This is a genomic window from Kumtagia sp. (assembly GCF_059502445.1).
The window spans coordinates 1-41,484 of sequence record NZ_JCACER010000058.1; the positions used below are offsets into that span (position 1 = coordinate 1).

34 protein-coding genes and 3 tRNA genes are annotated in these 41,484 nt (G+C 66.7%); 14 read left to right on the plus strand and 23 right to left on the minus strand.

What is annotated here, in order from left to right; all coding sequences use genetic code 11:
* Positions 1-381 precede the first annotated feature (381 nt).
* From AC5JDC_RS17440 to AC5JDC_RS17475, 8 genes are all read right to left on the minus strand, one after another.
* Positions 382-1,200: a carbohydrate ABC transporter permease gene (locus AC5JDC_RS17440; RefSeq protein WP_495843171.1), complete on the minus strand. Its 819-nt coding sequence runs from the start codon at positions 1,198-1,200 to the stop codon at positions 382-384.
* Between the two features lie 91 nt (positions 1,201-1,291).
* Positions 1,292-2,158 carry a carbohydrate ABC transporter permease gene (locus AC5JDC_RS17445; protein WP_495843125.1) on the minus strand — a complete coding sequence of 289 codons (867 nt, stop codon included), beginning with the start codon at positions 2,156-2,158 and terminating at the stop codon, positions 1,292-1,294.
* Positions 2,159-2,161: 3 nt separating this feature from the next.
* Positions 2,162-3,229 (minus strand): ABC transporter ATP-binding protein, encoded by a 1,068-nt coding sequence (locus AC5JDC_RS17450; protein WP_495843127.1) that lies wholly within the window; start codon positions 3,227-3,229, stop codon positions 2,162-2,164.
* 10 nt (positions 3,230-3,239) lie between these two features.
* Positions 3,240-4,322 (minus strand): ABC transporter ATP-binding protein, encoded by a 1,083-nt coding sequence (locus AC5JDC_RS17455; RefSeq protein WP_495843129.1) that lies wholly within the window; start codon positions 4,320-4,322, stop codon positions 3,240-3,242.
* A 29-nt stretch (positions 4,323-4,351) separates the two neighbouring features.
* The gene (glpD, locus tag AC5JDC_RS17460; protein ID WP_495843131.1) at positions 4,352-5,875 is read right to left on the minus strand and encodes a glycerol-3-phosphate dehydrogenase; all 1,524 of its coding nucleotides are present in this window, start codon (positions 5,873-5,875) and stop codon (positions 4,352-4,354) included.
* A gap of 108 nt (positions 5,876-5,983) precedes the next feature.
* Complete coding sequence (locus tag AC5JDC_RS17465) at positions 5,984-6,772, minus strand: DeoR/GlpR family DNA-binding transcription regulator (protein WP_106774697.1); 789 nt, start codon at positions 6,770-6,772, stop codon at positions 5,984-5,986.
* A gap of 68 nt (positions 6,773-6,840) precedes the next feature.
* Positions 6,841-8,253 (minus strand): pyridoxal phosphate-dependent decarboxylase family protein, encoded by a 1,413-nt coding sequence (locus tag AC5JDC_RS17470; protein ID WP_495843133.1) that lies wholly within the window; start codon positions 8,251-8,253, stop codon positions 6,841-6,843.
* Entirely contained in the window at positions 8,250-9,389 is a 1,140-nt protein-coding gene (locus AC5JDC_RS17475; RefSeq protein ID WP_495843135.1) for an anhydro-N-acetylmuramic acid kinase, read from the minus strand. Before AC5JDC_RS17475 ends, AC5JDC_RS17470 begins: the two co-directional genes overlap by 4 nt.
* Positions 9,390-9,491: 102 nt before the next feature.
* Here AC5JDC_RS17475 and tyrS point away from each other — a divergent pair, with 102 nt between their 5' ends.
* Positions 9,492-10,745 carry a tyrosine--tRNA ligase gene (gene tyrS / locus AC5JDC_RS17480; RefSeq protein ID WP_495843137.1) on the plus strand — a complete coding sequence of 418 codons (1,254 nt, stop codon included), beginning with the start codon at positions 9,492-9,494 and terminating at the stop codon, positions 10,743-10,745.
* A 52-nt stretch (positions 10,746-10,797) separates the two neighbouring features.
* On the opposite strand, the gene AC5JDC_RS17485 is transcribed toward tyrS, so the two are convergent.
* On the minus strand, positions 10,798-14,106 hold the full coding sequence (locus tag AC5JDC_RS17485) for an AsmA family protein (protein ID WP_495843139.1): 3,309 nt from the start codon (positions 14,104-14,106) through the stop codon (positions 10,798-10,800).
* A gap of 228 nt (positions 14,107-14,334) precedes the next feature.
* On the opposite strand from AC5JDC_RS17485, the gene AC5JDC_RS17490 reads away from it, so the two are divergent.
* The 3 genes from AC5JDC_RS17490 (at position 14,335) to AC5JDC_RS17500 (ending at position 16,741) form a co-directional block, all read left to right on the plus strand.
* Positions 14,335-14,811: a peroxiredoxin gene (locus AC5JDC_RS17490; RefSeq protein WP_495843141.1), complete on the plus strand. Its 477-nt coding sequence runs from the start codon at positions 14,335-14,337 to the stop codon at positions 14,809-14,811.
* 403 nt (positions 14,812-15,214) lie between these two features.
* On the plus strand, positions 15,215-16,465 hold the full coding sequence (locus tag AC5JDC_RS17495; RefSeq protein ID WP_495843144.1) for a M23 family metallopeptidase: 1,251 nt from the start codon (positions 15,215-15,217) through the stop codon (positions 16,463-16,465).
* A gap of 199 nt (positions 16,466-16,664) precedes the next feature.
* Positions 16,665-16,741, plus strand: a tRNA-Asp gene (locus AC5JDC_RS17500).
* 94 nt (positions 16,742-16,835) lie between these two features.
* On the opposite strand, the gene AC5JDC_RS17505 is transcribed toward AC5JDC_RS17500, so the two are convergent.
* The 5 genes from AC5JDC_RS17505 to AC5JDC_RS17525 form a co-directional block, all read right to left on the minus strand.
* A complete protein-coding gene (locus AC5JDC_RS17505) occupies positions 16,836-17,135 on the minus strand; it encodes a DUF982 domain-containing protein (protein ID WP_495843145.1) in 300 nt (99 codons plus the stop codon).
* A gap of 114 nt (positions 17,136-17,249) precedes the next feature.
* Positions 17,250-17,552 carry a DUF982 domain-containing protein gene (locus AC5JDC_RS17510; protein WP_106774689.1) on the minus strand — a complete coding sequence of 101 codons (303 nt, stop codon included), beginning with the start codon at positions 17,550-17,552 and terminating at the stop codon, positions 17,250-17,252.
* A 419-nt stretch (positions 17,553-17,971) separates the two neighbouring features.
* Positions 17,972-18,235 (minus strand): hypothetical protein, encoded by a 264-nt coding sequence (locus AC5JDC_RS17515; RefSeq protein WP_106774688.1) that lies wholly within the window; start codon positions 18,233-18,235, stop codon positions 17,972-17,974.
* Positions 18,236-18,339: 104 nt separating this feature from the next.
* Positions 18,340-20,850: a mechanosensitive ion channel family protein gene (locus tag AC5JDC_RS17520; protein ID WP_495843173.1), complete on the minus strand. Its 2,511-nt coding sequence runs from the start codon at positions 20,848-20,850 to the stop codon at positions 18,340-18,342.
* A 166-nt stretch (positions 20,851-21,016) separates the two neighbouring features.
* Positions 21,017-21,727 (minus strand): nitroreductase, encoded by a 711-nt coding sequence (locus AC5JDC_RS17525; protein WP_495843148.1) that lies wholly within the window; start codon positions 21,725-21,727, stop codon positions 21,017-21,019.
* Positions 21,728-21,891: 164 nt separating this feature from the next.
* Here AC5JDC_RS17525 and AC5JDC_RS17530 point away from each other — a divergent pair, with 164 nt between their 5' ends.
* From AC5JDC_RS17530 to AC5JDC_RS17550, 5 genes are all read left to right on the plus strand, one after another.
* Positions 21,892-22,473, plus strand: a complete 582-nt coding sequence (locus AC5JDC_RS17530; RefSeq protein WP_495843150.1) for a helix-turn-helix domain-containing protein — start codon at positions 21,892-21,894, stop codon at positions 22,471-22,473.
* Positions 22,474-22,536: 63 nt separating this feature from the next.
* A complete protein-coding gene (locus tag AC5JDC_RS17535) occupies positions 22,537-24,990 on the plus strand; it encodes a GcvT family protein (RefSeq protein WP_495843152.1) in 2,454 nt (817 codons plus the stop codon).
* A 2-nt stretch (positions 24,991-24,992) separates the two neighbouring features.
* Complete coding sequence (locus AC5JDC_RS17540; protein ID WP_495843153.1) at positions 24,993-25,679, plus strand: HAD-IA family hydrolase; 687 nt, start codon at positions 24,993-24,995, stop codon at positions 25,677-25,679.
* A gap of 1 nt (position 25,680) precedes the next feature.
* A complete protein-coding gene (locus AC5JDC_RS17545; RefSeq protein WP_495843155.1) occupies positions 25,681-26,862 on the plus strand; it encodes a pyridoxal phosphate-dependent aminotransferase in 1,182 nt (393 codons plus the stop codon).
* A gap of 145 nt (positions 26,863-27,007) precedes the next feature.
* Positions 27,008-29,452, plus strand: a complete 2,445-nt coding sequence (locus AC5JDC_RS17550) for a GcvT family protein (protein WP_495843157.1) — start codon at positions 27,008-27,010, stop codon at positions 29,450-29,452.
* Between the two features lie 40 nt (positions 29,453-29,492).
* On the opposite strand, the gene AC5JDC_RS17555 is transcribed toward AC5JDC_RS17550, so the two are convergent.
* Complete coding sequence (locus tag AC5JDC_RS17555; RefSeq protein ID WP_106774682.1) at positions 29,493-30,128, minus strand: LysE family translocator; 636 nt, start codon at positions 30,126-30,128, stop codon at positions 29,493-29,495.
* A 237-nt stretch (positions 30,129-30,365) separates the two neighbouring features.
* On the opposite strand from AC5JDC_RS17555, the gene AC5JDC_RS17560 reads away from it, so the two are divergent.
* Positions 30,366-31,628: a serine hydrolase domain-containing protein gene (locus AC5JDC_RS17560; protein ID WP_495843160.1), complete on the plus strand. Its 1,263-nt coding sequence runs from the start codon at positions 30,366-30,368 to the stop codon at positions 31,626-31,628.
* A 111-nt stretch (positions 31,629-31,739) separates the two neighbouring features.
* Here the strand turns inward: AC5JDC_RS17560 and AC5JDC_RS17565 are convergent, their stop codons facing one another.
* The 3 genes from AC5JDC_RS17565 to AC5JDC_RS17575 form a co-directional block, all read right to left on the minus strand.
* Positions 31,740-33,317 (minus strand): trimethylamine methyltransferase family protein, encoded by a 1,578-nt coding sequence (locus AC5JDC_RS17565; RefSeq protein WP_106774680.1) that lies wholly within the window; start codon positions 33,315-33,317, stop codon positions 31,740-31,742.
* Between the two features lie 253 nt (positions 33,318-33,570).
* Entirely contained in the window at positions 33,571-33,960 is a 390-nt protein-coding gene (locus tag AC5JDC_RS17570; protein WP_106774679.1) for a DoxX family protein, read from the minus strand.
* A gap of 135 nt (positions 33,961-34,095) precedes the next feature.
* Positions 34,096-35,661 carry a serine hydrolase domain-containing protein gene (locus AC5JDC_RS17575; protein WP_495843162.1) on the minus strand — a complete coding sequence of 522 codons (1,566 nt, stop codon included), beginning with the start codon at positions 35,659-35,661 and terminating at the stop codon, positions 34,096-34,098.
* A gap of 504 nt (positions 35,662-36,165) precedes the next feature.
* Between AC5JDC_RS17575 and AC5JDC_RS17580 the strand changes: the two genes are divergently transcribed.
* The gene (locus AC5JDC_RS17580) at positions 36,166-36,864 is read left to right on the plus strand and encodes a corrinoid protein (RefSeq protein ID WP_106774677.1); all 699 of its coding nucleotides are present in this window, start codon (positions 36,166-36,168) and stop codon (positions 36,862-36,864) included.
* A gap of 70 nt (positions 36,865-36,934) precedes the next feature.
* On the opposite strand, the gene AC5JDC_RS17585 is transcribed toward AC5JDC_RS17580, so the two are convergent.
* Positions 36,935-37,072 carry an entericidin A/B family lipoprotein gene (locus tag AC5JDC_RS17585; RefSeq protein ID WP_106774676.1) on the minus strand — a complete coding sequence of 46 codons (138 nt, stop codon included), beginning with the start codon at positions 37,070-37,072 and terminating at the stop codon, positions 36,935-36,937.
* 63 nt (positions 37,073-37,135) lie between these two features.
* Here AC5JDC_RS17585 and AC5JDC_RS17590 point away from each other — a divergent pair, with 63 nt between their 5' ends.
* Positions 37,136-37,759 carry a DUF1638 domain-containing protein gene (locus AC5JDC_RS17590; protein WP_495843164.1) on the plus strand — a complete coding sequence of 208 codons (624 nt, stop codon included), beginning with the start codon at positions 37,136-37,138 and terminating at the stop codon, positions 37,757-37,759.
* Here the strand turns inward: AC5JDC_RS17590 and AC5JDC_RS17595 are convergent.
* A complete protein-coding gene (locus AC5JDC_RS17595) occupies positions 37,756-38,679 on the minus strand; it encodes an NAD-dependent epimerase/dehydratase family protein (protein ID WP_495843166.1) in 924 nt (307 codons plus the stop codon). The two genes, AC5JDC_RS17590 and AC5JDC_RS17595, sit on opposite strands and share 4 nt — an antisense overlap.
* Positions 38,680-38,861: 182 nt before the next feature.
* Here AC5JDC_RS17595 and AC5JDC_RS17600 point away from each other — a divergent pair, with 182 nt between their 5' ends.
* Together AC5JDC_RS17600 and AC5JDC_RS17605 are read left to right on the plus strand one after the other, a co-directional pair.
* The gene (locus AC5JDC_RS17600) at positions 38,862-39,437 is read left to right on the plus strand and encodes a DUF4893 domain-containing protein (protein ID WP_495843167.1); all 576 of its coding nucleotides are present in this window, start codon (positions 38,862-38,864) and stop codon (positions 39,435-39,437) included.
* 167 nt (positions 39,438-39,604) lie between these two features.
* Positions 39,605-40,261: an exopolysaccharide biosynthesis protein gene (locus AC5JDC_RS17605; protein ID WP_495843169.1), complete on the plus strand. Its 657-nt coding sequence runs from the start codon at positions 39,605-39,607 to the stop codon at positions 40,259-40,261.
* A gap of 104 nt (positions 40,262-40,365) precedes the next feature.
* Here AC5JDC_RS17605 and AC5JDC_RS17610 read toward each other — a convergent pair.
* The 3 genes from AC5JDC_RS17610 to AC5JDC_RS17620 all read right to left on the minus strand — a co-directional run bounded on the left by AC5JDC_RS17610 (position 40,366) and on the right by AC5JDC_RS17620 (position 41,160).
* Positions 40,366-40,439, minus strand: a tRNA-Gly gene (locus tag AC5JDC_RS17610).
* Between the two features lie 31 nt (positions 40,440-40,470).
* Positions 40,471-40,555: transfer RNA gene (locus AC5JDC_RS17615), tRNA-Tyr, on the minus strand.
* 173 nt (positions 40,556-40,728) lie between these two features.
* On the minus strand, positions 40,729-41,160 hold the full coding sequence (locus AC5JDC_RS17620) for an SAM-dependent methyltransferase (RefSeq protein ID WP_106774671.1): 432 nt from the start codon (positions 41,158-41,160) through the stop codon (positions 40,729-40,731).
* Positions 41,161-41,484 lie beyond the last annotated feature (324 nt).

The following is a 41,484-nucleotide window of genomic DNA, read 5'->3' on the forward strand; positions in this document are numbered from 1 at the left end:
TCGGCATATGCGATTGCCCTGCCCTCGCGGGGAGGGTCCGGCCGCAGGCCGGGGGCGGGGTAGATCCGACCGAGCGCCGGCGCCCTGCCCTCCCGCCTGTGGGCCGGGCAATCGCATAGGAGGCCACCCCCACCCCTGACCCCTGCCCACAAGGGGAAGGGGAATCTTGCCGCGCCTGCGCCAGACGCCGATCGGCGACGGCTTTGCGCGGCATGGCGGCCGCAAGGTCCCCCTCCCCCTTGTGGGGAGGGCTCAGGGGTGGGGGTACGGGGCAAATGGAGGCGGGCCGGCGCGGCCAGGCGCCGCGCGCTGCCGGGGCTACCCCCTCTGGCCCTTCGGGCCATCTCCCCCGCAAGGGGAGAGAGAAGCTTCCGTCCTTCATCACACCCTCCCCAGGGCAAAACCCTTGGCGATGTAGTTGCGCACGAACCAGATCACCAGCGCGCCCGGAATGATGGTGAGCACGCCGGCCGCCGCCAGCACGCCCCAGTCCAGACCCGAGGCCGACACCGTGCGCGTCATGGTGGCGGCGATCGGCTTGGCCGCCGTGGTCGTCAGCGTGCGGGCGAGCAGCAGTTCCACCCAGGAGAACATGAAACAGAAGAAGGCGGCGACGCCGATGCCCGAGGCGATCAGCGGCATGAAGATCTTGAAGAAGAAGCGCGGGAAGGAATAGCCGTCGATATAGGCGGTCTCGTCGATCTCCTTGGGCACGCCCGACATGAAACCCTCGAGGATCCACACCGCCAGCGGCACGTTGAACAGGCAGTGCGCCAGCGCCACGGCGATATGGGTGTCGATTAGCCCGAAGGCCGAATAGAGCTGGAAGAACGGCAGCGCGAACACCGCCGGCGGCGCCATGCGGTTGGTCAAGAGCCAGAAGAACAGATGCTTGTCGCCGAGAAACCGGTAGCGCGAGAACGCATAGGCCGCCGGCAGCGCAACCGACACCGAGATCGCCGTGTTCAGCACCACATAGATGATCGAGTTGATGTAGCCGTTGTACCATGACGGATCGCTGAAGATCACCATGTAGTTGCGCAGCGTCGGGTTCTGCGGCCACAGCGAGAATTGGCCGAGAATCTCTTGGTTGGTCTTGAAGCTCATATTGACCAGCCAGTAGATCGGCAGCATCAGGAAGACGATGTAGAGCGCCGGGATGAGCCACCAGAAGCGCGATTCATCGCCGCGCCGGCGCATGGCGCGCGCGACGGAATCCTGACCGGCGGCAACGGCAGGAGCCGGAGCCAGGTCGTCGGCGCGGGCGGCGGTCTGCTTGCCGTCGGCCATGCTATTTCTCCGACCCGTAATTGGTCATGACGGTGTAGAAGACCCAGGACAGCAGGAGGATGATCAGGAAATAGATGATCGACATCGCGGCCGCCGGGCCGAGGTCGAACTGACCCACCGCCATCTTGACCAGGTCGATCGACAGGAAGGTGGTCGAGGACCCGGGACCGCCGCCGGTGACCACGAACGGTTCCGTGTAGATCATGAAACTGTCCATGAAGCGCAGCAGCACCGCGATCAAAAGCACGCGGTTCATCTTGGGGAGCTGGATGTAGCGAAAAATCGCCCAGCGCGAGGCACCGTCGATCTTGGCCGCCTGGTAATAGGCGTCGGGGATCGACACCAGCCCGGCATAGCAGAGCAGCACGACAAGACTGGTCCAGTGCCAGACATCCATGACGATGACGGTCACCCAGGCGTCGAACGGGTCGTTGACGTAGTTGTAGTCGATGCCGAGCGCATTCATCGCGTAACCGAGCAGGCCGATGTCGACGCGCCCGAACACCTGCCAGATGGTGCCGACGACGTTCCACGGGACGAGCAGCGGCAGCGCCATCGCCACCAGGCAGACCGGCACGCCCCAGCCGGATTTCGGCATGTTCAGCGCGATGAAGATGCCGAGCGGTATCTCGATGGCGAGGATGACGAAGGAAAAGATCAGGTTGCGCCCCATCGCCTCCCAGAACCGGGAGGAGGTCAGCATCTCCTGGTACCACTCGGTGCCGGCCCAGAAGAACTCGTTGTTGCCGAACGTGTCCTGCACCGAATAGTTGACCACCGTCATCAGCGGGATCACCGCCGAGAAGGCCACCAGCACCAGCACCGGCAGCACCATGAACCAGGCCTTGTTGTTCCAGGTCTTCTCCATGGTTCAGGCCTCCGTCTCGATCCGCCAGGAATCGGCGTAGAGGTTGATGCCGCGGGGCTCGAAACGCATTTTCGGCTCGGCCGGCACCTCCTCGTCCTCGCCGACGATCGCCACGACCTCGCGGCCCTCCAGCGTCGCCCGCACCACCTTGTGGCGGCCGATGTCCTCGACCTTGGTGATCGAAACCGGCATGCCGTCGCGGCCGAGCCGGACATGTTCGGGACGGATACCGAGCTCGAGCGTCCCCGTCGTCGGCTTCGGCGCGCCCGGCAGCGCGATCGTCTGGGCGCCGAGCCGCGCGCGGCCGCCGTCGATCTCGACCGGCAGCACGTTCATGCCGGGCGAGCCGATGAAATAGCCGACAAAAGTGTGCTTCGGCCGCTCGAACAGCTCCGCCGGCGTGCCGATCTGCACGATCTCGCCGTCATACATCACCACCACCGTCTCGGCGAAGGTCAGCGCCTCGGTCTGATCGTGGGTGACGTAGACCATGGTGTAGCCGAAACGCCGGTGCAGTTGCTTCAGCTGCGAGCGCAGCACCCATTTCATGTGCGGGTCGATGACGGTCAACGGCTCGTCGAACAGGATGGCATTGACGTCGGAGCGCACAAGACCGCGGCCGAGCGAGATCTTCTGCTTCTGGTCGGCCGTCAGCCCCCTCGCCCGGCGCTTCGCCCAGTCGGCAAGGTCGATCATCGCCAGCGTGTCCCTGACCTTGCGGTCGACCTCCGCCTCCGGCACGCCGCGGTTGCGCAGCGGGAAGGCCAGATTGTCGTAGACGGTCATGGTGTCGTAGATGACCGGGAACTGGAACACCTGGGCGATGTTGCGCTGCTGGGTCGACGTGTGGCTCACGTCGCGGCCGTCGAACAGCAGTCGGCCGTGCGAGGCGTGCAGCAGGCCGGAGATGATGTTGAGCAGCGTGGTCTTGCCGCAGCCCGACGGCCCCAGCAGCGCATAGGCTCCGCCGTCCTCGAAAATGTGGTTGACCTCGCGCAGCGCATAGTCCCTGGGCGATTTCGGGTTCGGCCCGTAGGCGTGGCGGATATGGTCGAGGTCGATGCGTGCCATGGCCCCCTCCTCACGCCGCCAGCCGGCGCGGCGAGGTCACCGAGCGGCCGGCCTCGTCGAACACCATCAGGTGGCGCGGATCGATGAAGACATCGATCGTCTCGTCCGCCTCGAAGGCTTTCACCCCGGGCGTCAGCATCACCCAGCGCGCATCGGCGAACTGCAGATGGACGAAGCTCTCGGAGCCGGTGATCTCGGTGACGGTGACCTTGGCCGGCACCGAAACCGCGGCGGCGGTCGGCCGTTCAAGCGAAAGATGGTGCGGCTGGAAGCCGATCGTATAGATGCCGTCGGCGATGCCGGCGAATTCCGCCGGCACCGGCAGGCTGACCGCCCCGTCGAGCAGGAAGCTGCCGCCCTGCTTGCCCAGCACGATGGTGTTCAGCGGCGGATCGGCGAAGGTCTTTGCCGTCACCAGGTCGATCGGCCGGCGGAACACCTCGATGGTCGGGCCGAACTGGGTGATCCTACCCTGCGACAAGGTCGCCGTGTTGCCGCCGAGCAGCAGCGCCTCGTGCGGCTCGGTGGTGGCGTAGACGAAGATGGTGCCGGCCTCGGCGAACAGCTTCGGCAGCTCGGCGCGCAACTCCTCGCGCAGCTTGTAGTCGAGATTGGCAAGCGGCTCGTCGAGCAGCACCAGGCTGGCGTTCTTGACGATGGCGCGCGCCAGCGCCGTGCGCTGCTGCTGCCCGCCGGAAAGGTTGAGCGGCGTGCGCTGCAGGTATGGGGTCAGCTTCAACAGTTCCGCCGCCCGCTTCACCTCGCGGTCGATCCTGTCGCGGCCGGCGCCGGCGACCCTGAGCGGCGAGGCGATGTTCTCGTAGACGGTCATCGCCGGGTAGTTGATGAACTGCTGATAGACCATGGCGACGTTGCGGTCCTGCACGCGGACGCCGGTCACGTCCTTGCCGTCGAACCAGACCGAACCGGCGCTCGGCCGGTCGAGGCCGGCCATCAGCCGCATCAGGCTGGTCTTGCCCGACAGCGTCGGCCCAAGCAGCACGTTGAGCGAGCCGTGGCGAAGCGTCAGCGACACGTCGCGGATATGATCCGCGCCGGCCACCGTCTTCGTCACGTTTCTCAGTTCGAGCATTCCGCCTCCTCCCGGCCCGGTGCTTTCGGCTATTCCGCCGCCGCGCGATCACCTTGCGCGGCGTTCATGTACTGATCGAGCGCCGCCGCCTGCTCCCTGCTCAGCCGCAGGCCGCGCTTGGTGCGGCGCCACAGCACGTCCTCGGCCGACCGCGCCCATTCCTGCTGCATGAGATAACGCAGTTCTGCCTCGAACAGGTCGGCGCCGAAGTTCCTGCCGAGATCGGCCTGCGAGCTGGCGAGGCCGAGCAACGTGTGGGCGCGCGTGCCGTAGAGCCGCGTCAGCCGGCGCGCATGCGCCGCGTCCAGGAAGGGATAGGCCGCCTTAAGCCTCGCGACTTCGGCCTCGAAGCCGGTCGGCGCGAAATCGCCACCAGGCAGCACGGCGCCCGCCGTCCACGGCTTGCCGCGCTTGCCGAGATGCTGCTCGATCCTGTCCAGCATGGATTCGGCCAGCCGCCGGTAGGTGGTGATCTTGCCGCCGAAGGCGTTGACCAAAGGTGCCGCGCCGTCGCCGCCCTCGGATTTCAGCACGTAGTCGCGCGTCGCCTCCTGCGCCCGGGAGGCGCCGTCGTCATAGAGCGGGCGCACCGCCGAATAGGTCCAGACGATGTCGGCGCGCCGCACCGGCTCGACGAAATACTCGCTGGCCGCCGCGCAGAGATAGTCGATCTCGCCGTCGCTGATGCGCACGTCCTCCGGATCGCCCTGAAAATCCCGGTCGGTGGTGCCGATGAGGGTGAAATCCTCCTCATAGGGGATGGCGAAGATGATGCGGCCGTCGCGGTTCTGGAAGAAATAGGCGCGCGGGTCGGCGAATTTCCTGCGGATGACGATGTGGCTGCCGGCGACCAGCCGGACGTTGCGGGTGTCGTTGCGGCCGAGAGCCCCCGACAGCACCTGGTCGACCCACGGCCCTGCGGCGTTGACCAACAACCGTGCCTTCACCTCTTCGGTGTCGCGCGTCAGCAGGTCCTCGATGGTGATCGACCACAGTCCGGCCTCGCGCCGGGCGGCCACCACCCGGGTGCGGGTGCGGATGACGGCGCCGCGGTCGGCGGCGTCGCGGGCGTTCAGCACCACCAGGCGGGCGTCGTTGACCCAGCCGTCGGAATATTCGAAGCCGCGCTTGAACAATGGCTTCAGCGGCTTGCCGGCGGGATCGCGCGTCATGTCGAGCGTCTTCGTCGCCGGCAGCAGCTTGCGGCCGCCGATATGGTCGTAGAGGAAGAGGCCGAGGCGCAGCAGCCAGGCCGGCCGCAGGCCTTTTGCGTGTGGCAGCACGAAACGCATCGGCCAGATGATGTGCGGCGCCATCGTCCACAGCACCTCGCGCTCCATCAGCGCTTCGCGCACCAGCCGGAACTCGTAATATTCGAGATAGCGCAGGCCGCCGTGAATGAGCTTGGTCGAGCCGGACGACGTGCCGCTCGCCAGATCCTTCATTTCGCAGAGGAACACCGAAAAGCCGCGGCCCACGGCGTCGCGGGCGATGCCGCATCCGTTGATGCCGCCGCCAATGACAAAAATGTCGTGGATCGCCGCTGCGTCCAAAGGCACCCTCCCCGGCTTTCGCAGTGCAGCATTACAGCTACTTTCGAAAACCAGTCGGGATTATTTCGAAATAATAACGAATGTCAAACGAAAACGCGCAGAAGCATTTCACGCGGCGTCAGGGCGCTCCGAAGCGTTGAGGGTCTCGATCAGCTCGACCTCGCTGTCGCCGCAGATCCGGCGGATCGTCGGCAACTCGCAACGGTCGGTGATGAAGGTGTCGACCTGCGAGAGATGGCCGATGCGCACAGGCGCGGTTCGTTCGAACTTCGTGGCGTCGGAGACCAGAATGACGTGGCGCGCATTGGCGATGATGGCTTGCGCGACCTTCACCTCGCGAAAGTCGAAATCGAGCAGCGCGCCGTCATGGTCGATGGCCGAGGCACCGATGACGGCATAGTCGACCTTGAACTGCTTGATGAAGTCGACCGCCGCCTCGCCGACGACGCCGCCGTCGGAACCGCGCACGACGCCGCCGGCGATCACCACTTCGATGCCCGGATAAACGCGCATCCTGTTGGCGACATTGATGTTATTGGTGATGACCATCAGGCCGGAATGGTCGAGCAGCGCCTTGCTGACCTCCTCCGTGGTAGTGCCGATATTGATGAACAGCGAGGCGTTGTCGGGGATGATGCGGGCGGCGGCGCGGCCGATCGCCTCCTTCTCGGGGGCGGCGATCTTGCGCCGCGCCTCGTATTCGAGGTTGGCGATGCCGGAGGGGAACAGCGCCCCGCCATGGATGCGCGAGAGCAGCCGCTGTTCGCACAAGTCGTTGAGATCCTTGCGGATGGTCTGCGGCGTCACGCCGAAATGGCCGGCGAGATCGTCGACCAGCACGCGGCCGTGGTCCTTCGCCATCTGCATGATTTCCGAATGGCGCTGCGACAGGAACATGGGCTTCCCTAGCTTTCGTTTTTTGGACTTGTAACTCAAAACGAAAGAAGACGGAAGCGAAAGCCGCGTCAGGCGAGGCGCGCCGCGGTTTCGACGATGGCGGTGAAGGCCGTATCGATGTCGGCCTCGGTCGTCTCGAACTGCCCGGCCTGGAAGCGGATCGCCACCTTGCCGTCGACGCGGGTCTGGGTGAGATAGATGCGCCCATCGTCGTTGATCGCATTCAGCAGGGCGAGGTTGTGCGCGTCGAGACGCCCCTTCCCCGCCGGCAGGTGGCGGAAGGAGAACAGCGACAGCATCGGCTCGGTGACGATCTCGAAGTCCGGCAGCGCCCGCAGCCGCTCGGCGAGGGCCCTGCTCCAGGCGACATGGTCGCGGATCATGGTGCGCAGGCCGGCAAGGCCGTGGGCGCGCAGCAGGAACCACAGTTTCAGCGCGCGGAACCGCCGCCCGAGCGGCACCGACCATTCCGAATAGTTGAGGATGCCGTCGCGGCCGTGCGTCTGCAGATAGTCCGGACGTATGGCGAGCGTGCGGACGAGGCTGTCGGGATCGGCGACGAACTGGATCGAGCAGTCGAACTGCGCGCCCAGCCATTTGTGCGGGTTGAAGACGATGGAATCGGCGCCCTCGACGCCTGCCCATAGCGGGCGGAATTCCGGGCAGATCATCGCCGAACCGGCCCAGGCGGCGTCGACGTGGAGATAGAGGCCGTGACGGCGCGCGACGGCACCGACCGCGGCCACGTCGTCGGTGCCGCCGACGCTGGTGCCGCCGACCGAGGCGATGACGCCAGCCGGCAGATGGCCGGCGGCACGGTCGCCCAGGATCGCGGCATCAAGGGTGGCGGCATCCATGCCGCGCGAGGGGCCGCCGGCGGGAATCTTGACCAGGTTCTCCTCGCCTATGCCCGACACCCAGATGGCGCGGTCGATCGAGGTATGGACCTGGTCCGAGCAATAGATCCTGATCGCCGGCTTGCCGGCGAGGCCCTGCCGGTTGCCGGCCCATTGCAGCGCCCGCTCGCGCATGACGAGCACGGCGTTCAGCGTCGCCGAGGAGGCCGAATCCTGGATGACGCCGGTGAAGCGGTCGGGCAGCCCCAGCGCCTGGCGCATCCACTCCATCATGCGCGTCTCAAGCTCGGTCGCCGCCGGCGAGGTCTGCCACAGCATGCATTGCGCCGCCATCGTGGAGACGAGGTATTCGGCGACGACCGATGCAGGCGCCGCGTTGGCGGGGAAATAGGCGAAGAAGCGCGGATGCTGCCAATGCGTCATGCCCGGCAGGATTTTTTCCTCGAAGTCGGCGAAAATGTCCTCCATCGACTCGGCCGCCTCCGGCGCCGCTGCCGGGATCAGCGCGGCGACCTCGCCCGGACGCGTCTGTGCCCGCACCGGCCGCTCGCGGACCGTCTTGCGGTAGTCGGCGCCCCAGGCCGCCGCCCGCGCCGACCAGGCGCGAAAATCGTCATTGTTCATGATTTGCCTCCCTCCAGTGACGCCAGTAACCCGCCGCTCACCGGTTCGCGGCAGCCGGTGGTGGTCGGAAATGTGAGCGGCAGGCGCCTGAGCGACCGCACCGCCAGATAAGCCCAGGCCTCCGCCTCCATCGCGTCGCCGTCGAGCCCGGCATCCTCGGCGAGAATCACCTCGGCTCCGACCTTCTCGGCGCCGGTCTTGAGATCGCCGACGATGTGCGGGTTCTTGCGCCCGCCGCCGCAGACGATCCAGAGTTTTGGCGGCTCCGGCATGTTCTCGGCCGCTTCGAGGATGGCCGCGGCCGATACCGCGGCCAGCGTGCGGGCGCCGTCGGCGAGTTCGAGGCCCTGCGCCTCGGCGAGCGTAAAATCGTTGCGGTCCAGCGATTTCGGGCCTGACCTTGAGAAGAAGGGCTTTGTCAGATAGGCGGCGACTACGCTGTCGACCACGCCGCCCTCGCTGGCGATCGCCCCGCCGGCGTCGAACGGCACGCCGCCCTCGCGAAAAACCCACTGGTCGATCAGCGCATTGCCGGGGCCGCTGTCGAAGGCGACCGGGTCGCCGTCGGCCGGCACATAGGTGACGTTGGAGATGCCGCCGATATTGACGAAGGCGACCGGCGTTTTCCACGCGAATTCCGGCGGCAGCGAGCGCGCCAGCGCGGCGTGGTAGGCCGGCACCAGCGGGGCGCCCTGCCCGCCGAAAACCATGTCGTTGGCGCGCATGTCGTGGACCACCGGCAGGCCGGTAAGGCTCGCCAGCAACGGACCGTCGCCGAGTTGCACCGTCAGGGCGGCCTGCGGGCGGTGCAGCACCGTCTGACCGTGGAAGCCGATGATTTCCGGCCTGCCCCATCCGTTCGCGCCTTCCGCGAGGAACCGGGCGACGGCATCGGCATGGCGCTCGGTGATCTCGCGCTCCAGCGCGGCAAGGTCGCCCGGCCGCTCGCCGCGGCTGACGATGGCCTTGGCGTCCTCCAGCGCCGCCTCGATGCGCCGGCGGAAGCTGGCCTCGTACGGCACGAAGAAGGACGGGCCGCGCCGGACGGAATTCTCGCCGTCGGTCGCAAGCATGGCCAGGTCGATGCCGTCCATCGACGTGCCGCTCATCAGGCCGATCGCGCAGGTCTGGGTCATTCGACCTATTTTCTTGTGATTCTTCGTGCGCCGATGCTAAAGCCGCCGTGCCGCCAGCGCCATGCGCCGGCGTGTCCTCAATCCATCTTCCGGAACGTTGCCATGTCCGCCTTCAAGTCCGATTTCCTGCGCGTCATGTCCGAGCGCGGCTTCATCCACCAGATCTCCGATGAGGCCGGCCTCGACAAGCTTTTCGCCACGGAGACCGTGTCGGCCTATATCGGCTTCGACCCGACCGCCCCCAGCCTGCATGCCGGCGGGCTGATCCAGATCATGATGCTGCACTGGCTGCAGCAGACCGGGCACCGTCCCGTCGCCCTGATGGGCGGCGGCACCGGCATGGTCGGCGACCCGTCCTTCAAGGACGAGGCGCGCAAGCTGATGACGCCCGAGACCATCCAGGGCAACATCGACGGCATCAAGAAGGTGTTTTCCAACTATCTCAGCTTCGGCGAAGGGCCGCGCGATGCGCTGATGGTCAACAATGCCGACTGGCTGCTGCCGCTCAACTACCTCGAATTCCTGCGCGACGTCGGCCAGCATTTTTCGGTCAACCGCATGCTGTCCTTCGATTCGGTGAAGCTGCGCCTGGATCGCGACCAGTCGCTGTCCTTCCTCGAATTCAACTACATGATCCTGCAGGCCTACGACTTCGTCGAACTCAACAAGCGCTACGGCGTGGTGCTGCAGATGGGCGGCTCCGACCAGTGGGGCAACATCGTCAACGGCCTCGACCTCGGCCACCGCATGCTCGGCAAACAGTTCTACGCGCTGACGACGCCGCTGCTGACCACCGCGTCGGGCGCCAAGATGGGCAAGTCGCTGTCGGGCGCGGTCTGGCTCAACGCCGACATGCTCGCCCCCTACGCGTTCTGGCAGTACTGGCGCAACACCGAGGACGCCGACGTCGGCCGCTTCCTGAAGCTCTACACCACCCTGCCGCTGGACGAGGTCGCCCGGCTGGCGGCGCTCGGCGGCTCGGAGATCAACCAGGCGAAGAAGGTTTTGGCGACCGAGGTGACGGCCATGCTGCACGGCCGCGCCGCGGCCGAGGAGGCAGCGGAAACGGCGCGGAAAACCTTCGAGGAAGGCGCGCTGGCCGATACGCTGCCTTCTGTCGAGGTTGCGGCGGCGGAGCTGCGGGCGGGCATCGGCCTGCTGGCGCTGATGGTGCGGGCCGGGCTCGCCGCTTCCAATGGCGAGGCGCGTCGGCATGTGCAAGGCGGCGCCGTGCGCCTCAACGACCAGCCGGTGGCGGACGAGCGGCGCACCGTGTCCGACGCCGACCTGACCGCGGAGGGCGTGACAAAACTGTCGCTCGGCAAGAAGAAGCATTTGCTCGTCAGGGCCGTGTGAGGGCCCTTTCCTCGAAGGACACGCCGGCAGCGGCTTGGCGTCCGCCGCGCCTTCAGTTGAATTCGAAAATCTGCCGGAAAATCCCCGGTGCCATGACCGACAGCGGATTGACTTGCAGGCGCGGCGACTTGGCCGCGCCGTCGAGCTTGAAGGTGACGCCGATCAGGCCGCGATCGCGGCCGTTGCCGAGCAACTCGCCGACCAGCGGCAGCTCGCCGAAGATGCGGTTGAGGCCGTAGGCCGGCATGAAGGTGCCGGTCATGTCCATCTGCCCGCGCTGATCGAACAGCGTCCCCTGGAAGGTGGCGCCGATGAGCGGGCCGCGCAGCACGCCGTTGGCGAGGCGCAGATAGCCGTCGCCGCGCGCGATCTGCGCGTAGCCGCGCTCGAACTGCACGCGCGAGGTGTCGATCTCTCGGCGCACCGCCTGGTTGAGGCTGCGGTCGCTGCCGGCCGGCGTCGTCGACAGGATGGAGGCGAGCCGCGGCTCGTTGACGATCGTGAAATCGCGCGCGTCCACCTGACCGGCCATGCCGCCGTCGCCGGCGCCGGCCAGAACCACCTTCATGGCGCCGCCCTGAACGTTCTTGTAGAGGTCGAGGAAGCGCAGGACGGCGCCGCCGTCGGCCGCTTGCAACTGAACCTGCCGGCTGCCTGCCCGCACGCGGTTGGACAGGGTCACCCGGCCGCCCGATCGGGAGGCGGCGGTCAGCGACAGACCGCCACCGTCCGATTCGAGCTTGACCCCTGACAGGCTCTCGCCGTTGAAGCCGGCCACGGTCGCGACATCCAGATTGACCGAAGCGGTGGTCCTGGGCGCCGCCTTTCCCGAGCCTTCGGTATCGGAGAGCAGTGTCCTTATGACCGGGCGCGCATCGAGGGCGTTTCCGCGGATATCGATGCGGTAGCCTCTGCCCGACCGTGCCACATCGACCGCGACGTCGTCGCCGCGATTGAGCCGCACCGAGTCGAAACGGGCCGAGGACAGCGCCCCACCGGACAGCGTCATCTCGCCGGCGACTGAGAAGGAAGCGCCGGCAAGCCGGAAGTCGGGGATGCGCACGCCGTTGTCGCCGGTCTGCATGGAGAATTCCGCGGTCGCGGCGACGCCGGGCCCCTTGCTCCAGCCGACCCAGGGTATGTCGAGACGCGCCGCGCCGAGATCGGCCACCACCTTGCGCGTGCCCTGCTGCTCCGCGAACCGCACCTTGACGGTGCCCGATATCAGGCTGTCGAGCCCCGGCGCGACCTTGCCGCGCGTCGCGTCGTCGAGGACGAGCTCGACGTCGCGAGCGCGTTTCGGTCCTTCCGGGCGCAGCGGCTCGACAAGCGTGAAGTTTGCCGGGATGCCGTTCAGCCTGCCTTTTGCCGTCACGGTCGCCTGCGCCGGCTCGACCGTGATCTTGCCGTCCGCGTCGGTCAGCAACTGGCCGCCGAAAGGCTTGGCCATCGACAATCCGGAATAGTCGAGCGCCACGATCCAATCCAGGGTTTTGGCATCGATGCCCCTGCGGATGGGAATGTCGGCGATCACATGCCCCTTGACGCTGCCGGTCAGATCGCCCGGCTCGATCGGCATGACGCGAAGCGCATTGATCGGATCGAGCGACGCCAGCTCGGCCACCGCGCCGGCTTCGCCTTCAATGTCGATATCGAGCTTGCCGATCGATCGCCGCTCCGCGCGGAAGGCGAGCGTCCCGTCGCGGCCGGTCACCGTCTTGCCGCTCGGCAGATAGACCGTGCCGGACGACATGGTGATGTCGACATCGTGGCCGCGGACATCGATGATACCGTTGGCGTCGCGCACCGGCGGTACCTTGCCGAAGGTGTCGAAACGCGTGTTCGTGACGGCAAAGCGGCCGACGATCTCCTCCGCCGACAGCGGAACGCCATTGCCGAGCCGCCCCGGCAGAACGCGGAACTGGATGCTCGCCTCTTCCAGCTCGCCACCGAAGACATGGTCCAGTGCCCAGTTGCGCGCGCCGGCCGCGGCGAACCACGGCCACAGCTGCTTGGCATGGGCCACCTGCATGTCGCGCACCGAGAAGGCCAGCGTCACGCCGGGCGCCAAGCCTTCGGCCAGCTCGATCCGGGCAGTGCCGAGCGCCTCGCCCGTGCCAGTCCTGATGGCGATGCGGTCCGCCGACGCCGTCCTGGTGTGCGGATCGACCACGCCCTCGACCTGCGCCATGAACTCCAGGGCCGGCTCGGGTGAGTCCTGCGGGGCCACCACGGTCTTGCTGCTCACCAACTCGTAGCGGTAGACCGGCGTGTCGCCGACGGCGCCGCTCGGCGGGCGCGGGCCGAACGCACCGTTCATTTCGAGCGAGGTGCGGCCCATCTGCAGCAGCAGCCGGTCGATCTCGACCTTGTTGGTGCCGGCCGCGAGGGTGGCGTCGACGCGCAGATTGCCGGTCACGGCCCCGCGGGCGCCGAAATCCAGCACGGACTCATCGACCATGGCGGAAATCTTGAGCGCCGGCGGCGCCGTGTCGGTGCCTTCGCTCCCCGAGACCGACAGGGCGAAGGCGCCCAGCCGCCCTGCCCGTTCAGGCGGCTCGCCTACCTCCTCGACCGGCGCGTCACCCGAAATCGACAGGTCGAGGGCGGCGATGCGCCCCGTCTCCGCCCGCGCCGCCGTGCCGGCGAGCCTGATGCGCCGGCCGTCGACATCGGCCTCGGCCGCGATGCGCAGCGTGTCGGCGGACGTCCGGCTGACCGAGCCGTCGATGATGCGGACGGCACGCAGGCGCTGGCCTTCAGGCAGCACGATGGTGATGTTGTCGAGCGCGATCTCCGAAAGCATGCCGTTGTCGACCGCCGCGAAAGCCGCATGCAGCGGCCCGAAGGCGGCGGCCGCGACCAGTCCGGGGTCGACGAGGCCGCGCCCGTCGCGCAGCGGCGCGGTCCAGTCGCTGCCGCCGATCGCCGGCAGGGCGGCGACGGTGATGGTGGCGTCCGACACGGAAGCGCTGCCGAGCCGCAAATTGCCGCCGAGCAGCGGCAGCAGTCTGATGCCGAAATCGACGGAGCCGATCTCGGCGATCAGCGCCTCGCTGCCGACGGCGCTGAGGCGGACGTCTTCCAGCTCGAAGGCGAGCGGCCCGGCGGCCCCGGGAGCGATGCGGGCCGGGCCGATGGCCGCGGCGGCATAGCCGCCGACCGCGTTCTGCAGCGCCCTTTCGGCCTGGCTGCGCAGCGTCCCGGTACCCCAGCCCAGGCCGACGACGACGACGGCCGCGGCAAGGAAGAGCAGCACGGCGCATCCGGCAACGGCCGCGGCGGCAAGGCCGACGCGAACCATGCCGCGCCGCGTGCGCCCGCCGCGCCAATGCGCGCCCTGGCCCTCGGCCGAAGGCATGGCGGAAAGCTTGCATATCTCGTCCCGGCGGAACCGGATCTTCCGGTGCTGGGGAGGCTGGTGATGCAACGCGTGGCGTTTCCTGTTATAGAGCGCAATCGATCCGGAGCCGCGTTCACCCGGGCCAGGGTGTCTGCCGCGCCCGTCCACGGCGGTGCCGCCGTAGACGAATCCGTCGCCACACTATACCGATTTTTCCCATAATTAGAGGCGAAGAAGGGCATCCTTATGGCTGAACTCGGTGTAGGCGACGCTGCGCCCGATTTTTCGCTGCCGCGCGGCGGCGGCGGCACGCTCAGCCTCGGCGACCTGCGCGGGCGCATTGTGGTGCTTTATTTCTACCCGAAGGACGACACTGCGGGCTGCACGGCCGAGGCGATCGACTTCTCGGCGCTGAAGCCGGATTTCGAGGCGGGCGGCGCCACGGTCGTCGGCATCTCGCCCGACAGTGCGAAGCGTCATGCGAACTTCGCCGCAAAGCATGGCCTTTCCATCGATCTCGCCGCCGACGAGGCGCTTGCGACGGCCAACGCCTATGGCGTGTGGGTCGAGAAGAGCATGTATGGGCGCAGCTTCATGGGCGTCGAGCGCGCCACCTTCCTGATCGGCTCCGACGGCCGGATCAGGCGGATATGGCGCAAGGTCAAGGTGAAAGGCCACGCCGCCGAGGTGCTGGAGGCGGCCCGCGGCCTCGGTCGAAGCTGACGACCGCGACGCCCGTCCGGCGGAACCGTTTCAGATTTCCCGCATTCTGCTCATGAACAAACAGCGGGAGTAGACGAAATGCTTCGTGGTGTCATCCTGTGGATGCTTGGCATCCCCATTCCGATCATCATCCTGCTCTGGCTTTTTCTCGACTGACCTCGCCGCCTCGTCGCAGCGATCCGAGAGACCGCCTCGAGGGGCGGTTTTCTTTTTGCCTTACCGCCGGCTTCCGCAGCCAGAGCGGGCTCGCGCATGAAGCCGCCACCAGTCAAGCAGGCGCTACCCACACGCGAAATCGCCGTCGACATTAACGATGCGAGCGCTGCGGCAAAGCTTTGTTAACCCTAACAATGTGTAATCGCATCATCGCTGAGCGCGGCGCGTGCATGCGGAGTTGGGGCAGATGGCAGTTCAATCCACGGTTTTCGGCAAGCGTCAGGAACCGCACACGGTCATCATCGCCCGCGGCAACTCGATCCGCCATTTCACGGTGCGGCCTTGGATGGCGGCGCTGGCCGGTTCGGTGGTGGCGGCCGTCACGCTCGGCTATTTCGCCGCGACGACCTATCTCGTCTTCCGCGACGACCTGATCGGCGCGGCCATCGCCCGCCAGGCCCGCATGCAGCACGCCTATGAGGACCGCATCTCGGCGCTGCGGGCGCAGGTCGACCGCATCACCAGCCGACAATTGCTCGACCAGCAGCTCATGGAGACCAAGGTCACGGAGCTGCTGTCGCGCCAGTCCAGGCTCAGCGAACGGCACGGCCGCCTCGGACCGCTGCTGGAAAAGGCCAACGCCGTCACCGTCACGCCGGACACCGCGCCGCTGCCGGGCGGCAGGCCGGACGAGCGGGCCGACGCCGCCGGCTCCAAGCCGGCGCTGCCCGCCCTCGCCTATGCCGGCGCGGCGGCGCCGTTCCCGCTGCGCACGACCCATGTCGGCGAATCGCCCGCCGACCGCGCCGACAAGCTGTTCGTCTCCATCAACCAGTCGCTGCGCTCGATCGAAAAGGAGCAGATCAGCCGGATCTCGTCGCTGGCCGACGATGCCTACCAGACCGCCGACCGGATCGCCGACGTTCTCGACGACGCCGGCCTGCCGATCGACGTCGATTTCGGCAAGTCGGCGATGGGCGGCCCGCTGGTGGCGATCGACAACGCCCAGATATTCGACAGCAAGGTGAAAGAACTCGACCAGGCGCTCGACACGCTGGACAGCGTCAAGAAGCGGGCCATGCGCCTGCCGATCGCCAATCCGGCGCCGGGCCGCTCGATCTCGAGCACGTTCGGCGTGCGCAAGGACCCTTTTCTCGGCACGCCGGCCCTGCATTCGGGCATGGATTTCCGCGCTCCCATCGGTTTTCCCGCCAAGGCGACGGCCTCCGGCGTGGTGACGCACGCCGCCTGGAACGGCGGCTATGGCCGCATGGTCGAGATCGACCACGGCAACGGCTATTCCACCCGCTTCGCCCATCTCAGCCGCATCCGCGTCGCCGAAGGCCAGACGGTCGAGACGGGCGACGTCGTCGGCGAGGTCGGCAGCAGCGGCCGCTCGACCGGACCGCACATGCATTACGAGATCCGGCGCAACGGCGAGGCGATCGACCCGCTGCGCTTCATCAAGGTCGGCAAGAAGCTCGGCCAGCTGCTCTGACGGGCCGTGATTTTGCGTCGCCGCGGCGCGCCGGTTTTTCTCCATATGCAGTGGAAAAGCCGGCTGCCGGAGCGTGTCTTCGGTTGGCCGGCGAAAGGTCCCGGCAAATCGTCGATAAGCCTTGCCATCGCGCTTGACAGCCTCCCGCGAACCCCGTAATCGGACGCCCACAACACGGCGTCGCCACGGCGCCGGATGCGCGGGTGTAGCTCAGTCGGTTAGAGTGCCGGCCTGTCACGCCGGAGGTCGCGGGTTCGAGCCCCGTCACTCGCGCCATTGTTTTCAGTGATTTAGCAGAAGTCTTTGACGCAAAGGCTGGAATGCCTTTCTCCGGCGCGCCAGCAAGCCCCGTGTTTCGATCCAACGCCTACTAAGCGAACCCAGCATATCCGCGAGCCACAGGTTTCACTGAAATGATCGGGGAAACCTCGGGCCACAGGATGCCCGCCGTCTCTGCGAACTGCACGAAGGCCTCCCGCGCCGCTTCGGGCGATATCTCTCCGGCCCGTGCCGCCGCACATGCCTTGGCTGCCGCCCCATAGCTCATCCGGCGCTGGGAAGGCGGCCATTCGGTCAGGAACTCATGCATGTCGCTCAGCGAGCGGATGTCACGCCTATGGCAACCCATTATCGCAACCGCGACGGGGGTGATGGACGACAAGTCGAGCATCGTGGCCTCTCGGATTTTGTTGGTGCGAAGGCCGACGCCAGTCGGCCTCCGATGGGGAACACCCGGGAACGCGCCGGAGCAACTTTGGTTGCACGCGGCGGCCTGACCCGCACGTCAGGCCGGCACGCCGCCTCGGCCTTCCCGGGGTGCCGTCATCCACGGCATGACGGGCGTCTCGTTTTCGAGGATTTTCGTCATGCGCGCCCAGCCCTCAAAGGCCTTGCGCGCGGCGTCGAGTGGATAGTGGCCGTCCCAGGCCGCACAGCAGGCACGCCGCGCGGTTTCGTAGATCGTCCCGCGCCGGTTCTCCGGCCAGTCTTCGAGAAAGTAGAGGGCGTCCTGCAGATCGGCGATCTCCTGGACGAGGTAGGTTCCGTTTCGAACGTAAATGGGGCGGTCGAAACGCTTGTCGGGCATCACGTCCTCCAGTCTTTACAGCGTCTGTTGAAACAGCAAACCGGCCGAAGGTGCGCAGCGCACCGGCCGGCGGCACAAGATTTGAGAACGGCTGCACCGACTTTCAAGAGGCAGAAACCACACAGCTTTTCGCTGTTAATTGGACGTCCCGCACACTCGCTCGCTGTCCAGGACGCCGCCGGCTCCGGTAGCCCCTATGCGGCGATCAAGTTCGCCTTGATGTCGCCGGCCTACGCCTATCGGAGGCGGCTTTCGTGGTGATGTGAGGCGGCCGAACGCGGCCATCGCTTGCAGCATCGAGCCTTGCCGTTCGACTGCACCGGCCACACCGCCGGAATGCGTCCGCAAGGCGAACCTCAAACGAAAACGGGGCAATGCCGCTGGCATCGCCCCGTTCGAAGTCCGGGTTGGCAGATAGGCTACTTGATCTTCGCCACGCCGCCAGAAATCTCGATCGTTTCCGTGCCGGTCAGCGCCTCGCGGTCGCCGTTGGGCAGGGTGACGAAGCAGCCGGAGCTGCAGAATTCGACCGTCTCGCCGGCGGCCAGCGACAGTTCGGACCTGCTGCCGCCCTCGGTGACGATCAGCGTGCGCGGCTCGGCGTCGAGATTGACGGCGCTGGCCGCATGCGCCGCGTTGCCCAGGGTCAGAAGGCAGGCAGCTGCGACGACAAGATGCTTCATGGCTTTCCGGTGTTTCCACCGCCTCTGTGCAGGTCCGGGGCACTCCGCCCCTTTCGTGAACAGTCTATAAGGGAGCGAAGCTGAACGCCAACTGAATGACGCATTCATGCCATATTTGCCCCGCCGTCGTCCTCGGTCGGGTCCGGCTTGCTGCGCCGCCGCCGGCGCCCGGCGGGCTTCAGCCTTTCCGCCTCGCGCCGCTTGAGCTCGTCCGCCAGCTCGGCCTCGGCCTTCTCGTCGTCTTCGGGCCAGCGCGGCTTGGGCGTCAGGTCGGGCGGCACCTGCGCCGGAACCGCGATCGGGATGCCCTCGCGCTGGAACGCCTCCAGAATGGCGAAGCGCAGGTCGTTCTGCACGCCGCCGCCATTGGTGACATCGGCCAGAAACACCCGCATCTCGAAATTCATCGAAGTCGGCGCAAAGGCGGTGAAGGCGACGAACGGCTCGGGGTTCTTCAGCACCAGCGGATGGCCGGCGGCCAGGTCGAGCAGCAGCGCATGCGCCTTGCGCGCGTCCACGCCGAAGGCGACGGCAACAGGGATGTCGACGCGCCCCAGCTTGTTGCGGTGCGTCCAGTTGCCGACCGCGCCGTTGATCAGCTCGGAGTTGGGCAGGATGACGGTCTGGCGCTGGAACGTCTCGATCTCGGTGGCGCGCACGGAAATCTTCTTGACGGTGCCCGACACCGCGCCGGCCACCACCCAGTCGCCTGCCTTGAACGGCCGCTCGGCCAGCAGGATCAGGCCCGACACGAAGTTCGACACGACGTTCTGCAGGCCGAAGCCGATGCCGAGCGACAGGCCGCCGGCGATCAGCGCAAGGTTGGAGAAGTCGATGCCGGCAGCGGACAGGCCGATCAGCCCCGCCACCGCCAGGCCGGCATAGCCGACAACCGTGCGGATCGAGTTGCGCACGCCGGTGTCGACGCGGCCGCGCGCCATCACCGAGCCGTCCAGCCAGCCCTGGAACCAGCGCGTCAGGATGAAGCCGAGGGCGAAGACCAGCAGGCCCCAGAGGATGCCGGTCAGCGAAAGGGTGAAGGAGCCGATCTGGATACCGGTGGCGATCCGGTACATCCAGGCCACGATGTCGGCCGGCTGAAAACCCCACTGAAACAGGATCAGCGGCAGGCCGACGACCACCACGACGACGTTGATGAGGATGCTGACCACCAGGCTGACCTGGTCCAGCGCCGCGTCGTCCAGCTTGAACCAGCGCTGGAAGCGCTGCCCCATCGCCGTACCGGAAAAGGCGCCCTCCTCCGAAACCGCGCGCGACGACAGGAAGCCGATATACATGGTCGCCAGCACCGCGCCGGTCCACACCACCTGCTGCGAGATGAAACGGGCAAGGCCGATATAGCCGAGCAGGGCGGCGACGATCGTCATCAGCCCGACGGCATAGAGGGTGAAGCGCACCGTCGGCGGCCAGGCACGCGGGCGCCCGTCATCGCCGACGAAAGGACGCACCAGCCCGCTCATGACGACGAGCAGGCCGATCAGCACCGTCGCCACCAGGGCTTCGCCCACCGTCAGCGACACCGGTGCGTTCAGGGTCTCGTAGACGACGCTGAGCAGGAAATCCAAGCCGCTGAAGGCGGCCATCGCCGACATGATCCACAGGAGCTTGGACGCGGCGTTCGACTGGACGGGGATCAGCCGCCACTCCGGCAGCCGCGGCGACAGGACGGCGCTGCCCAGCCGGTGCACGAAGAACACCAGGCCGATCACGCCGAACAGCGCCGCCAGCATCGGCCGGATGTCGCCGCGCAGGACCTGGAAATAGTCGAAGAAGAAAAAGGTGGCGCCGAGGAAAACCCAGAGCGCGGCCGAGGGCAGCAGCGTCGACCAGAACGCCACCGACAGCCGGCTGAGGTAGCTCGGCTCCTGCCGGTCGGGATCGGGCTCGATGAGATGGCCGAACATGCGCCGGCCGCCGAGCAGAAGCACGGCGGCGGCAGCAAGAGCCAGGAGCGTGGCGCCGAGCACCGAGCTCAGCTTGAAGTTGGTGACGAAGCGCAGCCACGCCGACACAGAGCGATAGACGCTGCCGCTGGTCTCGTGAAAGGCGCCTGATACCTCGCTCATCAGCGTCCAGTTGATGTCGTAGCGCCGCGTCAGCAGGCGGGAGAACAGGTCGCGGCGTATCTCGGTGATGCGCGTGATCAGGTTGTTGACGCGGATCGACAGATCCTCGGCGGTGCCGAGCGTGGCGTTGATCTCGGCCTTTTCGGCGGTGAGCGACTGCCGCTCGGCGGTCACGATTTCCGATTCGGGCGGGGCGCCGTCCGCCGGCGGCGGACCAAGCCGCTCGATCCGGTCGTTGATCTCGGCCAGGCGCGGACGGAAGGCGACGCTGCTGTCGATCAGGTCGCGCGCGACCTCCTCGAGTTGCAGCCTGATCTCGACCAGCCGCACGTCGTCCTCGGCGTTGGCGTCGATGCGCTTCTCGAGGTCGTTGGTGCTCTTGGCCAGCCCATCGATGGCGGCGCGCTGCTGGCTCACCAGCGAGGAACCCGGCGCGGCCGGCTGCTGGGCCGTCGCCACGGCAGGCGCCAGCGCCACAAGCACGGCGAGCAGCAAGGCAAGACAGGATCGGAGAATGGTTCTCGGCATGTCGGAGCTGGAAGCCGGTCCGAAAAATGGCGTGCGCATCGTGGCCGAGTGATAAAGCGCCACCGCCTGCGCGGCAAGCCGAGGCCGTCCCGATCCGTTCATGCGGCGCGAGCGCCTGCCCGCGGCCACAGGCCAGGCCGCAAGCCTCGACCCGCGTCCCGGTCCTTCAGGGATGGAAGGTCACCCATTCCTCGAGCGGCGCCCGCTCGGTCCTGAGGTCGTTCTCCGGTTTGGACGTGTCCTCGTAGCCGAGCGCCATGCCGCACACCACGACTTCCTCCGGGGTGATGCCGAGCACCGGCCGTATCTGGTTGTGATAGGGCGCGAAGGCTGCCTGCGGACAGGTGTGCAGTCCCCTGCCCCGCGCCGCGATCATGATGTTCTCGAGGAACATGCCGTAATCGACCCACGAGCCCTTGTTGAGGCGGCGGTCGATGGTGAAGATCATGCCGATCGGCGCGTCGAAGAAGATGAAGTTGCGGTCGTGCTGCTCGCGCATGCGCTCGACCTCGCGCCGGGCGATGCCGAGATGGCCGTAGAGGTCGAAGCCGACCTTGCGGCGGCGCGACAGATAGGGCTCGAAAAACTGGTCGGGATAGTAGCGGTATTCGTCCCACACGGCCTTCTCGGCGCGGACGCCGGAATTGAGGATGGCGTCGGCGATCCTCCGTTTGGTCTCGCCCTGGGTGACATAGACCCGCCATGGCTGCATGTTGGTGCCCGAGGGGGCACGCGCCGCCACCTCCAATATGTCGCGGATCACCGTTTCGTCGACCGGCGTCGGCAGGAAGGCACGCACCGAGCGCCGCGACAGAATCGCCTCGTCGACAATGGCCGCTTCGTCGAAGTCTCCGGTCTTGTTGTCCGGTGCCAGCATGCGTGGTCCTTTCCTCACCGCGCGGTACAGGCGCTCCCTCCATCGCAGCCCGACCCAGCGTTTGCACGACACCGCCCGATCGCGCAAGCGGAACGTCAAGGATATGAAATCGTACTTGATTTTTTCATGACAGTATCGTGTATGAAATTTCTGAGGATTTTTTCATGAACGCACCCTTCGAAGCGGCACCGCAGGGCGGCTCCATGCTGGCGCGCGACATCCGCGCCCTGCGCAAGGCGCGCGGCATGACGCTTGCCGACATCGCGGCGCGGCTCGACCGGTCGGTGGGCTGGCTGTCGCAGGTCGAGCGCGGGCTGTCGCAGCCGTCGCTCGGCGATCTGCGCGCACTGGCGAACGTCTTCTCCGTGCCGCTCGGCCTTTTCTTCGCCCATGACGCCCCACGCCCCGAGGAGCGCGGCGTGATCGTGCGGGCCGGCTCGCGCCGGGCGCTTGGCACAAGCGAATCAGGCCTGGTGGAGGAGCTTCTGTCGCCCGATCTCGGCGGTAGTTTCGAGCTGATCCGCTCGGAGTTCGCGCCCGGGGCGGAGCTTGTGGAGGAGGCGCGCCGCGACACCGAGGAGGCAGGCTATGTCGTCTGCGGCCGCTTCGACATCGAGATCGGCGGCACCTGGCACAGTCTCGGCGAAGGCGACAGTTTTCGCTTCAGGGGAAAACCCTTCCGCTGGCGCAACCCGGGCAGCGTGCCCGCGGTCGTCATCTGGGCGGTGTCGCCGCCGGTATATTGAGATCAGCGATGCTTGACCAGCAGACGGACCAAACCACCCGCTTCGATCCCAGGAGCCAAGCCGATGCCTGACCTCCCCTCCCACGCCCGCGTGGTCATCATCGGCGGCGGCGCCGTCGGCGTCTCGGCGCTTTACCACCTCGCCAAGGCCGGCTGGACCGATTGCGTGCTCCTGGAAAAGAACGAGCTCACCTCCGGCTCGACGTGGCATGCCGCCGGCAACGTGCCGACCTTCTCCTCCTCCTGGTCGCTGATGAACATGCAGCGTTATTCCGCCTCGCTTTATCGCGGCCTGGCGGACGAAGTCGGCTACCCCCTGAACTACCACGTCACCGGCTCGCTGCGGCTGGCGCATGGGCGCGAGCGCATGCGCGAGTTCCAGCGTGCAAAAGGCATGGGCCGCTACCAGGGCATGGAAATAGACGTGGTCGGCCCCGACGAGATCAAGGCGCGCTACCCCTTCATCGAGACGCACGATCTCGCCGGCGCGCTCTACGATCCGAATGACGGCGACATCGATCCCGCCCAGCTTACCCAGGCGCTGGCCAAGGGCGCGCGCGACATGGGCCAGAAGATCGTTCGCTTCTGCCCGGTCGCCGGCGCCCGCCGTGAAAACGGCGAGTGGGTGATCTCCACCGCACAGGGCGACATACGCTCGGAATACGTCGTCAACGCCGCCGGCTACCGCGCGCAGGAGGTCGGAAAGATGTTCGGCCGTGACGTGCCGATGATGGTGATGAGCCACCAGTACATATTGTTCGAGGAGATCCCCGAACTCGCCGCCTGGACGAAGGAAAACGGCAAGAAACTGCCGCTGCTGCGCGACGTCGACACGTCCTATTACCTGCGCCAGGAAAAAGGCGGCATGAACCTCGGCCCCTACGAGAGGAACTGCCGGGCGCACTGGGCCGGCCACAACGACCCGATGCCTGACGATTTTTCGTTCCAGCTCTTTCCCGACGACCTCGACCGGCTGGAATGGTATTTGAACGACGCCATCGCCCGCGTGCCGATCCTCGGCACGGCCGGCCTGTCGAAAGTCATCAACGGCCCGATCCCCTACGCGCCGGACGGCAATCCGCTGATCGGCCCGATGCCCGGCGTTCCCAACGCCTTCGAGGCCTGCGTCTTCACCTTCGGCATCGCCCAGGCCGGCGGCGCCGGAAAAGTTTTGGCCGAATGGGTGACCGAAGGCCAAACCGAATGGGACATGTGGTCCTGCGACCCGCGCCGCTTCACCGCCTTCGCCGCCGACAAGGATTATTGCGTCGCCAAGGGGCTCGAAATCTACGGCAACGAATACGCCATCCATTTTCCGCGCCACGCCTGGCCGGCGGGCCGGGACCAAAAGCTGTCGCCGATCCATGACCGCATCGCGGCGCTCGGCGCCCAGTTCAACGCCTATAACGGCTGGGAGCGCGCCACCTGGTACGCGAAACCCGGCGACGACGTGTCGGAGGAATCCACCCAGACCTTCGACCGCGCCGGCCCGTGGGAAAGGCGCATTCGCGAGGAATGCCTGGCGGTGCGCGACGCCGCCGGCATCCTCGACCTGCCGGGCTTCTCGCGCTTCCGCCTGCAAGGTTCCGGCGCGCGCGACTGGCTGTCCGGCCTGATCATCGGCACGGTGCCGAAACCCGGCCGCATCGGCCTTGCCTATTTCGCCGACGACAAGGGCCGCATCGTCACCGAAATGTCGATCATGGCGCTGGACGAGGATTTTTTCTTCCTGATCACCGCCGCGGTCGCTCAGAGCCACGACTTCGAGTGGCTGACGAAGAGTTTGCCGCAACCTCATGAGATGACGCTGGCCGACGTCACCGAGAAATTTTCCTGCCAGATTCTCTCCGGCCCCAAATCGCGAAAAATTCTCGCCGAACTCACCGACGCCGACCTGGCAAAACCCTGGCTGTCGCACCAGTCCTGCCAGATCGCCGGCCGCTGGCTGCAACTGGTGCGCGTCTCCTTTGCAGGCGAACTCGGCTGGGAGCTGCACACCAAGGTCGAGGACACGCCGGCCGTCTTCGATGCCGTCTGGGCCGCCGGCCAGAAGCACGGGCTGAAACCCTTCGGCATGTTCGCGCTGGATTCGCTCCGGCTGGAAAAGGGCTACCGCGCCTGGAAGGGCGACCTGTCGACCGACTATTCGGTGCTGCAAGGCGGGCTTGAGCGTTTCGTCAAATGGGACAAGCCGGAATTCACCGGCCGGGCCGCCCTGCTCAACGAGAAGCAGCAGGGTGTGACGAAAAAATTCGTGACGCTGACGCTGGACGATCCCGGCCCCTGCGACGCGCCCACCATGTCCACCCTCTGGCACGACGGAAAAATCGTCGGCGAGACGACCTCGGGAGGCTGGGGCTATCGCGTGGAAAAATCGATCGCGCTGGGCATGCTGCGCGCCGATCTGGCCGTTCCCGGCACGAAGGTCGAGGTGGAGATTTTCGGCGACCGCTTTTCCGCCACGGTCCAACAGGACAAGCCGCTGTGGGACACCGACAATCTGAGGATTCGAGCGTAAAAATGACCCTGCCCTTTCCCGACCGCGCCTTTGGCGCCTTCCTGTTCGACATGGACGGCACGCTGCTGAGCTCCATCGCCGCCGCCGAGCGCGTCTGGGCGGCCTGGGCGACGCGCCACGGCCTCGACGTCGCCGCCTTCCTGCCGACCATCCACGGCGTGCGCGCCGTCGAGACCATTCGTGCCCTCGACCTGCCTGGCATCGACCTCCATGCCGAGGTCGCCGCCCTCACCCAGGCCGAACTCGACGACGTCGACGGCATCGAATCGATCGCCGGTGCCGCCGCCTTCCTGGCCGCACTGCCAGCAGACCGCTGGGCGATCGTCACCTCGGCGCCGCGCCAGCTGGCGATCCGCCGGCTGGAGGCTGCCGGCATTCCGCTGCCGCCGCTGATGGTGGCAGGCGAGGACGTGACCAACGGCAAGCCGGCGCCCGATTGCTTCCTGCTTGCCGCCGAACGGCTCGGGCAGAAGCCGCAGGACTGCCTCGTCTTCGAGGACGCGCCCGCCGGCATCCGCGCCGCCGAGGCGGCCGGGGCGCGGGTGGTGGTCATCACCGCCACGCATTCGCACCGCTTCGAGACCGCGCATCCGACGATCCCGGGCTATGCGGCACTGGCGCCGCTGACCGACGCCGCGGGACGGCTGACGATCTCCGGCCTTGCTGGCCGGGCGGCGCAGGGTGCCTGACATGCCAAAACCCTCGTCCCGTATCACCGGTATCATTCCCTCCGGCAGGGATGGCTGGGAGCTGCATTTCGCCGCCATGAACCGCAAGCAGGCGGGCGAGCCGGTCATCATGCTGTCGGTCGGCGACCACGATTTCGACACGCCGACGGAGACGGTGGAGGCCTGCGTGGAGGCGGTGCGCGGCGGTTTCCACCACTACACGCAGCTTCCCGGCATACCCGGCCTCCGCGCCGCCATGGCAAAGGTCTCGACCGAGGCGACCGGCGTGCCGACGAGCGTCGACCAGGTCATAGCGACGCCGGGCGGGCAGGCCGCGCTCTATTCGGCCGTGCAGGCCGTGCTCGACTCCGGCACCCACGCCATCGTCGTGGCGCCGTACTACGCCACCTACCCCGGCACGTTCCGCGCCGCCGGGGCGGACTTCACCGTGGTCGAGACGCATGCCGAGACCGGTTTCCAGCCGCAGCCGGCGACGATCGAGGCGGCGGTCAGGGAAAACACCCGCGCCATCCTCATCAACACGCCAAATAATCCGACCGGCGCCATCTACTCGAGAAAATCGCTGGAAGGCATCGCCGACATCTGCCGCCGCCACGATCTCTGGCTGCTGTCGGACGAGGTCTACTGGACGCTGGGCGGCGGCGGGCATGTCTCGCCGCGTTCGCTCCCGGGCATGGCCGAGCGCACGCTGGTCATCAACTCCATGTCGAAGAGCCACGGCATGACCGGCTGGCGCATCGGCTGGCTCACAGGGCCGGCCGAGCTCATCCGGCTCGCCATCGATTTGAACCTCGTCACCACCTATGGCCTGACCGACTTCGTCTCGCGCGCCGCCACGCAGGCGCTGGAAAACCGCTTCGGCGTGGCCGACATCGCCGCCCGCTACGCCGCCCGGCGGAAGACGTTCCTGACGGAGATGGCCGGCCTCAACCGCATCACCGTGCGCGGCTCAGAGGGCGGCATGTACGTCATGCTCGACGTGCGCGACGTCGAGCCCGACTGCGAGGCATTCGCCTGGGCGTTGCTCGACGCCGAAAAGGTCGCGGTCATGCCTGGCTCTTCCTTCGGCGACGCCGCCGCCGGCCATATCCGCATCACCCTCTGCCAGCCCGAACCCGTGCTTGCCGACGCCGCCGCTCGGCTGAAGCGCTTCGTCGCGAACTATCGAAAGAAAGCGGCGTGATGTCCCAAAAGTTACCCCCACCCCTTACCCCTCCCCACAAGGGGGAGGGGGGCGCCAACGTCGCAGAATCCCCCTCCCCCTTGTGGGGAGGGGTAAGGGGTGGGGGTAACGTCGCTCCAAGGAAAGCATTCGGGGAGCGACCCGCATGACCACCCTTCCGCAAAAGGCCCGCGTGGTCATCATCGGCGGCGGCGTCGCCGGCTGCTCGATGGCCTATCATCTGGCGAAGCTCGGCTGGACCGACATCCTGCTGCTCGAGCGCAAGCAGCTGACCTCCGGCACCACCTGGCATGCCGCCGGGCTGATCGGCCAGTTGCGCGCCACCGCCAACATGACGCGCCTCGCCAAATACACGGCCGACCTCTACGTCAGGCTTGAAGAGGAGACGGGCGTCGCCACCGGCATGCGCCAGTGCGGCTCGATCTCGGTGGCGCTGACGGCGGAGCGCAAGGAAGAGCTCTACCGCAACGCCTCGATGGCCCGCGCCCGCGGTGTCGACGTCGAGGAGATCTCGCCGGCCGAGGCAAAGGCCCGTTATCCGCATCTGGAGATCGGCGACGTCGTCGGCGCCGTCTACATCCCCAAGGATGGCCAGGGAGACCCGGCCAACATCACCCAGGCGCTAGCCAAGGGCGCACGCATGCTCGGCGCGAAGATCGTCGAGCAGGCCAAGGTCACCGCCGTCCACCAGGACAAGGGCTGCGTCACCGGCGTCACCGCGGTTGTCGACGGCGAGGCCACCACGATCGCCTGCGAGCACGTCGTCAACTGCGCCGGCATGTGGGCGCACGGCGTCGGCGCCATGGCCGGCGTGCCGGTGCCGCTGCATGCCTGCGAGCATTTTTACATCGTCACCGAGCCGATCCCCGACCTCGGCCGGCTGCCCGTTCTGCGCGTGCCGGACGAGTGCGCCTACTACAAGGAGGACGCCGGAAAAATCCTGCTCGGCGCCTTCGAGCCGGTGGCGAAGCCCTGGGGCATGGACGGCATTCCGGAGGATTTCTGCTTCGACCAGTTGCCGGAGGATTTCGACCATTTCGAGCCGATCCTCGAAAAGGCGGTGAAGCGCTTTCCGCTGCTTGCCGAGACCGGCATCCACACCTTCTTCAACGGTCCCGAGAGTTTTACCCCCGACGACCGCTACTACCTCGGCGAGGCGCCGCAACTGCGCAATTTCTGGGTCGCCTGCGGTTTCAACTCCATCGGCATCCAGTCCTCAGGCGGCGCCGGCATGGCGCTGGCGCAATGGATGCAGGACGGCGAGCCGCCCTTCGACCTGTGGGACGTCGACATCCGCCGCGTCCAGCCGTTCCAGGCCAACAGGACCTATCTCTACCGCCGCTCCGTCGAGACGCTCGGCCTGCTCTATGCCGACCATTTCCCCTATCGCCAGATGGCGTCCGCGCGCGGTATCAGACGCTCGCCGCTGCATGAACACCTGAAGGCGCGCAGCGCCGTCTTCGGCGAGACCGCCGGCTGGGAGCGCGCCAACTGGTTCGCGAGGCAAGGCCAGGAGCGCGAATACCGCTATTCGTGGAAACGCCAGAACTGGTTCGACAACCAGCGCGACGAGCACCTCGCCGTGCGCAACAACGTCGGCCTGTTCGACATGACTTCGTTCGGAAAGATCCGCATCGAGGGCCGCGACGCGCTGTCCTTCCTGCAAAAGCTCTGCGCCAACGACATGGACGTGCCGGCGGGAAAAATCGTCTACACGCAGATGCTCAACGAGCGTGGCGGTATCGAAAGCGACCTGACCGTCAGCCGCCTGTCGGAAACCGCCTTCCTGGCAGTTGTACCGGGCGCGACCTTGCAGCGCGACCTCGCCTGGCTGCGCCGCCACCTCGCCGACGAGTTCGTGGTCATCACCGACGTGACGGCGGGCGAAAGCGTGCTCTGCCTGATGGGGCCGCGCGCGCGCGACGTGATCCAGAAAGTCAGCCCGAACGATTTTTCGAACGAAAGAAATCCGTTCGGCACCTGGCAGAACATCGAGATCGGCATGGGCGAGGCGCGCGCCCACCGCGTCACCTATGTCGGCGAACTCGGCTGGGAGCTTTACGTCTCCACCGACCAGGCCGCCCATGTCTTCGAGGCGATCGAGCAGGCCGGCGCGGATTTAGGGCTAAAACTCTGCGGCCTGCACACGCTGGATTCCTGCCGTATCGAAAAGGCGTTCCGGCATTTCGGCCACGACATCACCGACGAGGACCATGTGCTGGAGGCCGGTCTGAGCTTCGCGGTGAAGACCTCGAAACCCGACTTCATCGGCCGCGACGCCGTGCTGCGCAAGAAGGAGGCCGGGCTGGAGCGCCGCATGGTGCAGTTCCGCCTGACCGACCCGCAGCCGCTCGTCTTCCACAACGAGGCGATCGTGCGCGACGGAACGATCGTCGGCACGATCACGTCAGGCAATTACGGCCACCACCTCGGCGGCGCCATCGGCATGGGTTATGTGCCCTGCCCCGGCGAGGCCGAGACGGAGGTTCTGGCTTCGTCCTACGCGATCGAGATCGCCGGAGAACGGTTTGCGGCGGAGGCTTCGCTGAGGCCGATGTACGATCCGAAGGCGGAGCGGGTGCGGATGTGAGGCTGCCGTTTCCTGCCGGCCGCCCCTGCCCCGCGGCGACCTACGGGCCGGCGCGGCGATAGAGCGCCAGCGATCCCGCAAGCGCCAACAAGGCACCGCCGCAGAGCCGGTCGAGCCAGCGCGTGACCGATCCCTTCAGGACCCGCGCCGCCTGCGCGCCGAGCAGCGCGTACCCTGACATGACCAGAAAATCGACAGTGGCGAAGACCAGCGCCAGCGCGACGTACTGCGAAAACTGCGGCGCCGCCGGATCGACGAATTGCGGCAGGAAGGCCGAGAAGAACAGGTAGCCCTTGGGATTCGTCACCGCGACCAGGAAACATTTGGCGAACAGCGAGCGCGCCGACGCCTTGCCGGCGGCAGCCGCCTCGCCCTGCAAGCTGCCGAGCGTCCCGCTCGATCGCAGCATCATGATGCCGAGGAAGGCGAGATAGGCGACGCCGACCCACTTCACCACCGAGAACCAGAACTCCGAGGCCGCCAGCAGCGCGCCAAGCCCCAGCCCGACGGCGCCGATCAGCACGAAGTCGGACAGCACGGCACCGGCCATGCCCGGCAGCGCCGAGCGCACGCCGAAACGCGAACCGTTGGAGAAGGCGAGCAGCACCGTCGGCCCCGGCGTGGCGATGCCGATGAAGGCGACCAGGGCGAAGGCGGCGAGCGTCAGGTCGGGCATGGCGGCGGTCGCTCCGGAGCTTGAACGACAGGAATGGAAGCAGGTTCGCGGCGAAGGGGCAAGGGTGTCGAAGGCGAGGCTCCACGAACCCGGGCGGACGCCGGCTCATACGACTCTGGGCCAGCCGCGGAAAACACCGATCCAGACCGCCTGCCGCTGTGGATCGCCGGCACAAGCTCTCCTATCGTCACCCCGTCCGTGGCGGCGGGCGGGCGAAGCGGAGGAGCAAGCAAGTGTATGGGTGGAACAACAGGACCATGGCCGGCCCGCGCGAGCGAGCGGCACATCGGTGCGGCGGCGCTGCTGGCGGCAACCGTCGTGATCGTGTCTGCGAGCCAGGGTGCCGCGGCGGCCGAACCGTATCCGCATGCGCAGGAGCCAATCGGCACGGTGGAACAGGTCTATGACGGCGCGCTGACGCCGGATCTGGCCGTCAGCACGTTCCGCAACATCGATCGGCTGTTCCCGACGCGCAGGATCGCACGCGGCGAGACGTCGAGCCCGCTTGAGAAGGCCGACAAGCAGTTGACCGACGTCGCGTTCACGCAGGGCGACAAGACATACGACCTCGTCGATTATCTGGCGCTCAACAGCATAACCGGCCTGCTGGTGCTCAAGGACGGCAGGATCGCGCTGGAGCTTTACCAGCGCGGCAACAGCGAAAAGACCAAATGGATGTCGATGTCGATCGCCAAGTCGATCACCTCGACGCTGATCGGCGCGGCGATCCGGGACGGCCATATCGGCAGCCTCTCCGATCCGGTGGTCAAATACGTGCCGAGGCTCGCCGGCAGCGCCTATGAAGGCGCCTCGGTGCGCGACATCCTGATGATGTCGTCGGGCGTGAAGTGGAACGAGACCTACACCGATCCGGCATCCGATCGGCGCGAGTTGTTGAGGGCGCAGATTTCGCAGCAGCCGGGCGCCGCGCTCGAGGTCATGCGCAAGCTGCCGAGGGCGGCCGAACCCGGCACGCAGAACACCTACAGCACCGGCGAGACGCAGGTCGCAGGCGAGATCGTCCGGGGTGCCGTCGGCAAGCCGGCAGCCGACTATCTGTCGGAGAAGATCTGGAGCAAGGTCGGCATGGAGCAGGACGCCAGCTGGTGGCTGGATTCGCCCGACGGCGCCGAGATCGGCGGCAGCGGCATCAGCGCCACCTTGCGCGACTACGGCCGCTTCGGGCTGTTCTTCCTCGATGGCGGCATCGTCGACGGCCAGCCGCTGCTGCCGGACGGCTGGACCATCGAGGCCGGCAGCCCGACGACGCTCGAGGACGGCAAGCCGCTCGACTACGGCTACATGTGGTGGCCGGCCTGGACGGAAGCATCGAAGGCCGACGGCGCCTTCGCGGCGATCGGCATCTTCGGCCAGTACATCTACATCAACCCGGCCGAGAAGGTGGTGATCGTCACCTTCGGCGCGCAGTCGAAGCCGACCGATGCGGCCCCGATCGACGACATGGTGTTCTTCGATGCGGTGACGGAGGCGCTGAAATAGCCTCCGTCGCGGCGCATATCACCCCTCGCCCGACGGCCCCTTGATGGCGCTGCGCCAGACTTCCTTGTGGATGATGTCGGCCACTTTAGCCCGGCCTGTTTCGGGCTCCCTTCACGTGAAGGCGTCGGGCATGGAGTTCTTCTTCCCGGCGATGAAGTCCGTCAAGGCCTCGTCGATGGCCGGGTCGAGATACGGCGCCTCGTAGCTCTCCAGCCAGCGACGGGCCAGCTCGTTGGCGCGCTGCGAGGCGCTCTTCTCGCCTTCCGCCTGCCACTGCTCGTAGGAATTGTTGTCGGCGATGGACGAGCGGTAGAAGGCGGTCTGGAAGTTGGCCTGCGTGTGGTCGCAGCCGAGATAGTGGCTGCCCGGCCCGACCTGGCGGATGGCCTCCATCGCCTGGCCGTTCTCGCTGAGATCGACGCCCTCGGCGAATTTCTGGCTCATGCCGAGCTGGTCGACGTCCATCATGAACTTTTCGTAGCAGGAGGCGAGCCCGCCCTCGAGCCAGCCGGCCGAATGCAGCACGAAATTGGTGCCGGCCAGGATGGTCGAGTTCAGCGTGTTGGCGCTCTCATAGGCGGCCTGCGCATCCGGAATCTTGGAGGCGCAGAGCGAGCCGCCGGTGCGGAATGGCAGGCCGAGCCGCCGGGCGAGCTGCGCGGCGCCGTAGGACACCAGCGACGGTTCCGGCGTTCCGAAGGTCGGCGCGCCCGACTGCATGGAGATCGACGAGGCGAAGGTGCCGAACAGCACCGGCGCGCCGGGCCGGATCAGCTGGGTGAAGGCAGCACCCGCCAGCACCTCGGCCAGCACCTGCGTCAGGGTGCCGGCCACCGTCACCGGGCTCATCGCGCCGGCCAGGATGAAGGGGGTGACGATGCAGGCCTGGTTGTGCCGCGCATAGACTTTCAGCGCGCCCAGCATGGTCTCGTCGAACACCATCGGCGAATTGGCGTTGATGAGGCTGGTCAGCACCGTGTTGTTCTCGACGAAGTCGTCGCCGAACACGATCTTGGCCATCGCCACCGTGTCCTCGGCGCGCTCGGGCGCGGTCACCGAGCCCATGAACGGCTTGTCGGAATATTTGATGTGGCTGTAGACCATGTCGAGGTGGCGCTTGTTCACCGGCACGTCGACCGGCTCGCATACCGTGCCGCCCGAATGATGGATCGACGGCGCCATGTAGGCGAGTTTCACGAAATTGCGGAAATCCTCGATCGTGGCGTAGCGCCGGTTGCCGTCGAGGTCGCGCACGAAGGGCGGGCCGTAGACGGGCGCGAACACCGTGCCCTTGCCGCCGATCTCGACCGAACGGGCCGGGTTGCGGGCATGCTGGGTGTAGACCGGCGGCGCCGTCTTCAGCAACGACCGCGGCAGGCCCTTGGGAAAGCGCACGCGCTCGCCCTTGATGTCGGCGCCGGCTTCCTTCCACAGCGCCAAGGCCTCGGCGTCGTCGCGGAACTCGATGCCGATCTCCTGCAGCACCGTGTCGGCATTGGCTTCGATCAGGGCGAGACCTTCCTCGCCCAGCACCTCGTAGAGCGGGATCTGGCGCTTGATGTAGGTGAGCTGCGTGCCGGGCCCGCCGCCGGAACGCGCCGCTCGCCTGGCGGCCGCGCCGCCGCCACGATCCGCCCTGCCCCTCCGGCCGCCGCCGGCCTCCTGCTCGACCGCCACGTTGTCGCTCATGATCGTCTTCCCTAGAATCCGTACCCTGCCGGCTTGCGCCGTGCGCTTTGGCAGATCGTAGCCAAGCACCTAGGCCGAAACGGCCCGGCAGCGCCAAGCCCTGTCGCAAAACGGACAAGCGCGGCGCTGCCCGACCAGCGGCCCATTTCGACGCCGTCCGGCGATGCGCCCGCACGCAAACTGCGCCGCTTGCCTAGGGACAAGCGGTGCAGTCGGGAATGCGGGAGACCGAAGCGCGGTCGGGGCGGAAAAACTAGTCCCGCCCCGCCGCCGCGTCGGCGCTCCACGGGCCGGGCCCGGCCGCGGCGATGTAGAGGAAGACGAAGCAGAACAGCATCGCCGCCTCGCCGCCGTTGAGCACGGGGAAGAAGCCCTGGCCGGCATGCCCCATGAAATAGGCGACCGCCATCTGGCCCGACAGGATGAAGGCGACCGGCCGCGTGAACAGGCCGACGATCAGCAGCAGCCCGCCGACGATCTCGAGGATGGCTGCCACGTAGAGGAGACCGTTGAGCGGATAGGGGAACGGCGCCGGCCAGCCGAGCAGCTTCATCGTGCCGTGCGTCAGGAACGTCGCAGCCGCGAGGATGCGCAAAATGCTGAGAATATGCGGCGCCCAGGGGCGAAGAAATGACAATTGCATCTTGGGATGTCTCCTCATGATCGATTCCCGAATCGAACCATAAGGTTACCGCTTCCGCAGGCAAGCAGGCACTTTCAGGTGCCCGCACCTCGATTCGCTGCGATCCGCCTTCCTCCCGCCTTCCGCCGGGCGGAACTAACGCCGCTCGAAGCGGTATGGCTGGCCGTTGTCAACCGAGATGAAGCGGAAGCCGGCGATGGCGCCGTCCTTGTCGACCTCGAACTGGGCGATGCCGATCGGCGTCGGCCCTATATTGGCGGCGATGCCGGCGAACCGGCCTTCCGGCACGAGGCTGACGCTGAACGCCCAGCCGTCGCCGGCCTCGAGCGTCAGCTTCGCGCCCGTCTCCAGTTCGACGACCAGCCCGGCGCCGTCCTGCGCCACCGCGGCCTTGCCGAAGCTCGGACTGTCGTAGTCGCCGGCGAGCGAGGCCAGCGCCGCCGCGGGTCGAGCGGGCGATGCCTCGGTGGTTTTCTCGTCTGCCGCGAATGCCGCCTGCGCCGCCTTCAGCCGCTCCGCCACATGGTCGACCTCGGGGTTGCCCAGCAGGCGGTCGAGCGTCCACGCACCGATCGCATCCGGCAGGCCGACATTGGTCTCGTTGGTGAGCACGATGACGCCGACGTCTTTGTCCGGCGCCGTCCCGATATAGGCGCCGAAGGCGGTCGTGCCGCCATTGTGCCAGACGACCCGGCCGTTCGGCGTGCTCTGCAAGACCCAGCCCATCGCATAGGAGACCGTGTCCGACATGCCGATGCGCGGCGTCTTGGTGACGGCGAGGTTCTTCGCAGAAACCAGTTCCCTGCCCTCGAAGGTGCCGTTCGCGAGATGCAGGCGCACCCAGGGCGCAAGATTCTCGATGGTCGAGTTGATCGACCCGGCCGCGCCGAAGCCGTAGGGGAAGATCGGCGTGAACGGCACTTCGACCGTGCCCTCGGGCGCCCAGCGATAACCCTCGGCGTGGTTGGGCGCGGCCTCGATCGCCTCCGCCGTGAAGGAAGAATCCGCCATGCCGAGCGGCTCGAAGATCTCGGTGCGCACCACCGTCTCCCAGTCCGGCGCGCCGAGCTGCCGGGCGACGATGCGCTGCGCCAGCATGTGGGTGACGTTTGTGTAGGCGAAGGTCGAGCGGAAGCTGGAGACCGGCTCGACATGCCGCATGGCGTGCACCATGCCGGCCTGGTCGACGCCCAGCATGCCCATCACGTCGTTGGCCGAAGGCGGCATGCCGGAACGCTGCGCCAGCAGGTCGAAGACGCGGAACTCGCTGCTGACCCAGGGATCCTTCATCTGGAAGTCGCTGTCCAGGTCGACGACCCGCGCGCCCCAGGCGAGCTTGTCCCGGTCGGCGGCGATCGCCATGGTGGTGGCGAGAAAAGCTTTTGTGGTCGAGCCGATCTGGAACACGGTTTTGGTGTCGACCGGCGCGCCACCCTTGCTGCGCACGCCAAACCCCTGGGCGAGCACGAGCCGGTCGCTGGTGACGATGCCGATGGCCAGGCCGGGATTGTCGAACGCTTTCATGCCCTGGTCGATATAGGCCCAGAGCGCCGGGACAAGCTCCTCGATACGCCGCTCCATCGCCTCGTCGGCGCTGGCGACCGGCGCCGCGCCGAGCGCGCACATTGCACCCAGCGCCAGGACCAGAAGCTTCTGGCGGAGGCCTGTTGCCGCCATCGCAAGGCCGTCTGTTCCGATCATGCTGTCCCCCCTGGCCCGCCGGGCGCCTTCACAAGGCCGCCGGGCGATCAAGGCGCCAAGCCTCTTGCCGGCGCAGCGCGCTGACAAGGGCTCGCGTGTTCTCTCGCGGTAAAGTTTCGCGATTGGTTATCGAAACGTAACCGGAAGCCGGTCCGTCAATGGCCCCCGAAAAGACCAGCGTCTTCACGGGCAGCAGCAGCGCCTGGATTCTCAATATGATGGCATGCACGACGCCGACGGCGTCGATCGCATGCAGCGCGAGCCAGGTTCCCGTGCCCAGGCCGGGCGCCGCCAGCCTGTCGTGGTTGTTGGTGTAGGCGGTATGTGGGAGGGTCGTAAAAGGCCGGACCGGACGGCGGCGCCGACCGCAACCAATCCCGGTCGCTTTCGTTTTGCAGCGCGTCGCAAATCAGCTAAGGGTTTGCGGCTCCCGCACGATAGAAATCAACGTCGCCGAGGCGGCCGGCATTATGCGCCGAATGCATCCATGGAGCCCCGAAGACCATGTCCGACGACGAGATCATCCTGTCCGAGCTTTCCGACGAAGAACTCGTGCAGCAGATGCATGACGACCTCTATGACGGCCTGAAGGAGGAGATCGAGGAAGGCACGAACATCCTGCTCGAGCGCGGCTGGATGCCTTATGCGGTGCTCACCGAGGCGCTGGTCGAGGGCATGCGCATCGTCGGCGAGGATTTTCGCGACGGCATCCTGTTCGTGCCGGAAGTGCTCTTGTCCGCCAATGCGATGAAGGCCGGCATGTTCATCCTGCGCCCGCTGCTCGCCGCCACCGGCGCGCCCAAGCAGGGCAAGATGGTGATCGGCACGGTCAAGGGCGACATCCACGACATCGGCAAGAATCTCGTCGGCATGATGATGGAGGGCGCCGGCTTCGACGTCATCGATCTCGGCATCAACAACCCGGTCGAAAAATACCTGGACGCGCTGGAGCAGCACAAGCCGGACATCATCGGCATGTCGGCGCTGCTCACCACCACCATGCCCTACATGAAGGTGGTCATCGACACGATGAAGGAGAAGGGCATCCGCGACGACTACATCGTGCTGGTCGGCGGCGCCCCGCTCAACGAGGAATTCGGCAAGGCGGTCGGTGCCGACGCCTACTGCCGCGACGCGGCGGTGGCCGTCGAGACAGCCAAGGAACTGGTCAAGCGCAAGCACAACGTGCGCGCCTCTGCCTGAAGGCGGCGTCCGTGCACGGCAATAAAAAAGCCCCGCTCGCCGGGGCTTTTTCGTATCGATCCGGCCGAGCTTACTCGACCGTGTCCTCGACCGCCTTGACGGTGCCCTTGATGTCCTTGCCGGCGCCGCGGACGGTGTTGGCGCAGGCGGATACGGCGACCGCACAGGCCAGCAGGACGGCGAGCGATGCGATACGAGACGGTGTCATGGAAGCGGGTTCCCTCTTGTGCCAGGACTGTTAGAATAAACAATTGAAGTGCAAAGAAGTTCCATGGACGACGCGCAGAGCCGGAAGGCCGAAGAGGCCGAGCGAGTCCTGATCATCGCCTGCGGGATGCTGGCGCGCGAGGTGCTCGCGGTCAAGAGCCGGCTTGCGTGCGACCACATCGATCTCACCTGCCTGCCGGCCGAGTACCATTTCCGGCCGGACCGCATCGCCCCGGAGATGGACAAGGCGATCGCCAGGGCAAAGGCGGAAGGCTACCGCAACATCTTCGTCGGCTATGCCGATTGCGGGACCGGCGGCATGCTCGATAAGATTGTCGAGAAGCACGGCGTCGAGCGCATGGCCGGACCGCATTGCTTCGCCTTCTACCAGGGGCTCGACGCCTTCGAGCGGCAAGGCGACGCCGACATGCTCGCCTTCTACATGACCGACTTCCTGTGCCGCCATTTCGACAGTTTTTTCATGAAGCCGCTCGGGCTCGACCGCCATCCGGAGCTGATCGAGGATTTCTTCGGCAATTACGAGAAACTGGTCTACCTCGCCCAGACCGACGATCCGGCGCTCGACAGAGTGGCGGAGGATGCCGCGAAACTGCTCGGGCTCGCTTATGAGCGTCGCTTCACCGGCTATGGCGATCTCGTGCCGGCGCTGGCGAACCTGCCGGCTTAGGTCGGGGCCGTTTCCCCGGCCAGCCGATCGAGAACAGCGCGAAAATCGGTACGGCAACGGAAGCCGAGCACGCGTTCGGCAAGTCCGGCGTCGTAGACGCGGTCGATCGACCGGAACATCGTCCAGCCGCGCCGGGCGTAGAGGCGCGGAAAGTCGGGAAAGTAGCGCTCGACCACCGACGGCGCGTCGGCGATCAGAGCTTCGCAGTCGCTGCGGGAAAAAGGCGTCGGCGCCGAGACGATGAAGGTGCCGAAGCCGAGCGCCGGCGCCCTCTGCAGCGCCAGGACATGCGCCTCCGCCGCATCTTCGACGGTGAGCCGGCGGAACAGGAATTCGTTCGCCTTGGTGTTGTCGTCCGACTGCTCGATCGCATGCGCCATGTCGTCGGCCTCCGGGAAGAAGCGGGCCGTGCGCAGGATGATCACCGGCAGCCCGTGCATCTGGTGATGCAGCCGGCACAGATGCTCGGCGGAAAGCTTGGTCACGCCATAGATGTTGCGCGGCATCGGGCAGAGCTCCTCAGTGATCCACTCGGCGCGAGCCGCACCGCGTGCGACGCCGGCGCGGATGCGCTCGGAGATCATAAGCGAGGTGGTGGAGGTCATGACGAAACGGTCGACGCCGCTGGCGATCGCTTCCTCCAGCAGATTGGCGGTGCCGACGACGTTCACGTCGAGGAAGGCCATCCGGTCGTTGCGCTCGATATCGGGCTTGTGCAGGGCGCCGCCGTGGACGATCGCCTCGATGCGGTTCTCCCGGATGACGCGGCGGACGAGATCGCGATCGGCGATGGAGCCGACCACCTGCGTCCATCCGGACGGCGCGGGGTCAAGGCCGATCACCTCGTGGCCGAGCGACGCAAGGCGGGGCGCCAGGGTCCGACCGAGCCAGCCGGATGATCCGGTGAGCAGGATGCGCATGTGAGTCTCGCCCTTGTTCCAACAGCGACAACGCGTCTAGCACTGGCCAGCGAAAGCTGGGAACGAATAAGATATGCACGTCGTGGTATTTCGGAGAGGCCGATGCGACGGCAAGCGCCTTCGCGCCAAGGGACCGGATCTGGCTTCCCGACTTGTCGAAACCCCTGGAGTGACATCCGACGATGTACAGAATTTTCATGGCCGCCTTCGGCCTTGCCCTGCTCTCGGCCCTGCCCGCCTTCGCCACCGGCGAGATCGTGTCGCTGATCACCGCGGCCGACCGCAAGCGGCTCGACGGCTACGACGCGACCCGGCGACAGGCGATCGAGGAAGCGCGTAGGGCCGACGCCGCCGACATCGCGACATTCGAGGCGCTGCTGGCGAAGCCGGCGGTCTCCTTCCAGGATTTCGACATGGTCGGCGACTGGCAGTGCCGCACCATCAAGGCCGGCGGCCCGGCCAGGCTCGTGATCTATGGCTGGTTCAAGTGCCGCGTCAGGGACGACGGCTCGGGCTGGCAACTGGAAAAGCTCAGCGGCTCGCAGCGAACGCTCGGCCGCTTCTTCGACGATGGCGACCGGCGGCTGACCTATCTCGGTTCCGGCTATATCGCCGGCAACAAGCCGAAGCCCTATGGCTCCGGCCCGGAAACGGACCAGGCGGGTTATGCGTTCCGCACCGCCCCCGGCGAATGGCGCATCGAGTTTCCCGCCCCCGCCTACGAATCGAAGCTCGATGTTCTGGAGTTCAAGCGATAGCCTGCATCGGCGGACAGCACGGCGGGGCCGCGGGACGGCGTCCGACGGCCGGTCCCTTTGCAAGCCGGCATCCCGCACCCACATAGGGCGCCTGAACAAGGCGCGTCATCAAGGCTTAACCTGCGGCAGGGCACATTGCCGGAGAGCCGGGAAATGCAAGGAACGGCATGAGAACGGACATGGAGGGCTTCGACGCGGGCCACACCGGCGGCGCGCCCCGGCGCAAGCCGCGTCGGCTGTCGCTGCTGTTCGCCCGGCTCGCCGCCGAAGCCGATGGCCGCATCACCGTGGCGGAGATCGTCGACGCGCTTGGCGACCGCAGCTTCGCCGCCCTGCTCGTGCTGTTCGCCGCCCTCAACCTGCTGCCGCTGCCGCCCGGCAGCTCGGCGGTGCTCGGCGTGCCCCTGCTGATCGTCGCCGCCCAGCTCATGTATGGCAGCAAGCGCGCCTGGCTGCCGCGCTTCGTCGCCGAAAAGTCGGTGCCGGCCGAGCAGTTCCGCAGCCTGATGAACCGGCTGGTACCGCGCCTGGTATGGCTGGAGAAATTTGTGCGGCCGCGCTACTGGCCGTTCTGGCGCCGCCGTGGCGACCGCATCATCGGCGTGATGTCCTTCCTGCTGGCGGTCGTCGTCACCCTGCCGATCCCGCTCGGCAACTGGCTGCCAGCTTTCGCCATCGCCCTGCTCGGGCTGGCGCTGTCGGAGCGCGACGGCCTGATGTTCGCCGCCGGCAGCGCCGTCAGCATCGCCGCCGCTCTGGTCATCACCTTCGTCATCGGCGCAGCCGGCGTGGCGACCCAGGCGGCGCTCGGCTGGATGTTCTGAAGCCACGTTGCGGCGAATTTTTCGAATCGAGGAGGATCGGCGCCGCGGGGCAGCGGCGAAGCGCATTCGCGACCAGGGAAAACCAGCCTATTTCAAGAGGTTGCTGGAGCGGGTGAAGGGAATCGAACCCTCGTATTCAGCTTGGAAGGCTGCTGCTCTACCATTGAGCTACACCCGCGCCGATATCACCCTACAGCATTTTCCGGCGGTGGTGGAGGGGGTTGGATTCGAACCAACGTAGGCAAAGCCAACGGATTTACAGTCCGTCCCCTTTAACCACTCGGGCACCCCTCCGACCGTCCGGAGCCTAGCTGCGAGGCTTCCGCGGCACCCGGAGCACGTACCCCGAAACCGCGATGCGCCTTATGGCGGCAAGGCGATGCGGTGTCAACCGACGACGCAGCCACAAGTTCACGCTTCGCCGCTTTTTGGGCAGGCCGGTGTACCCGGCCGGTTCGTAGGCCCAATCAGGCTCGCAGCGGCAGTTCGCGCAGCGGATCGCCGCCGTCGATGAAGAGCCGGCCGGTCGGCGTCAGCGCGGCGGCAATGCGCCGGCGCGCCAGCTCGCCGGCGCGTGGATGCCGGCCGTCGAGCGCGCCGACGCGAACGGCGAAGGCAAGGTCGTAACGCGCTTCGCCGGGCAGCAATTCGAGCTCCTCGGCCGCCACCTGCCGCAGGCTGAGCCGGCCGTCGGCGATCTCTGCGGCGCAGGCGGCCCGTGCCTGGCTGATCGCCTTGGCGGAACGATCGATCGCCAGCACATGGCCTCCGCCGATTCGGGCGGCGACCGCCCTTGCCGCGGCACCCGGCCCGCAGCCGATCTCCAGCACCCGCATGCCCGGCTCGAGCGGCAAGGCATCGACGATGGCCGCCAGCCGCGGCGAAAGATCGCTCGTCATCGGAATCGGTATCCTGAAGCAGGTCAATCGCGACACGCTTTAGTGTCAAGCATTAAGCTCATCATGATCTGAGAACATATCAGCTTGCGAGCCTGCCTTTGGGAAAGCGATGTCCAGATGCCGTTTGAACGAACGCCAGTCCTTTGAGATTCGCATAATGGGCAGGATTTGAAGAATGTGGTCTCGGAGGTCCGGCTGTCCGACTTCATGGGAGAGAAATTGGTGATGCTTGAACTTCCGCCTCTTGGAGTCCTCTTGCGTTGGATTTATACCCCGACTCCCTGGAGACCCGAAGAACGGCGTTGACGTTGGGGCCGCGTGCGA

Excerpts from the sequence above, each read along its gene's own strand:
- AC5JDC_RS17440 (WP_495843171.1), bottom strand. The coding sequence starts at position 1,200 with ATGCGCCGGCGCGGCGATGAATCGCGCTTCTGGTGGCTCATCCCGGCG.
- AC5JDC_RS17445 (WP_495843125.1), bottom strand. The coding sequence starts at position 2,158 with ATGGAGAAGACCTGGAACAACAAGGCCTGGTTCATGGTGCTGCCGGTG.
- AC5JDC_RS17450 (WP_495843127.1), bottom strand. The coding sequence starts at position 3,229 with ATGGCACGCATCGACCTCGACCATATCCGCCACGCCTACGGGCCGAAC.
- AC5JDC_RS17455 (WP_495843129.1), bottom strand. The coding sequence starts at position 4,322 with ATGCTCGAACTGAGAAACGTGACGAAGACGGTGGCCGGCGCGGATCAT.
- AC5JDC_RS17465 (WP_106774697.1), bottom strand. The coding sequence starts at position 6,772 with ATGTTCCTGTCGCAGCGCCATTCGGAAATCATGCAGATGGCGAAGGAC.
- AC5JDC_RS17470 (WP_495843133.1), bottom strand. The coding sequence starts at position 8,253 with ATGAACAATGACGATTTTCGCGCCTGGTCGGCGCGGGCGGCGGCCTGG.
- AC5JDC_RS17475 (WP_495843135.1), bottom strand. The coding sequence starts at position 9,389 with ATGACCCAGACCTGCGCGATCGGCCTGATGAGCGGCACGTCGATGGAC.
- tyrS (WP_495843137.1), top strand. The coding sequence starts at position 9,492 with ATGTCCGCCTTCAAGTCCGATTTCCTGCGCGTCATGTCCGAGCGCGGC.
- AC5JDC_RS17485 (WP_495843139.1), bottom strand. The coding sequence starts at position 14,106 with ATGCCTTCGGCCGAGGGCCAGGGCGCGCATTGGCGCGGCGGGCGCACG.
- AC5JDC_RS17490 (WP_495843141.1), top strand. The coding sequence starts at position 14,335 with ATGGCTGAACTCGGTGTAGGCGACGCTGCGCCCGATTTTTCGCTGCCG.
- AC5JDC_RS17495 (WP_495843144.1), top strand. The coding sequence starts at position 15,215 with ATGGCAGTTCAATCCACGGTTTTCGGCAAGCGTCAGGAACCGCACACG.
- AC5JDC_RS17505 (WP_495843145.1), bottom strand. The coding sequence starts at position 17,135 with ATGCTCGACTTGTCGTCCATCACCCCCGTCGCGGTTGCGATAATGGGT.
- AC5JDC_RS17510 (WP_106774689.1), bottom strand. The coding sequence starts at position 17,552 with ATGCCCGACAAGCGTTTCGACCGCCCCATTTACGTTCGAAACGGAACC.
- AC5JDC_RS17515 (WP_106774688.1), bottom strand. The coding sequence starts at position 18,235 with ATGAAGCATCTTGTCGTCGCAGCTGCCTGCCTTCTGACCCTGGGCAAC.
- AC5JDC_RS17520 (WP_495843173.1), bottom strand. The coding sequence starts at position 20,850 with ATGCCGAGAACCATTCTCCGATCCTGTCTTGCCTTGCTGCTCGCCGTG.
- AC5JDC_RS17525 (WP_495843148.1), bottom strand. The coding sequence starts at position 21,727 with ATGCTGGCACCGGACAACAAGACCGGAGACTTCGACGAAGCGGCCATT.
- AC5JDC_RS17530 (WP_495843150.1), top strand. The coding sequence starts at position 21,892 with ATGAACGCACCCTTCGAAGCGGCACCGCAGGGCGGCTCCATGCTGGCG.
- AC5JDC_RS17535 (WP_495843152.1), top strand. The coding sequence starts at position 22,537 with ATGCCTGACCTCCCCTCCCACGCCCGCGTGGTCATCATCGGCGGCGGC.
- AC5JDC_RS17540 (WP_495843153.1), top strand. The coding sequence starts at position 24,993 with ATGACCCTGCCCTTTCCCGACCGCGCCTTTGGCGCCTTCCTGTTCGAC.
- AC5JDC_RS17545 (WP_495843155.1), top strand. The coding sequence starts at position 25,681 with ATGCCAAAACCCTCGTCCCGTATCACCGGTATCATTCCCTCCGGCAGG.
- AC5JDC_RS17550 (WP_495843157.1), top strand. The coding sequence starts at position 27,008 with ATGACCACCCTTCCGCAAAAGGCCCGCGTGGTCATCATCGGCGGCGGC.
- AC5JDC_RS17555 (WP_106774682.1), bottom strand. The coding sequence starts at position 30,128 with ATGCCCGACCTGACGCTCGCCGCCTTCGCCCTGGTCGCCTTCATCGGC.
- AC5JDC_RS17560 (WP_495843160.1), top strand. The coding sequence starts at position 30,366 with ATGGGTGGAACAACAGGACCATGGCCGGCCCGCGCGAGCGAGCGGCAC.
- AC5JDC_RS17565 (WP_106774680.1), bottom strand. The coding sequence starts at position 33,317 with ATGAGCGACAACGTGGCGGTCGAGCAGGAGGCCGGCGGCGGCCGGAGG.
- AC5JDC_RS17570 (WP_106774679.1), bottom strand. The coding sequence starts at position 33,960 with ATGCAATTGTCATTTCTTCGCCCCTGGGCGCCGCATATTCTCAGCATT.
- AC5JDC_RS17575 (WP_495843162.1), bottom strand. The coding sequence starts at position 35,661 with ATGATCGGAACAGACGGCCTTGCGATGGCGGCAACAGGCCTCCGCCAG.
- AC5JDC_RS17580 (WP_106774677.1), top strand. The coding sequence starts at position 36,166 with ATGTCCGACGACGAGATCATCCTGTCCGAGCTTTCCGACGAAGAACTC.
- AC5JDC_RS17585 (WP_106774676.1), bottom strand. The coding sequence starts at position 37,072 with ATGACACCGTCTCGTATCGCATCGCTCGCCGTCCTGCTGGCCTGTGCG.
- AC5JDC_RS17590 (WP_495843164.1), top strand. The coding sequence starts at position 37,136 with ATGGACGACGCGCAGAGCCGGAAGGCCGAAGAGGCCGAGCGAGTCCTG.
- AC5JDC_RS17595 (WP_495843166.1), bottom strand. The coding sequence starts at position 38,679 with ATGCGCATCCTGCTCACCGGATCATCCGGCTGGCTCGGTCGGACCCTG.
- AC5JDC_RS17600 (WP_495843167.1), top strand. The coding sequence starts at position 38,862 with ATGTACAGAATTTTCATGGCCGCCTTCGGCCTTGCCCTGCTCTCGGCC.
- AC5JDC_RS17605 (WP_495843169.1), top strand. The coding sequence starts at position 39,605 with ATGAGAACGGACATGGAGGGCTTCGACGCGGGCCACACCGGCGGCGCG.
- AC5JDC_RS17620 (WP_106774671.1), bottom strand. The coding sequence starts at position 41,160 with ATGACGAGCGATCTTTCGCCGCGGCTGGCGGCCATCGTCGATGCCTTG.